Annotated in this window: 55 protein-coding genes, 2 tRNA genes and 1 pseudogene (2 of these 58 cut by a window edge); 29 read left to right on the forward strand and 29 right to left on the reverse strand. The window is 65.3% G+C overall.

Annotated features, from left to right (window positions below; all coding sequences use genetic code 11):
- Positions 1 to 59 carry the 5' portion of a LacI family DNA-binding transcriptional regulator gene (locus ASF09_RS02540; protein WP_082444006.1) on the reverse strand. The gene continues 991 nt to the left of window position 1, outside the view, so the window shows 59 of its 1050 coding nt (coding positions 1-59); it begins with the start codon at positions 57 to 59; its stop codon lies off the left edge, out of view.
- A 278-nt stretch (positions 60 to 337) separates the two neighbouring features.
- Here ASF09_RS02540 and ASF09_RS02545 point away from each other — a divergent pair, with 278 nt between their 5' ends.
- Both ASF09_RS02545 and ASF09_RS02550 read left to right on the forward strand, forming a co-directional pair.
- Positions 338 to 1579: an MFS transporter gene (locus ASF09_RS02545; RefSeq protein WP_060524319.1), complete on the forward strand. Its 1242-nt coding sequence runs from the start codon at positions 338 to 340 to the stop codon at positions 1577 to 1579.
- On the forward strand, positions 1576 to 3177 hold the full coding sequence (locus tag ASF09_RS02550; protein WP_082444007.1) for a glycoside hydrolase family 43 protein: 1602 nt from the start codon (positions 1576 to 1578) through the stop codon (positions 3175 to 3177). The genes ASF09_RS02545 and ASF09_RS02550 overlap by 4 nt, the downstream gene beginning before the upstream one ends.
- Before the next feature lie 175 nt (positions 3178 to 3352).
- On the opposite strand, the pseudogene ASF09_RS02555 reads toward ASF09_RS02550, so the two are convergent.
- A pseudogene (locus ASF09_RS02555) lies at positions 3353 to 4237 on the reverse strand (aldo/keto reductase); the annotation flags it as partial.
- 420 nt (positions 4238 to 4657) lie between these two features.
- Positions 4658 to 5518 carry an FkbM family methyltransferase gene (locus ASF09_RS02560; RefSeq protein ID WP_082444009.1) on the reverse strand — a complete coding sequence of 287 codons (861 nt, stop codon included), beginning with the start codon at positions 5516 to 5518 and terminating at the stop codon, positions 4658 to 4660.
- Positions 5519 to 6296: 778 nt separating this feature from the next.
- Here ASF09_RS02560 and ASF09_RS02565 point away from each other — a divergent pair.
- From ASF09_RS02565 to ASF09_RS20005, 3 genes are all read left to right on the forward strand, one after another.
- The gene (locus ASF09_RS02565; RefSeq protein WP_060524325.1) at positions 6297 to 6965 is read left to right on the forward strand and encodes a hypothetical protein; all 669 of its coding nucleotides are present in this window, start codon (positions 6297 to 6299) and stop codon (positions 6963 to 6965) included.
- 352 nt (positions 6966 to 7317) lie between these two features.
- Positions 7318 to 7626 (forward strand): hypothetical protein, encoded by a 309-nt coding sequence (locus ASF09_RS02575; RefSeq protein ID WP_060524327.1) that lies wholly within the window; start codon positions 7318 to 7320, stop codon positions 7624 to 7626.
- 451 nt (positions 7627 to 8077) lie between these two features.
- Positions 8078 to 8329, forward strand: a complete 252-nt coding sequence (locus ASF09_RS20005; RefSeq protein ID WP_156359145.1) for a hypothetical protein — start codon at positions 8078 to 8080, stop codon at positions 8327 to 8329.
- A gap of 507 nt (positions 8330 to 8836) precedes the next feature.
- Here ASF09_RS20005 and ASF09_RS02585 read toward each other — a convergent pair.
- From ASF09_RS02585 to ASF09_RS02610, 6 genes are all read right to left on the reverse strand, one after another.
- Positions 8837 to 8912, reverse strand: a tRNA-Lys gene (locus ASF09_RS02585).
- Between the two features lie 156 nt (positions 8913 to 9068).
- Positions 9069 to 10175 (reverse strand): rod shape-determining protein RodA, encoded by a 1107-nt coding sequence (rodA, locus tag ASF09_RS02590; protein ID WP_093397059.1) that lies wholly within the window; start codon positions 10173 to 10175, stop codon positions 9069 to 9071.
- A 19-nt stretch (positions 10176 to 10194) separates the two neighbouring features.
- Positions 10195 to 12264, reverse strand: a complete 2070-nt coding sequence (mrdA, locus tag ASF09_RS02595) for a penicillin-binding protein 2 (RefSeq protein ID WP_060524329.1) — start codon at positions 12262 to 12264, stop codon at positions 10195 to 10197.
- Positions 12261 to 12791, reverse strand: coding sequence for a rod shape-determining protein MreD (gene mreD, locus ASF09_RS02600; protein WP_310886151.1), 531 nt, complete (start codon positions 12789 to 12791; stop codon positions 12261 to 12263). Before mreD ends, mrdA begins: the two co-directional genes overlap by 4 nt.
- Positions 12788 to 13660: a rod shape-determining protein MreC gene (gene mreC / locus ASF09_RS02605; protein WP_060524331.1), complete on the reverse strand. Its 873-nt coding sequence runs from the start codon at positions 13658 to 13660 to the stop codon at positions 12788 to 12790. Before mreC ends, mreD begins: the two co-directional genes overlap by 4 nt.
- 106 nt (positions 13661 to 13766) lie before the next feature.
- Positions 13767 to 14810, reverse strand: a complete 1044-nt coding sequence (locus ASF09_RS02610) for a rod shape-determining protein (RefSeq protein WP_055878614.1) — start codon at positions 14808 to 14810, stop codon at positions 13767 to 13769.
- Between the two features lie 170 nt (positions 14811 to 14980).
- Here ASF09_RS02610 and mutL point away from each other — a divergent pair, with 170 nt between their 5' ends.
- Positions 14981 to 16786: a DNA mismatch repair endonuclease MutL gene (gene mutL, locus ASF09_RS02615; RefSeq protein ID WP_060524333.1), complete on the forward strand. Its 1806-nt coding sequence runs from the start codon at positions 14981 to 14983 to the stop codon at positions 16784 to 16786.
- 7 nt (positions 16787 to 16793) lie between these two features.
- Here mutL and ASF09_RS02620 read toward each other — a convergent pair whose 3' ends face one another.
- Positions 16794 to 17219 carry a DUF2442 domain-containing protein gene (locus ASF09_RS02620; protein WP_060524335.1) on the reverse strand — a complete coding sequence of 142 codons (426 nt, stop codon included), beginning with the start codon at positions 17217 to 17219 and terminating at the stop codon, positions 16794 to 16796.
- Positions 17203 to 17415 carry a DUF4160 domain-containing protein gene (locus ASF09_RS19540; RefSeq protein WP_235529528.1) on the reverse strand — a complete coding sequence of 71 codons (213 nt, stop codon included), beginning with the start codon at positions 17413 to 17415 and terminating at the stop codon, positions 17203 to 17205. Before ASF09_RS19540 ends, ASF09_RS02620 begins: the two co-directional genes overlap by 17 nt.
- 187 nt (positions 17416 to 17602) lie before the next feature.
- On the opposite strand from ASF09_RS19540, the gene ASF09_RS02630 reads away from it, so the two are divergent.
- The 11 genes from ASF09_RS02630 (at position 17603) to ASF09_RS02680 (ending at position 26870) form a co-directional block, all read left to right on the forward strand.
- The gene (locus ASF09_RS02630) at positions 17603 to 17848 is read left to right on the forward strand and encodes a hypothetical protein (protein ID WP_060524340.1); all 246 of its coding nucleotides are present in this window, start codon (positions 17603 to 17605) and stop codon (positions 17846 to 17848) included.
- Positions 17849 to 18002: 154 nt separating this feature from the next.
- Positions 18003 to 18371 (forward strand): 30S ribosomal protein S13, encoded by a 369-nt coding sequence (gene rpsM, locus ASF09_RS02635; RefSeq protein WP_056015521.1) that lies wholly within the window; start codon positions 18003 to 18005, stop codon positions 18369 to 18371.
- A gap of 84 nt (positions 18372 to 18455) precedes the next feature.
- Positions 18456 to 18845, forward strand: coding sequence for a 30S ribosomal protein S11 (gene rpsK / locus ASF09_RS02640; protein ID WP_031395237.1), 390 nt, complete (start codon positions 18456 to 18458; stop codon positions 18843 to 18845).
- Positions 18846 to 18960: 115 nt separating this feature from the next.
- A complete protein-coding gene (locus ASF09_RS02645; protein ID WP_031395236.1) occupies positions 18961 to 20031 on the forward strand; it encodes a DNA-directed RNA polymerase subunit alpha in 1071 nt (356 codons plus the stop codon).
- Positions 20032 to 20283: 252 nt separating this feature from the next.
- Complete coding sequence (gene rplQ / locus ASF09_RS02650; RefSeq protein ID WP_056047937.1) at positions 20284 to 20706, forward strand: 50S ribosomal protein L17; 423 nt, start codon at positions 20284 to 20286, stop codon at positions 20704 to 20706.
- A gap of 94 nt (positions 20707 to 20800) precedes the next feature.
- Positions 20801 to 22357, forward strand: a complete 1557-nt coding sequence (guaA, locus tag ASF09_RS02655) for a glutamine-hydrolyzing GMP synthase (protein ID WP_056482672.1) — start codon at positions 20801 to 20803, stop codon at positions 22355 to 22357.
- Positions 22358 to 22601: 244 nt separating this feature from the next.
- A complete protein-coding gene (locus tag ASF09_RS02660; RefSeq protein ID WP_060524342.1) occupies positions 22602 to 23072 on the forward strand; it encodes an Hsp20 family protein in 471 nt (156 codons plus the stop codon).
- A gap of 222 nt (positions 23073 to 23294) precedes the next feature.
- Complete coding sequence (gene bla, locus ASF09_RS02665; RefSeq protein WP_060524344.1) at positions 23295 to 24155, forward strand: subclass B3 metallo-beta-lactamase; 861 nt, start codon at positions 23295 to 23297, stop codon at positions 24153 to 24155.
- A 6-nt stretch (positions 24156 to 24161) separates the two neighbouring features.
- Positions 24162 to 24815 (forward strand): DUF969 domain-containing protein, encoded by a 654-nt coding sequence (locus ASF09_RS02670; RefSeq protein ID WP_060524346.1) that lies wholly within the window; start codon positions 24162 to 24164, stop codon positions 24813 to 24815.
- A complete protein-coding gene (locus tag ASF09_RS02675; protein ID WP_060524348.1) occupies positions 24812 to 25753 on the forward strand; it encodes a DUF979 domain-containing protein in 942 nt (313 codons plus the stop codon). Before ASF09_RS02670 ends, ASF09_RS02675 begins: the two co-directional genes overlap by 4 nt.
- A 16-nt stretch (positions 25754 to 25769) precedes the next feature.
- A complete protein-coding gene (locus ASF09_RS02680; protein WP_060524350.1) occupies positions 25770 to 26870 on the forward strand; it encodes a lactonase family protein in 1101 nt (366 codons plus the stop codon).
- Between the two features lie 4 nt (positions 26871 to 26874).
- Here the strand turns inward: ASF09_RS02680 and ASF09_RS02685 are convergent, their stop codons facing one another.
- The 5 genes from ASF09_RS02685 to ASF09_RS02705 all read right to left on the reverse strand — a co-directional run bounded on the left by ASF09_RS02685 (position 26875) and on the right by ASF09_RS02705 (position 30327).
- Positions 26875 to 28473 (reverse strand): carboxylesterase/lipase family protein, encoded by a 1599-nt coding sequence (locus ASF09_RS02685; protein WP_156359146.1) that lies wholly within the window; start codon positions 28471 to 28473, stop codon positions 26875 to 26877.
- A gap of 120 nt (positions 28474 to 28593) precedes the next feature.
- Complete coding sequence (locus tag ASF09_RS02690) at positions 28594 to 29469, reverse strand: exonuclease domain-containing protein (protein ID WP_235529531.1); 876 nt, start codon at positions 29467 to 29469, stop codon at positions 28594 to 28596.
- 73 nt (positions 29470 to 29542) lie between these two features.
- Positions 29543 to 29619, reverse strand: a tRNA-Arg gene (locus ASF09_RS02695).
- Positions 29620 to 29815: 196 nt separating this feature from the next.
- On the reverse strand, positions 29816 to 30076 hold the full coding sequence (locus tag ASF09_RS02700) for an SWIB/MDM2 domain-containing protein (RefSeq protein WP_031394799.1): 261 nt from the start codon (positions 30074 to 30076) through the stop codon (positions 29816 to 29818).
- A 47-nt stretch (positions 30077 to 30123) separates the two neighbouring features.
- A complete protein-coding gene (locus ASF09_RS02705) occupies positions 30124 to 30327 on the reverse strand; it encodes a DUF2945 domain-containing protein (protein ID WP_056048079.1) in 204 nt (67 codons plus the stop codon).
- A 119-nt stretch (positions 30328 to 30446) separates the two neighbouring features.
- Here ASF09_RS02705 and ASF09_RS02710 point away from each other — a divergent pair, with 119 nt between their 5' ends.
- From ASF09_RS02710 to fghA, 3 genes are read left to right on the forward strand one after another with little or no spacing between them, the layout of a single operon-like run.
- On the forward strand, positions 30447 to 31553 hold the full coding sequence (locus ASF09_RS02710) for an S-(hydroxymethyl)glutathione dehydrogenase/class III alcohol dehydrogenase (protein WP_060524354.1): 1107 nt from the start codon (positions 30447 to 30449) through the stop codon (positions 31551 to 31553).
- Between the two features lie 11 nt (positions 31554 to 31564).
- Positions 31565 to 31948 carry a VOC family protein gene (locus ASF09_RS02715; protein ID WP_060524356.1) on the forward strand — a complete coding sequence of 128 codons (384 nt, stop codon included), beginning with the start codon at positions 31565 to 31567 and terminating at the stop codon, positions 31946 to 31948.
- The gene (gene fghA / locus ASF09_RS02720; RefSeq protein WP_060524359.1) at positions 31948 to 32784 is read left to right on the forward strand and encodes an S-formylglutathione hydrolase; all 837 of its coding nucleotides are present in this window, start codon (positions 31948 to 31950) and stop codon (positions 32782 to 32784) included. Before ASF09_RS02715 ends, fghA begins: the two co-directional genes overlap by 1 nt.
- Positions 32785 to 33242: 458 nt before the next feature.
- Here the strand turns inward: fghA and ASF09_RS02725 are convergent, their stop codons facing one another.
- Positions 33243 to 36203, reverse strand: a complete 2961-nt coding sequence (locus tag ASF09_RS02725; RefSeq protein ID WP_060524361.1) for a TonB-dependent receptor — start codon at positions 36201 to 36203, stop codon at positions 33243 to 33245.
- Positions 36204 to 36406: 203 nt separating this feature from the next.
- Here ASF09_RS02725 and folE point away from each other — a divergent pair, with 203 nt between their 5' ends.
- Genes folE through ASF09_RS02740 form a run of 3 tightly spaced genes read left to right on the forward strand, consistent with a single transcriptional unit; the run spans position 36407 to position 38146 of the window.
- Positions 36407 to 37045 carry a GTP cyclohydrolase I FolE gene (gene folE / locus ASF09_RS02730; RefSeq protein WP_060524940.1) on the forward strand — a complete coding sequence of 213 codons (639 nt, stop codon included), beginning with the start codon at positions 36407 to 36409 and terminating at the stop codon, positions 37043 to 37045.
- Positions 37045 to 37803, forward strand: coding sequence for an SDR family NAD(P)-dependent oxidoreductase (locus ASF09_RS02735; protein WP_060524363.1), 759 nt, complete (start codon positions 37045 to 37047; stop codon positions 37801 to 37803). The genes folE and ASF09_RS02735 overlap by 1 nt, the downstream gene beginning before the upstream one ends.
- On the forward strand, positions 37796 to 38146 hold the full coding sequence (locus ASF09_RS02740) for a dihydroneopterin aldolase (RefSeq protein ID WP_060524365.1): 351 nt from the start codon (positions 37796 to 37798) through the stop codon (positions 38144 to 38146). The genes ASF09_RS02735 and ASF09_RS02740 overlap by 8 nt, the downstream gene beginning before the upstream one ends.
- A 267-nt stretch (positions 38147 to 38413) precedes the next feature.
- Here ASF09_RS02740 and leuA read toward each other — a convergent pair whose 3' ends face one another.
- From leuA to miaA, 6 genes are all read right to left on the reverse strand, one after another.
- Positions 38414 to 40072 (reverse strand): 2-isopropylmalate synthase, encoded by a 1659-nt coding sequence (gene leuA, locus ASF09_RS02745; protein WP_060524367.1) that lies wholly within the window; start codon positions 40070 to 40072, stop codon positions 38414 to 38416.
- Between the two features lie 192 nt (positions 40073 to 40264).
- Positions 40265 to 40870 (reverse strand): YceI family protein, encoded by a 606-nt coding sequence (locus ASF09_RS02750; RefSeq protein ID WP_060524369.1) that lies wholly within the window; start codon positions 40868 to 40870, stop codon positions 40265 to 40267.
- A 453-nt stretch (positions 40871 to 41323) separates the two neighbouring features.
- Complete coding sequence (gene ilvC, locus ASF09_RS02755; RefSeq protein ID WP_056048109.1) at positions 41324 to 42343, reverse strand: ketol-acid reductoisomerase; 1020 nt, start codon at positions 42341 to 42343, stop codon at positions 41324 to 41326.
- Between the two features lie 106 nt (positions 42344 to 42449).
- Entirely contained in the window at positions 42450 to 42965 is a 516-nt protein-coding gene (gene ilvN / locus ASF09_RS02760; RefSeq protein WP_056048113.1) for an acetolactate synthase small subunit, read from the reverse strand.
- A 1-nt stretch (position 42966) separates the two neighbouring features.
- Positions 42967 to 44715: an acetolactate synthase 3 large subunit gene (locus tag ASF09_RS02765; protein ID WP_060524372.1), complete on the reverse strand. Its 1749-nt coding sequence runs from the start codon at positions 44713 to 44715 to the stop codon at positions 42967 to 42969.
- A gap of 82 nt (positions 44716 to 44797) precedes the next feature.
- Positions 44798 to 45745 (reverse strand): tRNA (adenosine(37)-N6)-dimethylallyltransferase MiaA, encoded by a 948-nt coding sequence (gene miaA, locus ASF09_RS02770; protein WP_060524374.1) that lies wholly within the window; start codon positions 45743 to 45745, stop codon positions 44798 to 44800.
- Here miaA and serB point away from each other — a divergent pair.
- A complete protein-coding gene (gene serB / locus ASF09_RS02775; protein ID WP_060524376.1) occupies positions 45738 to 46619 on the forward strand; it encodes a phosphoserine phosphatase SerB in 882 nt (293 codons plus the stop codon). The genes miaA and serB overlap by 8 nt on opposite strands.
- Positions 46620 to 46769: 150 nt before the next feature.
- Here serB and ASF09_RS02780 read toward each other — a convergent pair whose 3' ends face one another.
- Together ASF09_RS02780 and ASF09_RS02785 are read right to left on the reverse strand one after the other, a co-directional pair.
- Positions 46770 to 47252, reverse strand: coding sequence for a hypothetical protein (locus ASF09_RS02780; protein ID WP_060524378.1), 483 nt, complete (start codon positions 47250 to 47252; stop codon positions 46770 to 46772).
- 145 nt (positions 47253 to 47397) lie between these two features.
- Entirely contained in the window at positions 47398 to 48474 is a 1077-nt protein-coding gene (locus ASF09_RS02785) for an SPOR domain-containing protein (RefSeq protein WP_327196535.1), read from the reverse strand.
- Between the two features lie 185 nt (positions 48475 to 48659).
- Here ASF09_RS02785 and ASF09_RS02790 point away from each other — a divergent pair, with 185 nt between their 5' ends.
- The 3 genes from ASF09_RS02790 to ASF09_RS02800 are packed head-to-tail and all read left to right on the forward strand — an operon-like array spanning position 48660 to position 51217.
- Positions 48660 to 49364, forward strand: a complete 705-nt coding sequence (locus tag ASF09_RS02790; RefSeq protein WP_056048126.1) for a ParA family protein — start codon at positions 48660 to 48662, stop codon at positions 49362 to 49364.
- Between the two features lie 4 nt (positions 49365 to 49368).
- Positions 49369 to 49848, forward strand: coding sequence for a hypothetical protein (locus ASF09_RS02795; RefSeq protein ID WP_082444011.1), 480 nt, complete (start codon positions 49369 to 49371; stop codon positions 49846 to 49848).
- A 16-nt stretch (positions 49849 to 49864) separates the two neighbouring features.
- Positions 49865 to 51217 (forward strand): SPOR domain-containing protein, encoded by a 1353-nt coding sequence (locus tag ASF09_RS02800; protein WP_060524382.1) that lies wholly within the window; start codon positions 49865 to 49867, stop codon positions 51215 to 51217.
- Positions 51218 to 51381: 164 nt separating this feature from the next.
- On the opposite strand, the gene ASF09_RS02805 is transcribed toward ASF09_RS02800, so the two are convergent.
- From ASF09_RS02805 to ASF09_RS02820, 4 genes are all read right to left on the reverse strand, one after another.
- A complete protein-coding gene (locus ASF09_RS02805) occupies positions 51382 to 52602 on the reverse strand; it encodes a dihydroorotase (protein ID WP_060524384.1) in 1221 nt (406 codons plus the stop codon).
- A complete protein-coding gene (locus ASF09_RS02810) occupies positions 52599 to 53585 on the reverse strand; it encodes an aspartate carbamoyltransferase catalytic subunit (RefSeq protein ID WP_060524386.1) in 987 nt (328 codons plus the stop codon). Before ASF09_RS02810 ends, ASF09_RS02805 begins: the two co-directional genes overlap by 4 nt.
- Before the next feature lie 163 nt (positions 53586 to 53748).
- Positions 53749 to 54216 carry a Holliday junction resolvase RuvX gene (ruvX, locus tag ASF09_RS02815; protein WP_060524389.1) on the reverse strand — a complete coding sequence of 156 codons (468 nt, stop codon included), beginning with the start codon at positions 54214 to 54216 and terminating at the stop codon, positions 53749 to 53751.
- Complete coding sequence (locus ASF09_RS02820) at positions 54213 to 55319, reverse strand: DUF3089 domain-containing protein (RefSeq protein WP_060524391.1); 1107 nt, start codon at positions 55317 to 55319, stop codon at positions 54213 to 54215. Before ASF09_RS02820 ends, ruvX begins: the two co-directional genes overlap by 4 nt.
- Before the next feature lie 141 nt (positions 55320 to 55460).
- Here ASF09_RS02820 and gatC point away from each other — a divergent pair, with 141 nt between their 5' ends.
- Positions 55461 to 55763: an Asp-tRNA(Asn)/Glu-tRNA(Gln) amidotransferase subunit GatC gene (gatC, locus tag ASF09_RS02825; RefSeq protein WP_056048145.1), complete on the forward strand. Its 303-nt coding sequence runs from the start codon at positions 55461 to 55463 to the stop codon at positions 55761 to 55763.
- Positions 55763 to 55847 carry the start of an Asp-tRNA(Asn)/Glu-tRNA(Gln) amidotransferase subunit GatA gene (gene gatA, locus ASF09_RS02830; RefSeq protein WP_060524393.1) on the forward strand. It continues 1400 nt past the right edge of the window, so the window shows 85 of its 1485 coding nt (coding positions 1-85); it begins with the start codon at positions 55763 to 55765; its stop codon lies off the right edge, out of view. The genes gatC and gatA overlap by 1 nt, the downstream gene beginning before the upstream one ends.

Genomic DNA, 55847 nt, shown 5'->3' on the forward strand with positions numbered 1-55847 from the left:
GCCCGTTTGGCGACATCGATGACGGTCGCCCCGCGAGGCCGAGAGGGAGAGCGCTGCATGCGTATCTCTACCCAGCCGCCGACTTAGGGGTGCCAATCGTCTTGGCAGTATGCAGGGTTTCGGCTTCGGAACTCGTCGTCATGCCCCGACGTGCATCGTCGTCAGGTTGGGGGTCAATGGATATCCGCGCCACCCGCCGGATTGTCGTCCGGATCTCCATGCGAGCGACGCACGGCAGCGCTTCGGACCAACACGAACTTTATCGTTGCGATGGGTTGCCTACACTCATAGCAAAGGCCAATCGTATGATGTTAGCGTTACCAGGCGGGGCAGGCGGATGAAGCGATTTCCCTATATCCGCTGGACGATCATCGCGGTGTTCGTCGGCGCGATGGTCATCAACTATCTGACCCGCAGCATTCTGGGGGTCGCAGCGCCAGCGATCATGACCGAGCAGCACATCTCGTCCGAACAATACTCCTGGATCACCGGCGCATTCCAGTTCGGCATCATGTTTCAGCCGGTGGCAGGCTATCTGCTCGATCTGATCGGGCTCAAGATCGGCTTCACGCTGTTCGTCTCGATCTGGTCGCTCATCACGCTGGGACATGGCTTCGCGAGCGGGTGGATGGGGTTTGCCGGCCTTCGCGGTGCGTTGGGGCTGGTCGAGGGATCCGCGCAACCGGCCGGCATGAAGCTTGTGGCGGAATGGTTTCCGGCCCGCGAACGAGGGATCGCCGGCGGTATCTATCAGATCGGCGCCTCGTTCGGTGCGGTCTTCGCGCCACCTCTGGTGGCATGGGCGGTGTTCAATCACAGCTGGCGCGCGGCGTTCTTCGTGGCCGGCGGGCTGGGGCTCGCATGGGTCGTCCTCTGGCTATTCTGGTATGCGCCACCCGGGCGGCACCGCGCGCTGTCGGATGGCGAACGCACGCTGATCGTCGAGGGGCAGGAAGCCGAACTGGTGAAGCGTCGGCGCCGACCGCCGCTCGGTGAACTGCTTCGGCGTCGCAACCTGTGGGCGATCGCCGCCGCGCGGTTCCTGGCGGACCCGGTCTGGGGCATGCTGTCGCTGTGGATGCCGCTCTACCTGGTGCAGGCGCGCCATTTCGATCTGGGGCAGATCGCGCTGTTCGCCTGGCTGCCTTTCCTCGCAGCGGATCTGGGATGCCTGTTCGGACCGGCCGTGGTCGCGTTCCTGCAACGCCGCGGCGTCCAGTTGATCGATGCGCGGCGCAGCGCCTTCACGCTCGGCGCGGTGATGATGACCGGCATGATGTTCGTGGGCAGCGTCACGAGTCCGATCGCCGCGATCGCGCTGTTGTGTCTGGGCGGATTTGCGCATCAGACGCTGTCGGTAACCGTCATCACCTTGTGTTCCGACCTGTTCCCACAGGACCAGGTGGCAACGGCGACCGGTATATCGGGAACCGCGGCCAATCTTGGTGTTCTGATCTTCACGCTGACGCTCGGCGCGCTCGTCGACCAGGTCGGGTATCAGCCTTTCTTCATATTGCTGGGGCTGCTCGATATCGTCGGCGCGGCGCTGCTCTGGACCATGGTGCGAAAGACCGCATGACTTCACATCGTATGACACCGGCCAACCCCATCCTGCGCGGGTTCAACCCCGATCCCTCGATCGTGCGCGTCGGAGACGATTATTACATCGCGACGTCCACGTTCGAATGGTTTCCGGGCGTACAGATCCATCACAGTCGCAACCTGACGGACTGGCAGTTGGTCGGTCGGCCGCTGTCGAGACCAACGCAACTCGACATGCGCGGCGATCCCGATTCCTGCGGCGTCTGGGCGCCCGACATCAGCTACAAGGATGGTCGCTTCCATCTGATCTACACCGATGTAAAGCGCTATGGCCGCACCACCGTCGACGGCGCGAAGGGCGCCTCGCTCCGGGACTTCCACAATTACTGGGTCTGGAGCGACCGGATCGACGGCGACTGGTCCGATCCCGTGCACTTGAACAGCAGCGGGTTCGATCCCGCGCTGTTCCATGACGACGACGGCCGTAGCTGGTTGCTCAACATGCTGTGGGATCATCGTCCCGATCGCCAGCGGTTCGCGGGTATCATCGTGCAGGAGATGGACTTCGCAGCGGGCCGCCTGATCGGCGATCGCCGCATGATCTTCGAAGGAACTGCGCTCGGTTTCACCGAAGGTCCGCATCTCTACAAGCGCGATGGTTGGTATCACCTGCTGGTCGCAGAAGGCGGCACGGGGCGCGGGCACGCCATCGTGATGGCACGCTCGCGTAACCTGTTCGGGCCCTATGCGGTACATCCCGACGGCCCCGTCCTGACGTCGCGCGACAACCCGGACGCGCCGTTGCAGCGGCTTGGTCACGGCGATCTCGTCGAGACGCCCGACGGCCAGACGTGGATGGCGTATCTTTGCGGCCGGCCGCTGCCCGACAGCGACCGGTGCGTGCTGGGTCGCGAGACTGCGATCCGGCCGATGCGCTGGGACGACGATGGCTGGCTGCGCAGTGCCGAGCCGCTCGCCGATACGGTCGTCGAAACTCCCGTTCGCGCACTGGACGTTTTCGATTTGCCGGTGCTGCCGCAGGCGTTTCAATGGCTTCGCACGCCGTATCCCGAGTATCTGTTCAGCCTGACCGAGCGACCCGGCCATCTGCGCCTGTTCGGTCGCGAGACGATCGGCAGTCACTTCCATCAGGCATTGGTCGCGCGCCGACCGCAGGCGTTCCGTTACGACGTCCGCACGCTGATGGACTTCGATCCCGAGCATTTCCAACAGGCAGCGGGGCTGATCTGCTATTACAACAGCAGCAAATACCTCTTTCTGCATGTAACCGCAGGAGACGCGGGCGAGCGTCAGCTTCAGGTCCTGTCCGTCCTGCCGATCGGCGAGGGGCAAAGTACGTTGACGTCGCCCGTGGCGCTTCCGCCCGGACCGATCGAACTCCGTGCGAGCGTCGATCACGAACGGCTGAACTTCGGCTTTCGGGTGACGCCTGTCGCCGATTGGCAGTGGCTGCCGGAGACATTCGATGCCAGCCTCCTGTCGGACGAGGCGACGCTGCCCGGTCTGCCGAACTTCACCGGAACTTTTGTCGGCATGGCCTGCCAGGATCTTGCCGGGACCGCACGCCCCGCCGATTTCCGGTTTTTCCAGTATGTCGAAGATGGGGCGGACTGACGGGAATTGGCCGTGTCCATGATCGTCTCGCAATATCTGGGCCTGTCCCACTCCGCGGAATTCTCACCGTAGTGCCATCGTAGCACCGTGAAGTAATGCGCCAGAGGACGCAGTTGCCGATTGGAGCCGACCGGGCGCAGATCTCGTCTCGGGCGGGCGGCTCCAGGATGACGTTTCAGCTTCGAACGTCTCCGCCGCCGAAGACGACCTGGTTGCGCACGGCAGGGGCGAACAAGCCGTAGAGAAACGGTAGGTTGCCACCGCTCACCGCATCGAGCGCAGCACGGTGCTCGGGTGGCAGGGTGAGGCCGAGTGCGGCGACATTGTCGGTTACCTGCTCCGCCCGGCTCACGCCCATCAGCGTCGATGCGACGCCGGGCTGCCCGACCACCCAGGACAGCGCGACGCGCGCGGGCGTCTCGTTCATCTCCGCTGCGACGCGCTTCAGTTCGTCGAGGATCTGCCAGTTGCGCTCGGTGAACAGCGTGTCGCCGAACGGATTGTCGCCATCGAGCCGCTTGTCGTCGACGGGCCGCGCCGTGTCGTGCTGCCCGGCCTGGTTGGGGACGCCGCCCGCGCGCTTCGGACCCGCCTCGACGGTCGCGCGGTCGTATTTCCCGGTGAGCAGACCATAGGCGAGGGGGCTCCACGGCACGAGCCCCATGCCCGCCGATCGCGCGAGCGGCAGATGCTCGGCTTCGACCCCGCGTTCGACGAGCGAATAGAAATATTGCAGGCCGATCGGCGCCGGATCGCCCTGTACCCGCGCCAGCGTCGCGAGTTCGGCGACGTACCATGCCGGGGTATTGGATATGCCCCAGTAGCGGATCTTGCCCGCTGCGACGAGCGCGGTCATCGTCCGCAGCAGTTCCTCGGGCGGCGTGATGCCGTCCCAGACATGCACCCAGTACAGGTCGATGAAGTCCGTCCGGAGGCGGCGGAGCGATCCTTCGACGGACGCCAGGATGTGGCGCGCGCCATTGCCGCCCGCGTGATAGCCGCGGCCGGTCGCAAACCCCGATTTCGTCGCGATCACCAGCCGATCGCGCGACGCTCGCGCGGCGACGAAGCGGCGTTTTGCACACCAGCAATATCAAGGCAGAACACCGCTACTCCTCGTTGATGCCACAGCATTCACATGGTTCGCGTTATTCGCGCTGATCTATGCAGCGGCACTTCTGGCTGGCTGGTTGCCGGATTTCTTAGAAGTGCTGGTCGGGCTGCTTCTATTAGGTGGTCCGTTGAGGGTAGGGTGGTAAATCGTCGTATCAGGATCGAAGCGGCCAAGGCTCCGGACGCGTTGTATAGGAAACGGCTGCTCACAAGTCGGTAAGCCACGGCGCCCGCTTACCAGCGCATTGTCCCGCCAGCTGCCCGTCCGCTTTCTTTCCCAGCTCGGCCATTCCGCTATCACCCAGATTACGTCGTTGGCGGCTATTTCTTTCGCGCACTAGAGCGAACACAGCCGACGTTGCCAAATCTAACGTCGAAGCAGGAGCATTCGTAAGGGTTCTTCACCGTTCATAAGAGCGTCTCGCCCAATGGGCTGGCGGCCGCTTCCGTGGTCGATGTCATGAATTGCAAAGCCGGCTTTGGTAATCTCATCGATAAATTGCCCGGCGTCGGCGTACACAGAAGGAGAAAACTCGACAACCATGGTACGAAGATGTTGGCCGTCAACCATCTGGCGCATGCCTTGCCAAATTGCCTCCTCAAAACCTTCCGCGTCGATTTTGACAAAATTTGCTTCCAGAGCACCAGGAATGCTGTCCAATCGACGTGTGCTGCATTCGATGCGCATCGAATTCGCGACGATTGCGCCGGTAAGTTGGGCTCCTCCCGGATGGTTTAATGGGATCATTAGCGTAACATCCCGACCGTCGCGCTCCGCGACAGGGAAAGTGTGCACCGTTACTCTATCCGTAACGCCGTTTAAAATGCATGTGGCCTCAATGCGCTGGGCCATTGCCGGGTTAGGTTCGATTGCGAGAACTCTTCCGGTAGCACCGCATCTATCAGCCATGATCATCGAGAAATAGCCAAGATTTGCGCCTACATCTATCGCGGTCATACCTTTTTTCAAAGTGTCTATAACAATTTCGGTGACGCGAGGCTCCCAAATACCATCCGCGATAATATGCGGTGATACACTCCAATCGTTCGGATCCACAAATATCTTGTACTGCCCAAGCATCCGGCAAAGTACCATCTCGTTGCCGAGAGATTGTGCAAAAGCACGATTATGAAGGTATCTTCTCCGCAAAGCTCGCTGCATCTGAGGAAAATGTCTCAAATACGAAACTTTTCGTCCGAAAATGGTCGGGCTGATTGGTCTTGGCATACCGGCTTATCAGATGACCAGCTCTGACATTCAAGCCATGCCGATTATTTTATGGCGCAAATTAAAGGTTTTGAATTTCCGAGCAGCAACCGGGCGATCACGGTATGAAGCCTATCGACGCGGCACACCCGCCTATAGCGCGAGAGCGCCAATTGCTGGCTGCCGAACAGGGCTTCACATTCGGTGCACTGTCCGGGCAGGCATCGGCTGATCTATTCCTGACCGGATCAAGCATTGAGCCGCGGATCGCAAGCGCAGGAGTCAAGTCTCCCTATCCTTAAAGCAAACGACACGGCGGAGAGGTTCTGGCGGTCTCTGGGCTACAGAGGGTTGGCGGGTCGGCCCTGACAAGTTCAAGTCGCGAAAAGACTATCGTATCGGTCTACCCCTGCGCTCAGGCGGCAGTCCAGCAGCTTCACCTGCCCGATACAACACGATTTTCATTCCCATTTCCCGATCCTTTTCGGGAAAGGTCCGAGCGTGGAGCGAAGTACGCTAACGCCATCTGCCTTCTCAACAGCGGAGGGTGCGCGTTTCTTCGGTCCCGGAGATTGGCGATCCCGGCCGCGGCGTATAACCCCTCCGCCAGAGCCGCCTCTGCCGCGCGGAAACGCGAGGTTTCTCGACGTCCTATGTCGCGATGTACCCCCTTGATACCCGAGACAGACTGAGAGATCTGGTCAACTAAATCAGAATTGAACCATATGGCAGTCCGTCGCCTACGCCAATTGACGACATAGCCGGTATCTCGCTCACTCGGTATTAACCGCTAGCACTCATGACGAGACTCATGTCGAACAGGCCGGATGCGAGTGTTGTGGAAGCAGGTCGGCTCAAATTCCGTGTCGAGTGGAAGAAAGGCTTTGAGCATCTTCGGCTCCCCGCACGGAAGGCGTGGGTCGGATCGGCATTCCTGAGTATCTGGCTGCTCCTTTGGGCCTGGGGTGGCAGCAAGGCGGTAATCAGCCACTATCAGGATGCGATGACGCCAGTTTGGCTTGTCGTATTGGTGCTAGTGTTGGCCGGAACAACGGTTTTACTTATGGGTCAAATCGTCGGCGTCGACATCATTCGGGTCCATCGAGGCGAGTTGACGATCACAAGACGTGCTGGCCCGTTTTTACGCACGTGGCGGTATAGCACCCACATGATCGACAATCTGCGCATAGACATGTCCCAGTGGGCCGGAGAGGACAATGACGGAGCCCAGTATGTTCCTTTCACGAAGCAACAATGGGTTCCGTTCGTTTCGACTACGGCGCTGAGACGATCCATCTGGCTCCTGATGTCGACGCACCTGAAGCACTACAAATTGCTGACTGGCTTCGGCGACGCTTGCCCGTTTCGGCATCCTGCTGATCAATATTGGTCAGGCTGCCACCTCGATCGAAGCGCTGTCGAACGTCCGCTTTCCTCCCATCTCGGCTATTCCGCTAACGCCCAATAGTCGACACCGGGCTTGGTCTAGCCGCTTGCTGATAGCGGTCGTTGAGCGGGTCATGAAAACGTGCCACCATCACGCGATGGCGATCGGACCGAAACCACGCATTTTGGACGAAGATGCCGCCTTCCGGGCGATGTGCACGTACGTCGAGGCTTATTGGGAACGGAGCCTTCGCTCGTCCGACGACACCGCGCAGCTTCTGTCTGTAATGCATGACGACCCAGCTACTGCTGACGACTGGGCCGAGGCCGTTGATAAGGTTGTCCGCTAGTGCCCAACTACGACCCTCAGGTTCAATTGCCGATACCCGGATACGGTCATTGCTTAGTTATACGCAAGCGTGGGGCGGAGGGGCATGGCCGAACCCTTAACTCTCATCGCGAACCGCGTTCGCTATTTCCACGAGAACGACGAGGCATTGTTCTTTGCATGGCTCGACCGAATGGAAGTTGTTTCGGGCTATGAGGGGCGCGGCGATGGACTGCATATCCGACTTGCCCGTCACCCGAATGACGACGACCTCCGCGAGCTGATCGCGTTCCACCAACGCTATGCCATCGACATGCGCCAGCTTGCGATGTTCAAAGCACCAGGGAATGCGGGTTGGTTCGCCGCGCCAGGAGTGTATTGGCACCGGTCGGTGTTTGGTTCGGCATGGGTTTGAACCGCCCAATTATTGCCGTTCGCAGCGCAGGTCGCGCTTCCCGAAGCCCAACGTTACGATTGGCTTGAGACACAGATGGGGGCCGCATGAAAGCGGCGTTTTGGCGTTTGCGCACCAGCACTATCAAAGCGGGGCGCCGCCGCTCCCAGTTGATGCCGCAGCATTCGCATGGTTCGCGTTCTTTGCGCTGATCTATGTGGCGGCTCTTTTGGCAGGCTGGCAGCCGGATTTGATAGAGATGCTCGTCGGGCTGTCTCCAGTAGGGGGGGCGCTGATAGTGGGGGTGCTACATCGCCGTATCAGGATCGAAGCGGCCAAGGCCCCGGACGCGCTGTATAGGAAGCCGCTGCTCACAAGTCGTTAATCCACGGCGTCCGCTTTCCAGCGTATCGTTCCGAAAGCCGCCCTTCCGCTTTCCTCTCATCACGACATTCATGCCGTAAAATCGAACTTGGATAACGATCAGCTCGATCTCGAAAGCGCGACCGAGGCTGAGTTGGTCGGCGTCTGCGCTCGCGCCAACAACGTGGTCAAGCGGTTCGGGCCGGGCTGGGCCCTATTATTCGAAGCTGATCGCCTCGAAGCGCTGGGATACCCCGTCGGCGAATTTCTCGCCCCCGCCTCCTGGCTCGTCGATCAAAAACGCCGCACTGCCTTCGAAGCAGAAGGCGCGCATACGAGAGCCGCTACTATTTCACGCTAACTTTCCTTCCGCCGGGCGACGCAATCGATGCCGCGGGCCGGTCGATTGTCGATCGGGGCGAGGGGGCGCAAGGGCATGATTGGCGCACCGCTCCAGCCGGCTTCATCGCCGAAACCGACCGCGTGCGCGATCTGTTTGCTGCCTTCATGCCGAGGTGCGCGGACTGTCGTCGGCCAAAATCCTGACGTTCCTCTACCCCAGCCAATAATCATCCGGTCGCAGTTCTCGATACGCCGATGTATCTCGAGACGTTGCTCGCCGACACGCTACTGATCGGCGGACTCGAGACCAAGCTCGCCAACTGCGATGGTGCGTCGTTACGCGCACATCTCGGTCAAGCATTTGCAGCCTTATGCAGACCAGCTGATTTTCGAGGGAAAATCAGGTCACACTGCGCCCGAGAGAGAAGACCCCGGCCGACGTCACAAAACTGGTCACAGCACGAGTCCATTCCGCCTCAAAATTCAAGCGGGACCGAGCTAAATGCCTGATGCATATAGAAGGAAATGGTGGACGCACTTGGGCTCGAACCAAGGACCCGCTGATTAAGAGTCAGCTGCTCTACCAACTGAGCTATGCGTCCATTCCGGGGCGGTTTTGAGTGGCGCCCTGGTGTGGCGCCCCGCTGCTGGAGGCGCGCTGTTAGCAGACTCTTCGGGGGCCGCAACCCCCTTTTCGTCGATCCGAGTCCGTTTTGGTCGATCAGGGCGTTTTTTCGCGAATTAACTCGACTTTCGCGTCACCAGCCGACCGTCTTGCGGTTCTGGCGGTCGATCGACATCAGGATGCCGAGGCACAGCAGCACGGTCATCTGCGCCGAGCTCCCGAAGCTCACCAGCGGCAGCGGGATGCCGACGACGGGGGCGAGGCCCATCACCATCATCAGGTTGATCGCGACGTAGAAGAAGATCGTCGTCGACAGACCCGCCGCGGTCAGCCGGCCGAAGCGGGTCTGCGCGCGCTGGCCGACCTCGATGCCCCAGCGGATCACCAGCAGGAACGCGAGGATCAGCAGGCAGCCGCCGACCAAGCCCCATTCCTCCGCCATCGTCGCGAAGACGAAGTCGGTATGCCCCTCGGGGAGGTAGTCCAGGTGGCTCTGCGTGCCCTGGAGGAAGCCCTTGCCCCAGATCCCGCCCGAGCCGATCGCGATCTTCGACTGGCTGATGTGATAGCCGGTGCCGAGCGGATCGCTCTCGGGATCGAGGAAGATCAGGATGCGGTTGCGCTGATAGTCGTGCAGCGCGAAGTTGATCGCGAGCGGGATCGCCACCGCGGCGGTGATCGCGCCGCCCGCGAAAAGCCGCAGCGGGATGCCTGCGAGGAACATTACCGTCGCGCCGCCCGCGCAGATCATTAGGGCAGTGCCGAGATCGGGCTGCTTCATGACGATCGCCGCAGGGACGCCGATCAGCAGCGCGGCGGGCCAGACCGCGCTGAACCGTCGTGTCTCGCCGGGCGGGAGCATGTCGTAGAACTTGGCGCAGGCGAGCACGATCGCGGGCTTCATGAACTCGGAGGGCTGGAGGCGGATGAAGCCGAGGTCGAGCCAGCGCTGCGACCCGCCCGAAACCTTGCCGAGGATCTCGACCGCGACCAGCGACACGACGATCAGCGCATAGGCCGGTAGCGAGCCCGCCTTCCACGTCCGCTCGGGGACATAGGAGAGGGCGATCGCACCGCCGAGCAGGACGAAGAAGCGGATGCCCTGCGACAGCGCCCAGGGCTTGAGCGAGCCGCCGGCCGCGGAATACAGCACGACCTGGCCGAAACAGCCGATCGCGACCACCAGCAGCAGGACGCGCCACGGCAGCTTGGCGAGCGGCTCGGGGACGATACGGTTCATCGGCATGGCGTGGATGTGATCATTGCTGGCGGTCCCGCGAATCGTCCTCTGCCACGGTGGCGCCCGGTGCCGTTAGCGCTTCCTGCGTCGCGTTGGCCATGTCGGTCGCATTCTCGACCGCAGGAGCGTCGCTGGGCACGATCGCGTCGGTCTTGGTGGCGATCGCCGCCGGGGGTGCCGATTGCGCCTTGCGGTAGGTTTCCGCGGTCGCCGCCATGCGCGTGCGGATGTCGCCGCCCCAGGTCGGTTCGACATCGGCGAGCGACTTCAGCGCACGCTCGCGGTCGAGCATGTAGGTCATGATGTCGCGGCCGATCATCGGCGTGTCGAGATTGCGCACGGTGTGGCCGTTATGTTCGAGCACGACCGCGAGCGCATAGCGCGGGTTATCGGCGGGGGCGAAGCCGATGAAGAGCGCGTGGTCGCGCATCTTGAACGGCAGCTGCCCGTTCTTGAGCACGCCCGAGCGCCGCTCCGCCATCGTGATGCGGCGGACCTGCGCGGTGCCGGTCTTGCCCGCGATCGCGACGCCGGGGATCAGCAGTTTCGCCGCGCCGCCGGTACCGCCCTGGTTGATCACGCCGAACATCGCGTCGCGGACGCGCGCGAGATGCTCGGAGTCGATCGCGAGGGCAGGGGAGTCGCGGTGGACATGGCTCGCGAGGATGCTCGGCTGCAACGCGCGCCCCGAAGCGAGCCGCGCCGCCATCACCGCAAGCTGCAACGGATTAGCGAGCACATAGCCCTGGCCGATCGACGCGTTGAGCGAATCCGCGACGGTCCAGTCGTGCTTATATTTCTTCAGCTTCCACGCCGGATCCGGCACCGTCCCGTAACGCTGCGTCGAGAAGGGCAGGTCGAACTTCTGGCCGAGGCCGAGCGTGCGCGCGATCGGCGCGATCGCGTTATAGCCGACCCGCCGCGCCATCTCGTAGAAATAGATGTCGCAGCTCTGCATGATCGCATTCTTGAGATCGAGCGGACCGTGGCCGCTTTTCTTGTGGCAATGGAACACGCTGGTCCCGAGCCGCATCGCTCCGGAACAGTTCACGCGGGTCATCGGATCGATGCCGGCGTTCATCAGCGCGAGGCCGTTCATCGGCTTGACGGTCGAGCCTGGCGGATACAGCCCCTGCGTGACCTTGTTCATCAGAGGCACGTGATCGTCGTCGCTCAGCATCTGCCATTCGAGATGGCTGATCCCGTCCGAAAAGCTGTTCGGATCATAGGCCGGCATCGACACCATCGCGAGCATCTCGCCGGTGCGGCAGTCGATCACCACGACCGATCCGGAATTGGTGCCGAGCCGACGCGCGGCATATTCCTGAAGCCCCGCGTCGATCGTCAGCCGCGCGGTCTTGCCAGGCACGTCGGGCTTGGTGGCGAGCTCGGCGACCAGCTTGCCGCGCGCGGTGACCTCGACGCGCTTGGCACCGGCCACGCCGCGGAGTTCGGCCTCCAGCATCTTCTCGAGCCCGTCCTTGCCGAGCTTGAAGCCGGGGGTGACGAGCAGCGGGTCGTGCGTCTTCTTATACTGCTCGGCGTTGGGCACGCCGACATAGCCGGTCAGGTGTGCGACCGCGGCGCCCGCGGGATAGCTGCGCGCGAACCCGCGGGTCGGCGCGACGCCCGGCAGTTCGGGGAGGCGCACGCTGACCGCCGCGAACCGCTCCCAATCGAGATTCTCCGCGACCTGGACCGGCTGGAACCCGGCGGCGTGTTCGAGATCGATCGCGATCCGCTCGACCTCCTCGGGCGGCAGCTGGAGGATGCGGCCGAGCAGCGGCAGCACGCGCCCCTTGTCGCGGAGGCGGTCGGGGATGATGTCGACGCGGAAATCGGTGCGGTTGTTGGCGATCGGCACGCCGTGGCGGTCGACGATCCAGCCGCGGCGGGGCGGCAGCAGCGTCATGTTGACGCGGTTGCTCTCCGACAACATCGTGTAGCGCTCGTTCTGCGCGATCGACAGCCACGCCATCCGGCCGGCGAGAAGCAGCCCGACGCCCCCTTGCGCCGCGCCCAGCATCCACGCGCGCCGCGAGAAGCTGTACGCCTGCGACATCTCGGTGACGATGCGCGTAGTCCTCATTCGGCACCGCGCTTGTTCTGGATCGTCGCGACGATCCGCGCGGCCAGCGGGAACATCAGGATCGTCACCGCGATCTGCGCAATGAGGATGGTGTCGACATGCGCGCCGACCGGCACCGCGATGAAGCGGCCGACCAGGATGCACGCCGCGATCAGCCCGCCGGCGATCAGCCAGTCCTGCCAATGGTCGCGGAAGGCGAGGCGTTGCTCGATCATGTCGATCGCGACGAACGCGAGCGACCACATCAGCACCGCGCTGCCGAGCGGCTGGCCGCTGACGAGGTCGTCGAAGAAGCCGAGCGGGGCTGCGGCCCAAGGCCGGAACGCGAACCGCGCGAGCAGGCGCCAGGCGAGGAGCATGACGAAGCCGAATGGCGGCAACAGCGGGATCGTGGCGACCACCGGGATGATCGTGATCAGCGACCCGGCCATGACCGTCGCCCAGGGGATCGCGCGCGCGCGGCCCGCCGGGAGCTTGGTCGCGAACGGCTTGTAGTCGACGCTGTCGACGACGCGCGGCGGCATCATTGCGGTGCTACCGGACGGGGTGGCGGCACCGGCATGAACATCCGCTCGACCAGCGCGAAGTCGAGCGTGTCGGGATCGGCGAACGTCCGTGCCATCACCGAGTCCGACCCCGCCTTCATCACGCGCGCGACGGGCACGCCGGGCGCGTAGATGCCGCCGGTGCCCGTCGTCACGAACAGGTCGCCCGCGTTGAACCGGACGTTGGTGGCGTTGACCGAGCGGATGTCGATCATCCCGTCGCCGCGCCCCGCCGCGATCGCGGGCATGCCGTCACGGGTGCGGCGGACGGGGACGATGCTGTCGCCGTCGCTGAGCAGCAGGACGCGCGCCGCATTCGGCCCGGTCTCGACCACGCGGCCGATCAGCCCATCGGGCCCGCGCACCGGCATGCCCGGCAGCACGCCGCTCCAGCGGCCGGCGTTGAGCAGCGCAAAGCGTCGCCCGCTCGATGCGCTCGAACTCACCAGCCGTGCGGTCACGACGGGATCGGGCGAACGATCTCGGATCGCCAGCAACGAGCGCAGGCGACGGTTGTCGTACGCGATCGTCCGCGCGCGCATCAGCAGCGCCCGCGTCCGCTCGCGATCGGCGCGCAGTGCGACGTTCTCCTGCTTCACGAAGAAGTAGTTGGCGACCGCATCGGGGATACCCGAAACCGACGAGCCGACCGTCGCGAGCCCGGTCGAGACCGGCGTCGTCACCCCCGCGACGCCCATCCGCAGCGCCGAAAACGCGGGCGGATTGAAGGTCGACGCGACGAGCAGCACCAGGCCCACCACCGCACCGGCGACGGCGAGCACATAGCCCATGAACACACCATATTGCCGACGCCGGGAAAACCCCGTGCGCCGGTCGCGGGCTGGCGCCATGCGCCTGTCCCCCTGTCTCGGGCGCCGCCGAAGTGCCGGGGGACCTACCCCTGCGACTCGGACGACGCGATTTCGTGTCCGCGTGTCTTAAAGCAAAAACAGATCGTTAACCGCTCATCAGCACGCCGCGGAACAACGGATCCTCGAGCGCGCGACCGGTACCGAGCGCGACGCAGGTCAGCGGATCCTCGGCGACCGTCACAGGCAGGCCGGTCTCGTCGCGCAGCACTTCGTCCAGACCCTGGAGCAGCGCGCCGCCACCGGTGAGCACGATGCCCTGATCGACGATATCCGCGGCCAGTTCCGGCGCAGTATTCTCGAGCGCGACGCGGACGCCCTCGACGATCGTCGCGACCGGCTCGCTGAGTGCTTCGGCGATCTGGCCCTGGTTGATCTGGATCTCCTTGGGCACGCCGTTGACGAGATCGCGGCCCTTGATCTGGATGATCATGCCGATGCCGTCGACCGGCGGCTTGGCGATGCCGACCTCCTTCTTGATTCGCTCCGCGGTCGCTTCGCCGATCAGCAAATTATGGTTGCGGCGGACGTACGAGACAATCGCCTCATCCATCTTGTCGCCGCCGACGCGCACCGAGGTCGTGTAGGCAAGACCGCGCAGCGAGAGCACCGCGACTTCGGTCGTGCCGCCGCCGATATCGACGACCATCGAGCCGATTGGCTCGGTCACCGGCATGTCCGCGCCGATCGCCGCCGCCATCGGCTCCTCGATCAGCCAGACCTGCGACGCGCCCGCGTTCGAGGCGGCATCGCGGATCGCGCGGCGCTCGACCTTGGTCGAACCCGACGGCACGCAGATCACGATCTCGGGCCAGCGCGCGAACTTGCGCGGGCCGTGGACCTTCTGGATGAAATACTTGATCATCTGCTCGGCGACGTCGATGTCCGCGATCACGCCGTCACGCAAAGGCCGGATCGCCTCGATGTTACCCGGCGTCTTGCCCATCATCATCTTGGCGTCGTCGCCGACCGCCTTGACGCGCTTGATCCCGTTGATCGTCTCGACCGCGACCACCGACGGCTCGTTCAAAACGATGCCGCGGCCACGGACGTAGACGACGGTGTTCGCGGTGCCGAGGTCGATCGCCATGTCGTGCGACATGAACTTGAAGAAACGCGAGTAGAAGGCCATTCAATCAGGGTCCCGTATCCAGTCCGCCGGACGGGCGAACCGCCAGCAAAAACATGCGCACACACATCATCTCGCGGAGCCCGCCGGTGGTTTCGAGCACCGGGTGCCTATACTATTTAAGTGGCGTTTGCGGGTCGCGGGATGCCGTCGCTTGGTCTAGACGCAAACCCATGTCAATACGGCGTCTCCCCGAGCATCTGGTCAATCGCATCGCCGCCGGTGAAGTGGTGGAAAGACCCGCCAGCGCGTTGAAGGAGTTAGTCGAAAACGCCATCGACGCCGGGGCAGGGCGCATCGCGATTCTCCTCGTGGAAGGCGGCACGTCCCGGATCGAAGTCGCCGACGACGGCTGCGGGATGACCCCCGCCGACATGGCCTTGGCACTCGAACGGCACGCGACCTCGAAGCTGCCCGACGAGTTCATCGAATCGGTCGTGACGCTCGGTTTTCGCGGCGAGGCGCTGCCCTCGATTGCGAGCGTCGCGCGGCTGACGATCGAAAGCCGGATCCGTGGCGCCGAAGGTTGGGCGCGGACCGTCGACAACGGCCGCGTCGAGCGCGAAGGCCCGGCCGCGCTTCCGCCCGGCACGCGCGTCGTGGTCGAGGACCTGTTCGCGCGCGTTCCCGCACGGCGGAAATTCCTCCGCTCTCCGCGCGCGGAATACGCCGCCTGTCTCGACGTCGTTCGCCGGCTCGCGATGGCGCGGCCCGACATCGGCTTCACGCTGGAGCATGATGGGCGGCGCGCGCTGTCGGCGATGCAGGTCGAGGATCGGCCGGGCAGGGTGGCGACGCTCACCGATCGCGCGCTCGCCGACAATTCGGTGGCGATCGATCTGGAGCGCGAAGGGCTCGTGCTCGGCGGCGTCGCCAGCCTGCCGACCTACAATCGCGGCATCGCCGACCACCAGTATCTGTTCGTCAACGGCCGCCCGGTAAAGGACCGCCTGCTGATGGGCGCGATCCGCGGCGCCTATGCCGAGATGCTCCCGCGTGATCGCCACGCGGTGGTGGCGCTGTTCCTCGACATCCCGACCGACCAGGTCGACGTCAACGTCCACCCCGCCAAGACCGAAGTCCGCTTCCGCGACCCCGCGATGGTCAGAGGCCTCATAGTCTCGGGCTTGCGCCGCGCCCTCGACGCCGCCGGCCACCGCAGCCAACGCGCCAGCGAGTCCGCCTTGTCGATGTGGCAACCGGAAAACATCTCCTCTCCCCCTGGGGGAGAGGAAGGGGCCCGTCCGCAAAACGGATGGGAAGGTGAGGGCACGCCCCACAGGCTCCCGCTGGAAAACCGAAGCTACAGCACCGTCAACGAAGCCCGCCCGACCTTCTTCGCCGCGCCCCCGCAGGCGCGCGCAGAACCCGCCTGGACCCCTCCACCCCAAACCTCCGCCTTCCCCATGGGCGTAGCAAGAGGCCAGGTCGCGAAGACCTACATCGTGGCCGAAGCCGAAGACGGCCTCGTCCTGGTCGACCAGCACGCCGCCCACGAACGCCTCGTCCTCGAACGCATGCGGGCGGCCCTGATCGGCGGCACCATCGCGAGCCAGGCTCTCCTGATCCCCGAAGTCGTCGAACTCGACGAATCCGCCTGCGACCGACTTGAATCCCGCGCCGAAGAACTCTCGGAGTTCGGCCTAGACCTAGAACGCTTCGGCCCTCACGCGATGCTAGTCCGAGCCACCCCCGCGCTCCTCGGCCAAAGCGACCCCAAAGGGTTGGTCACCGACCTCGCCGACGAACTCGCCGCCTTCGACGAAGCCCTCTCCCTAAAGGAACGCCTCGACGCCGTAGCCGGCACGATGGCCTGCCACGGCTCCGTCCGTGCCGGCCGAATCCTGTCGGTCACAGAAATGAACGCGCTGCTCCGCGAAATGGAAGTCACCCCCCATTCCGGCCAATGCAACCACGGCCGCCCGACCTGGGTGAAGCTCGCGCATGGCGACATCGAGAAGCTGTTCGGGCGGAAGTAACGAGAATTTACGCGGCCTTGCGGGGGCGTCCGCCTTTCGCGCCATTCGCTCGCGCCGCCGCAGCCTTGGCGGGCGACGTCGTCTGTCCCGCATGACGCGCCAACTCACGCGTCATCCAGTCGCGCGTACCGAAAAGGCCTGATACCAGCGCCGGTACGTAGAGGTCGGCATCGAGCGCAGGCCAATGGAGATTGAACCCAAGGCCATCAACTTCGACGTGGGCAAGCTGATCGTCGGTCGCACCGCTCAGATCCTGAACGAGCCGGGCTGGGAACGCATAGGCGCAACCATTGGTCAGATCGATCGTCACGCGTCCGGTCGTGCGATCATAACGGGCTTCTGCCGCCCGCACCGCGGTCGTCATCAAGTACTGCCCGCGTGCTTCCGCCGCGTCGAATTGGGCTTCAAGCTGGGGATCAGTCTTTTGAGCCATGTATCATCTCCCATTCCGCGAGAAAGTGCGCCTGATGCTCTATCGCCTCCGCCATCAGGCGGCGGATGTCGGCGCGCTTGATGCCGATGCTCTGGATCATCTCCGGTCTGCCATCCGCGCCGAGCAGATTGATCTTCGCCTGTCCTGCGCCGGTGATGTGAACATGCGCGGGTTCATGATCCAGGGTGTAGATCACGAACCAAAAGCCAAGGGCGCGGTGAACTACAACCATCACTTCAAATAACCCATCGGATGGGTTTTCGCAATGGGGCGGCGGCTAGAAGTGCTTGGCCGGACGTAGGTGGGGAATGGTGCGCACGGAATAGCCATAAGATTAAGTGTGGCGTTGGCATTGTCGCGGCATTCCGGGCACAAGGTCGCAAATGGACTCCCTCTCCCTATTCGGCCTAGCCGCAGTCTCCTTCACCCTGCTATGCTACGCCAAGGAAGCCGGTTCGCACTGGTGGACGCTCGGTTTCGCGTTCGGGTGCGTGCTCGGCTCGATCTACGGCTTCCTTCAGGGCGCGTGGCCGTTCGGGGTGGTCGAGTTGATCTGGACGGTCGTGTCGTTCCGCCGCTGGCTCAATATGCGCCACGCTGCACCGTCCGCCGTGGAACCGCTCGCTTGACACTGCGTTAGCGCGCGCCTATTCGAACTCTCCCCGACACGACGGTTCCGGCGGCGCTTGTTTGCGTTCGTCGCTATCGTGCGTTTCGGTTCATCGCTAAGAGATGAGGTTCGTGCAGCCATGCCGGACCTCGTGGAGCAGGAGAACCAAGTTCATGGCACGTATCGCGGGTGTTAATATCCCGACCAACAAGCGCGTGGTGATCGCGCTGACCTATATTCACGGCATCGGTTCGACCAAGGCCAAGGAAATCGTCGCGAAGCTCGGCATCGCCGACACCGCACGCGTCCAGGACCTGACCGACCAGGAAGTCCTGCACATCCGCGAGACGATCGACGCCGATCACACCGTTGAGGGCGATCTGCGCCGCCAGACCTCGATGAACATCAAGCGCCTGATGGATCTCGCCTGCTATCGCGGCCTGCGTCATCGCAAGGGCCTGCCGGTCCGCGGCCAGCGCACGCATACCAATGCGCGCACCCGCAAGGGCAAGGCCAAGCCGATCGCCGGCAAGAAGAAGTAATCCACTTTTTCAATGGATTACTCCGCCGGCGCTGGTCCCAACGGGCCGCCCGGCGTCACGCAGATACAGGTCAGGAAATACACCATGGCACGCGAACCTCAGCGCATTAAGCGGCGCGAGCGCAAGAACATCACCTCTGGCGTCGCTCACGTGAACGCCAGCTTCAACAACACCATGATCACGATCACCGATGCCCAGGGCAACGCGATCTCGTGGTCGTCGGCCGGCGCAATGGGCTTCAAGGGCTCGCGCAAGTCGACTCCGTACGCGGCCCAGGTCGCAGCGGAAGACGCCGGCAAGAAGGCCGCCGAGCACGGCGTCCGCACGATCGAAGTCGAGGTCAAGGGCCCCGGCTCGGGTCGCGAATCGGCACTGCGCGCGCTTCAGGCAGTCGGTTTCCAGATTACGTCGATCCGAGACGTGACCTCGATCCCGCACAACGGCGTTCGTCCTTCGAAGCGTCGTCGCGTCTGATTTCTCCGACGTTGTCCGCGCGCGGTCGTCCCTGATCAGGTCGAACGTGCGTCGCGGATGCATTTTAATGGCTGGCGGAAGTCCTTTCCGTCGGCCCCCAAATTAGGGGAAGCATGTGTCTGTCAACGCAAAGAACTGGCAGGAACTCAAGAAGCCCAGCGGCCTGGAGAAAAAGGCCGGTGGCGACACCAAGCGTAAGGCGACCTTCATCGCCGAGCCGCTCGAGCGTGGCTTCGGCCTGACGCTCGGCAACGCGCTGCGTCGCGTGTTGCTCTCGTCGCTGCAGGGCGCGGCCGTCACCTCGATCAAGATCGAGAACGTGCTGCATGAGTTCTCGTCTCTGGCCGGCGTCCGCGAGGACGTGACCGACATCGTCCTCAACGTGAAGCAGATCGCGATCCGCATGCAGGGCGAGGGGCCCAAGCGCCTCCAGCTCTCGGCAACGGGTCCGGGTGAAGTCAAGGCCGGCGACATCGCCGTCTCGGGCGACATCGAGATCATGAACAAGGATCTCGTGATCTGCCACCTCGATGAGGGTGCGACGCTCAACATGGAGCTGACCGCCGACATCGGTAAGGGTTACGTGCCCGCGACCGCAAACCGCCCGGCCGATGCGCCGATCGGTCTGATCCCGGTCGATGCGCTGTACTCGCCGGTACGTCAGGTTTCGTACAAGGTCGACCCGACCCGCGTCGGTCAGGACCTGGATTACGACAAGCTGACGCTGACGATCGAAACCGACGGCACGATCACCCCGGAAGACGCAGTCGGCTATGCCGGTCGCATCCTCCAGGACCAACTCGCGCTGTTCGTCCACTTCGACGATTCGTCGGTGACGCGTTCGTCGGCCCCGATCGGCCAGGCAGCCCCCGCTGCCGGTGGTGCGGAGCCCGCAGGCGACACGCAGCAGATCAACCGTTACCTTCTCAAGAAGGTCGACGAGTTGGAACTTTCGGTGCGCTCGGCGAACTGCCTCAAGAACGACAACATCATCTACATCGGTGATCTGGTCGGCAAGACCGAGGCCGAGATGCTGCGTACGCCGAACTTCGGTCGTAAGTCCTTGAATGAAATCAAGGAAGTTCTGTCGTCGATGGGTCTTCGCCTGGGCATGGAAATCCCCGGCTGGCCACCTGAGAACATCGAAGAGATGGCCAAGAAGCTCGAGCAGGAGATAATGGGCTGATTTCGCACCGGGGCAAGCAAGCTTGCCCCGGAAACGAAACAGCCCGGCCGGCGGGTCGGTTTCGACCGACCCGTTCGACGACACGGCTTTGCCGGGTCGCCACCCGGTTGGAGACGAAGGGAAAGGCTAAGGAAGCGTCCTAGGCGTAACCTTATCCTAACCTTTGAACGAAAGGCGATCGGTCGCGGCCTCAACGGCGACCAGCTCCCGGGTACCTCACACGGCCCCTGAACGAACGAAAAGGTATTAAACATGCGCCATCGCGTAGGCGGCCGTAAGCTTCAGCGGACCTCGGCCCACCGTCTTGCCCTGTTCCGCAACATGAGCGCCGCGCTCATCAAGCACGAGCAGATCACCACCACCGTCGCCAAGGCGAAGGAACTGCGTCCCTACGTCGAGAAGCTGATCACGCTCGCGAAGAAGGGTGGCCTGTCCAACCGTCGTCTCGCGCACGGCAAGCTGCTCGACGATGCGCAGCTTATCAAGTTGTTCGACACGCTCGCGACCCGTTATGCGGATCGCAACGGCGGCTACACCCGCGTCATCAAGGCCGGTATCCGCATGTCGGACGCCTCGCCAATGGCCGTCATCGAGTTCGTCGACCGCGACGTCTCGGCGAAGGGCCAGGATTCGGGTCCGGTGATGTCGGACGAGGATTACAACGAAGCGGCATAATCTCCGCCTAGTAGTATTCGAATTGCAGGCCGCGTTTCCCATCCGGGAGGCGCGGCCTCTTTCGTTACGGGTCCCATCGGGCTATGCGCCCGACATGGAGCACCCAGACAGCATTCTCATCGTCGATTTCGGCAGCCAGGTAACCCAGCTGATCGCCCGCCGCGTGCGCGAGGCTGGCGTCTATAGCGAGATCGCCCCCTTCCAGTCCGCCGAGGCCGCGTTCGACCGGATGCAGCCCAAGGGCATCATCCTCTCGGGCGGCCCCGCCTCGGTCACAACCGAGAACTCACCGCGCGTGCCGCAGCGCTTCTTCGAGGCGGGCATCCCGATCCTCGGCATCTGCTACGGCCAGCAGGTCATGTCCGCACAGCTCGGCGGCAACGTGATCGTGTCGGGCGATGGCGGCGAGTTCGGCAGCGCGTTCATCGAGGTCAAGTCGAACTGCGCGCTGTTCGACGGCCTCTGGGCCGAGGGCGAACGTCATCAGGTCTGGATGAGCCACGGCGACAAGGTCGACGCGATCCCGCCCGGCTTCACCCCCGTCGCCACCTCGACCGGCGCGCCCTACGCGATCGTCGCCGACGAGGCGCGGCGCTTCTACGGCGTGCAGTTCCACCCCGAGGTCGTCCACACCCCCGATGGCGGCAAGCTGATAGCAAACTTCGCGCGCCATGTATGCGGGCTGAGCGGCGACTGGACGATGGCCGAGTTCCGCGAGACCAAGATCGCCGAGATCCGCGCACAGGTCGGCAAGGGCCGCGTCATATGCGGCCTGTCGGGCGGCGTCGACTCGGCGGTCGCAGCGGTGTTGATCCACGAGGCGATCGGCGAGCAGCTCACCTGCGTCTATGTCGACCACGGCCTGATGCGCGCAGGCGAGAGCGAGCAGGTCGTCAGCCTGTTCCGCGGCGCTTACAACATCCCGCTGATCCACGTGAACGTCGAGGAGCTGTTCCTCAGCGGCCTCGCCGGGATCACCGACCCCGAGCTGAAGCGCAAGTTCATCGGCAAGACCTTCATCGACGTGTTCGACACCGAGGCGAAGAAGCTCGGCGGCGCGGAGTTCCTCGCGCAGGGCACGCTGTACCCGGACGTGATCGAGAGCGTCAGCTTCACCGGCGGTCCGTCGGTGACGATCAAGAGCCACCACAATGTCGGCGGCCTGCCCGAGCGGATGAACATGAAGCTTGTCGAGCCGTTGCGCGAGCTGTTCAAGGACGAGGTCCGCGTGCTCGGGCGCGAGCTTGGCCTCCCCGAGATCTTCGTTGGCCGCCACCCGTTCCCCGGACCCGGCCTCGCGATCCGGATCCCCGGCGAAGTCACCAAGGAACGCTGCGACATCCTGCGGAAAGCCGACGCGATCTATCTCGAGGAGATCCGCGCGGCGGGGCTCTACGACACGATCTGGCAGGCGTTTGCGGTGCTGCTCCCGGTCCGCAGCGTTGGCGTGATGGGCGACGGCCGCACCTACGACAACGTGCTGGCGTTGCGCGCGGTGACCTCGACCGACGGCATGACCGCGCAGGCGTTCCAGTTCCCCGGCGACTTCCTGCCCCGCGTCGCGACCCGGATCATCAACGAGGTCAAGGGCATCAACCGGGTGACCTACGACTACACCTCGAAGCCTCCCGGCACGATCGAGTGGGAATAAGGAGGGGCGCCGTAACCCCGCGCAGGTTCATGATGCCGCGGTTGCGCGTCCGGAAGATTAGCGCCCCATTGTTCTGAACCGGGATCGATCGTTTTTTTTTGGTTCTCGAACCTCTTGAAACGCGATTTCGTACGAAATATTTTTGCCGCTGCCGGGCGCCGAACGGGTCCGGCGGGACATTGAGGGCGTCGGCTCTCCTCCGACGCTTCTCATGCCCAAATTGCTTCATCAGGAGGATTTGGAAATGAGAAACACGTTTGACTTTGCACCCTATCGGCGGTCGACCGTTGGCTTCGACCGACTGTTCAACCTGCTCGAAACCGGGCTTCGCGAGGATGAAGGGTATCCGCCCTTCGACATCATCCGCGACGGCGAGGACCGGTACCGGATCACGCTCGCGGTCGCCGGGTTCCGTCCCGACGAGATCGAGATCGTCGCGCAGCAGAACCAGCTCGTCGTCACCGGTCGCAAGGCCGACGAGAAGGACGGGGCCCAGTATCTGCATCGGGGCATCGCTACGCGGTCGTTCGAGCGGCGGTTCCAGCTCGCCGACTTCATCGAGGTCGGGACCGCCCGGTTCCAGGACGGGCTGCTCAGTCTCGACCTCCAGCGCGTGGTACCCGAGGCAATGAAGCCGCGCCGGATCGAGATCGATGCGGTGCGGTCCGCCGAGCAGGTGGAAGCGCACCCTGAGAAAACGCTCGAAGCGGCGTAATTGCTCTGGCATTGCCGGCCCGGGTCGCCGGGTCGGCAATGCCTTTTCAAGTACCGGCAACAGGTCCGTTGCCGTCTTCTCGTGCCGGTTGCGATGGCCAATCGGACGGATCCGCTCTATCCAGTTCGGCGATAGACAGATTGGGTACGGACGAGAGATGCGAAGGTGCCGCCGTTTTTCGATATCGCATTGGCGTGGCACTGGCATCGCGAGCGGACTCGAATGAAATTCGACCGGTTCCGATCACTTGCCGCAGTGCTTCCGGTCATCATTGCTGCGCCGCTATTGCTCGGCGCGGCGGATCCCCCGGCCTGGACGCGGCCGCAGGCGCCGTTTCCGATCGCCGGGCCGATCACCTATGTCGGCAGCGAAGGGATCGCCGCCTACCTGATCAAAACGAATGCGGGTGCGATCCTGATCGACGGCACGCTCGCCGAAAATGCCGGCATGATCGCGCACAACATCGCCGCGACCGGCGTCCGTCTCCGCGATGTAAAGCTGATCCTCGTCACGCACGCGCATTTCGATCACGCCGCCGGTGTAGCCGCGCTCAAGCGTGCGACCGGTGCTCGCGTGGTCGCTGGCGCCCGGGACGTCCGCGCGCTCGAAACCGGTATCCCACCGGGCGAGACCAGTTACGGGGTGATTCGCTTTCCAAAGGTGCACGTCGATCGCGGCGTGCGTGACGGCGACAAGGTCACGCTCGGGAACGTAACGCTCACGGCACGCGCGACGCCGGGGCACACGCCCGGGTGCACGACCTGGACGATGCGTATCCCCGCCACGCCGCGCGCGCTCGACGTCGTGTTCCCGTGCAGCGTCAGCGTTGCGGGCAACCGCCTGATCGGCAACCGCGCCTATCCGGGTATCGTCGGCGATTACCGCCGCAGCATCGCGATGCTCGGCACGCTGCACGCCGATATCGTCCTGCCGTCGCATCCCGAACTCGCCGACGTGATCGCCCGCGGCAAGCGCCGTAAGGCGGGCGATGCGGCCGCGTTCGTCGATCCGACCTTACTGCCGAAGATCGTCGCGAAGGCGCGGACCGCGTTCGACGCTGATCTCGCCAAGCAGGCACGCTGAGCGTCGATGCTGGTTCTTTGCGGCATCGCGGTGATCGTCGCCGGCTTCCTGCTCCGGTTCAATCCACTGCTCGTCGTCGCGGTGTCCGCGCTCGTAACGGGGCTCGCCGCCGGACTCGCTCCGCTCGCGATCCTTGCGGCGTTCGGCAAGGCCTTCAACGAGAACCGCTACGTCACCGTGATCTACATCGTGCTCCCGGTGATCGGGATGCTCGAACGCCACGGATTGCAGGAACGCGCGAGGCTCGCGATCGGCAAGCTCCGCGGCGCGACGGTCGGGCGCCTGCTGATCGGCTATTTGCTGTTCCGTCAGTTGACCGCGGCGCTCGGTCTGACCTCGATCGCCGGCCCGGCGCAGAGCGTCCGCCCGCTGGTCGCGCCGATGGCTGAAGCCGCCGCCGAAGCGCAGGGTGTCGCGCCGGGCGGTGACCGCATTCCGGCGATGGCCGCGGCAACCGACAATATCGGGCTCTTCTTCGGCGAGGATATCTTCATCGCGATCGGCTCGATCCTGCTGATGAAGGGAGTCCTCGAAGGCTATGGCATCGTCATCCAGCCGCTCCATCTCTCGATGTGGGCTATACCCACCGCGATTGCCGCATTCCTGATCCACGGCTTCCGCTTGTGGCTTCTCGATCGTCGATTGGCACGCGCGCGATGATCGGCACCGGCTTCATCTACGGCGTGGCCGGCCTGATGTTCGTGGCGTTCGGGGTCCTGAGCGCGACCGATCGCGCCAACCCGAAGCGGTTCGGCAACGCGGCGTTCTATGCGGTGCTGGCGTTCAGCTTCCTGCTCGGTGGGCGGCTGGGCGATATCGGCAACGGCGTTATCGTCCTGGCGCTCGTCGCGATCGCTGGTTCGGGCGCGATGGGGCGGGGCGGGCGTGCCACCACCACGCTCGACCAACGGCGTGTCGAGGCGGCCAGGCTCGGCAATCGGATATTCCTGCCCGCCCTTATCATCCCGTGCGCGGCACTCGGCGGTACGGTCCTGTTTCGCGCAGTCCCGAGCCTCGTCGACCCGAAGCAGGCAACGCTCGTCGCGCTGACGTGCGGCGTCCTGATCGCGCTGGTCGCAATGCACCTCTGGTTCCGCCCGCGCGTCGCGACACCGCTCGCCGAGGGCGTCAGGCTGATGGACGCGATCGGCTGGGCCGCCGTGCTCCCGCAGATGCTGGCGAGCCTTGGCGCGGTGTTCGCGCTCGCCGGCGTCGGCGATGTCGTCGGCGGTCTCGCCGGCCACGCGATCCCCGAGGGCAGCCTGATTGGCGCGGTGCTCGCCTATACGCTCGGCATGGCGCTGTTCACGATGGTCATGGGCAACGCGTTCGCGGCGTTCCCGGTGATGGCCGCGGCGATCGGCATCCCGCTGCTCGTGCGCCACTATGGCGGTGACCCCGCGGTGGTCGCGGCGATCGGCATGCTCAGCGGGTTCTGCGGCACGCTGATGACGCCGATGGCGGCGAACTTCAATCTTGTCCCCGCCGCGTTGCTCGAGTTGAAGGACAGGAACGCCGTCATCCGCGCGCAGGTGCCGACTGCGCTGCCGCTGCTCGCGGTCAACATCGGCTTGCTGTACTGGCTCGGGTTCAGGTGAGTGTGAGGGGTTTGCGATGACCGACTGGACGATGACGCGACGATCCGCGCTGACCGCGATGGCGGCGACGATCGCCGTACCCGCGGCGGCCAAGCGCTCGGTACGGCTGATCGCCGGCACCTACGCGCGCGAGGGCGGCAAGGGCCTGTATCCAATCGCCTATGATTCCGACCGCGACCGGTGGCAGGTCGAGGCACCGATACCTGGGATCGACGACGCGTCGTTCGGCGTGGGAGGCGGCCCCGGCGGCGCCTATTACCTCGTGCGCGAACAGACGCAGGGCGAGATTTCGGCGTATGCGCTGGGCTGGACGAAACGGGGCACCTCACCCACGAAGGGCGCGGACCCGTGCTACGTCGCGCTCGACCGCGCCAGCGGCTGCCTTGCGGTCGCGAATTATTCCAGCGGCGTCGTGGCGTTCCACCGGCTCGATCCGCGGACCGGCGTGCCGGGCGACCCGGTGCTGTTCGACCACGTCGGCAAGGGGCCCAGCACGGCCCGTCAGGAAGGGCCGCACGCGCATTGGGTCGGGTTCAGCCCGGATCGGCGGTGGCTGCACTCGATCGATCTCGGGACGGACACGCTCTACGCGTATCGCTTCGATCCGACCGCGCGGACGCTGGCTCGCCCGGTTGCGGCCTGGCACGCGGATCCTGGCGCGGGGCCACGTCACCTCGTCCATCACCCCAGATTGCCGCGCGCCTATGTCGTGTGTGAACTCTCCAACACGCTGCTGACGCTCGATGCGGGCGCGGACGGCCGCTTCGTCACGCGGTCGCGGCTGTCGACGCTGCCGGCGGGCTATCGTGGCGCGTCGCAGGCAGCGCATATCGCGATCGATCCGACCGGCCGGCGGCTCTACGTCTCGAACCGCGGACAGAACGGCATCGCCGTGTTCGCGCTCGATGCGGCGGGCGTACCGACGCTGCTCCAGCACATTGCCAGCGGTGGCGACTGGCCGCGCTTCTTCCTGCTGCTCGACGATGCGCGGCGGATGGTCGTCGCCAACGAGCGATCGGGCACGCTGGCGATCTTTGCGATCGGTCCGGACGGCACGCTGTCCGCCACCGGGCAGCAGCTCGCCGTACCGGGTGCGGTCTTCCTCGGCCGACTTTGACCGGTCAGCGCGCGCGGCGTTCGAGCAACGGCACCGCAGCCTCGTAGCGGGCCTGCGCCTCGAACGGCGTCGACCCGGTGGTCACGTCGATCGTCTGCCGCTGGATCGGTCCTGCGCCGGGCGTGGCCGGCGACCAGCGTGGCAACCCGGCGGCGTTGGGATTGCCCGTCTTGATGAAGGCCGTGAAATACCCCTGGAAGACCGCTGAGATCCGGCGATCGTCCGCGGTCCAGGCATAGGCCGGGTTGGTGTCGAGATTGCCCAGCGCATATTCGATCTCCGCGCTGTGCACCGCGCCCAGCGGTGCGACGTCGGGATTGGTCAGCGGCGGCAGCGCCCGCGGCCGCGGGTGCGCGAAATAATAATAATAGGTCGGCTGTCGCGAGCGGCGATGCAGGTCGAACCATTGCCAGGTCGATGCGCCGAGAAACGCGTCGCTCGCCAGCGCGGTCGCGGCGGCGGGAACCGCGGCGTCGGACGCTGCCGGATACAACGCGAACAGCGCGTCCGGGTCCGCGTAGAGCGTGCCGATCGCGGCGCGGTAGTTGGCGACGGTGGGCGCCTGACCGCGCAGGATGCTGGTCCACGCACCCTCCTGCGAATTCGAACCGACCAGCAACGGCACGCGGGCGGCACGACCCGCGGTGTAGGTATCGATCGGCGGTTCGGTGAGGAACAGCCCGTCGACGATGAAGTCCGCCGCCGCGTGCGCCTGATCCTGCGCCTTGAGCAGATCGGCCGCGGGCATCGCACGCAGCGCGGCCAGCGAGGGGGCTCCGGCAGCGCGCGCAAACGCCTCGCCCTGCGTGGTGGCGGTCGCGAGCGATTTCGGCCGGAACGTCGGCGGCAGGACACCCCCGCTTTCGCCGATCGCGCGCGCGAACCGCGTCCGGGTCAGCGGCGACGTCATCAGCACGCTGACCGACATCGAGCCTGCGCTTTCGCCGCCGATCGTGATCCGTGCGGGATCGCCACCGAACGCCGCGGCGTTGCGCCGGACCCATTCGAGCGCTGCCGCCTGATCGAGCAAACCGTAATTGCCCGCGGCGTGTGCCGGCGATTCCGCCGCCATTTCGCCGGTCGCGAGGAAGCCGAACACGCCCAGTCGGTAGTTGATCGTGACGACGACGATCCCCTGGCGTGCCATCGCCGCACCGTCGTAGCGCAGTTCGGAGCCATCGCCGGCGATCGCGCCGCCGCCGTGGATGTAGAACAGCACGGGAAGCTTCGCGCCCGGCTTGGTACCGGCAGGCGTCCAGACGTTGAGCGTCAGGCAATCCTCGTCGATCCGCGGCGAGCGAAACTTCATGTCGGCGAACAGAGGCTGCTGCATGCAGCGCGGGCCGAACGCGTCGGCCTTGCGCACGCCGCTCCAACGGGGAGCGGGCTTGGGCGGTTGCCACCGGAGCGCACCGATCGGCGGCGTGGCGTAGGGGATGCCGAGATACGCGTCGACGGGGGGCGCCGCCGCCGTCGAAGTCGCCAGACGCGTGCCGCCGAGCATGCCCTCCGCAACGCGCGCCTGTTGCGCGATCGCCGGTACCGCCAGCATGCCGCTCGCCAGCGCCGCTCCGCCTGCCATGGCCATTATCGCTGCCCGCATGTCATCCTCCATTTTGGTTTGGAGCGATGGTTGCAGCTTGCCGGGCTCTTGCCAAGCTGAACGGCGGTCGCGGGTCCATTCCCTCGTCGGACACCTGGTGGAAAACGATCCGGCGTATCGTTAGGCGCCGATCGTTCCTGCAACCCCGTCCGCAACGCCGAGCTCGAAGTCGGAGACGATCCTGATAGCGCCGCCGAGCCGTCGATAATGTTCCGCCCGGCGATACGCACCGCTGTTGCGCACCGAGTAGCTGAACGGCGCACGCCCCGCGATCACGAGCAGCGTCGTGGTGTTGCCGACCGCCGACACGATCCGGCCGCCGAGCGCCGCGATCCGCTGCGCCAATGCCCCGTCGCGTGGCGCGCCTGAGAGCGCGATGCGCTCGCCAGCGAGCGGTCCGGACGGCGCTGGACGGGGGGCGGGGCCGGGCTTGCGCGGCGGCGCCAGCCATTCGTCGAGCGCGATCCCGGTATGGTCGATCGCCTTGACGATCACCCAGCCGGCCGCGCGCGCATCGCTGAGCGCGTCGTGATGTTTGTGCGCGATCCCGAGATATTGCGCAAGCAGGCCGAGCCGGTGGCTTTCCAGATCGGGCCAGGCGCGCTTGGCGACGCGCACGCTGTCGAGCCAGACCGTCTCGATCGCCGGGCGGTCATGGACCCGGCAGGCGGCTGCAAGCGCGCCCTTGTCGAAATACGAGTGCGCAACCGTCGTGCGGCCGCTCAGATGACGATCGACGATCGCATGGACGTCGGCGAAGCTCGGCTGGCCGACGACGTGATGCTCGGCGATGCCGTGGATCCGCGTGTTGAACAGGTGGAATTCGTCGCGCGGGTCGACCAGCGTCTCGTAGTCGAAGATCTCGCGGCCGTCGCGGAACCCGACGATGCCGATCTGGCAGATGCTGCTGACCCGCGAACACGCGGTCTCGACGTCGATAACGACGAAGTCGGGCTGCAGGGTGACGGCATCGGCGATCATCGCGGTCGAGAGCATCCCGCCTCCATGCACGCATGCGAGAGCCGGATAAACATCTTTGACGGCAAGGACATGAGGGTCGCGGAAAAGCTGGTGCCCCCGGCGAGATTTGAACACGCGGCCTACGGTTTAGGAAACCGTCGCTCTATCCGGCTGAGCTACGGGGGCATCCGGGTGCGCATTACGACGGTCGGATGTGGCGATCAAGCGCCCGGTTCGCGATCGCCTTGAGCTGATTGCGTGGCCACTACGGGCAGGGCGATCAGACCGGCACTTGGGTAGTGGGGATCTTGTAGAGGCGCGATCAAGGGCGACGGGTATCGCTTACGATGCCCCGTCGCCGCTTGCCGTGCAGTGCGGGCGGTTAGGCCTTGACGTGCTGCGAGATGTACTTGTTCATCTCGAACATCGTGCACTTGTCACGCCCGAAGACCTTCTTCAGCTTCTCGTCAGCCAGAATCTCGCGCTTGTTCTCGGGGTTCTGGAGGTTGTGCGCCTTGATGTAGACCCACACCTTGCTGATCACTTCGCTGCGCGGCAGCTTGTCGTTGCCGACGATCTCGCCGAGCTCGGGAGAGGGCTGGACGGGGGCGTGGATGCCGCCGGTCTTGGGAGCTGTAGCCATAAGCATTCCTTCCTGTTGCGCGCGTGCGTTAGGCACTGCACGCGTGGTCACGCCTTGGTGAGCGCGTCCGCCTTGTGCGCTGCCTTGCCGCCCTTGTCACTCCTTACGATGAACTGGGGCTCCTCCTTGGACGCCTTGACGGTGTGGCCCTTGATCTTCGTGTCGCTGGTCTGCTTCTTCTCGACCGTGCCGTGCGCCTCGCCGCCGTGCGATTTCCACGTGACCTCGTCGCCCTTCTTCGGATCCTTCATCGCGCCATCTCCTTGATTTGAAAGGATCAAGCGCGGGAACGCGGCTTTGGTTGCATCGCGTATGGGTTGCAGACGCAGGGCACGAGGGCCATCAGGGCGGCAATCAAGGAGACCCACTCATGAAGACCCGCGCCGCCGTAGCCTTCGAGGCAAAAAAACCGCTCGAGATCGTCGAACTCGACCTCGAAGGGCCGAAATTCGGTGAAGTCCTCGTCGAAATCATGGCGACGGGCATCTGTCATACCGATGCGTACACGCTCGACGGGCTTGATTCGGAAGGCTTGTTTCCGAGCGTGCTGGGCCATGAAGGCGCGGGCATCGTCCGCGAAGTGGGCGCAGGCGTGACCAGCGTCGCGGTCGGCGATCACGTCATCCCGCTCTACACCCCCGAATGCCGCCAGTGTAAGTCGTGCCTCAGCGGCAAGACCAACCTGTGCACCGCGATCCGCGCCACGCAAGGCAAGGGGCTGATGCCCGACGGCACGACCCGGTTCAGCTATAAGGGCCAGCCTATTTTCCACTACATGGGCTGTTCGACCTTCTCGAACTTCACCGTGCTGCCGGAGATCGCGGTCGCCAAGATCCGCGAGGACGCGCCGTTCGATACCTCGTGCTACGTCGGCTGCGGCGTGACCACGGGCGTCGGCGCGGTGGTACATACCGCCAAGGTCCAGCCCGGCGACACGGTCGTGGTGTTCGGGCTCGGCGGGATCGGGCTGAACGTGATCCAGGGCGCGCGACTGGCCGGTGCCGGGATGATCGTCGGCGTCGACATCAATCCCGACCGCGAGGAATGGGGGCGTCGCTTCGGCATGACGCACTTCGCCAACCCGAAGGATGTGGGGGATATCGTCCAGCACATCGTCGCGATTACCGATGGCGGTGCGGATTACACCTTCGATGCGACCGGCAACACGACGGTGATGCGGCAGGCGCTGGAGGCGTGCCATCGCGGCTGGGGCACCTCGATCGTGATCGGCGTGGCCGAGGCGGGCAAGGAGATTTCGACGCGGCCGTTCCAGCTCGTCACCGGGCGCAACTGGCGCGGCACCGCGTTCGGCGGCGCGCGCGGGCGGACCGATACGCCGAAGATCGTCGACTGGTACATGAACGGGATGATCGAGATCGATCCGATGATCACGCACCGCCTGACGCTCGACGAGATCAACAAGGGCTTCGACCTGATGCACGCCGGCGAGAGCATCCGCTCCGTCGTGATCTACTGAGAGGCGGGGCCATGTTCACGCACATCATGCTTGGCGCGAGCGACATCGCCGCGTCGAAAGCGTTCTACGACGCGGCTTTGGGCGCGCTTGGCGTGCCCGAAGGCGTCACGGACGAATGGGGGCGGGTGGTCTATGCGCATGACGGCGGGCGCTTCCTGCTGACCAAGCCTATCGATGGGGAGCCGGCTAGCCACGGCAACGGCAGCACGATGGGGTTCGCAGCCGCCTCGACCGAAGCGGCCGATGCCTGGCACGCCGCGGGGCTGGCGAACGGTGGAACGGCCTGCGAGGATCCGCCGGGCGTGCGCGCGGCGACGGGAGGGCGGAAGCTCTACCTCGCCTATCTGCGCGATCCGTCGGGCAACAAGATCTGCGCATTGCACAGGGTCGCGTGATGGAGAGCGTCTCCACCAGCAAGGCGTATGGCGGCACGCAGGGCGTCTACCGCCACGCCTCGACCGCGACCGGCAGCGACATGACCTTCGCGGTCTACGTCCCGCCTCACGATGACGGTGCGCGGTTGCCGGTGCTGTGGTTCCTGTCGGGCCTGACCTGCACGCACGCCAACGTCATGGACAAGGGCGAGTATCGGCGCGCGTGTGCCGAACTGGGCGTGATCCTGGTCGCGCCGGATACCTCGCCACGCGGCGACGACGTGCCGGACGACGACGCGTACGACTTCGGCAAGGGCGCGGGCTTCTACGTCGATGCGACCGAGGAGCCCTGGGCGAAGAGCTTCCAGATGCGGACGTATGTCGAGGATGAACTGCCGGCGCTGATCGGAGCGAGATTTCCGGTGGCGGATATGGCGCGGCAGGGGATCTTTGGGCACTCGATGGGCGGCCACGGCGCGCTGACGATCGCGCTGCGCAATCCGGAGCGGTTCCGGAGCGTGTCGGCGTTCGCCCCTATCGTGGCGCCGTTGCAGTGCGCTTGGGGCGAGAAGGCGCTTGGCGGGTATCTCGGGGCGGATCGGACGACATGGCGGCCCTACGATGCCTGTGCACTGATCGAGGATGGTGCGCGGGTGAAGGACATCTTGGTCGATCAAGGCGACGCGGATGGCTTCCTGGTCGAGCAGTTGAAGCCCGAGTTGCTGGTGGCGGCGTGCGACGCGGCGGGGATCGACCTGACGCTACGCATGCAGCCCGGGTATGATCACAGCTACAACTTCATTTCGACGTTTATGAGCGACCATGTCGCGTGGCATGCGGAGCGAATGAAGCGCTAACCGCGGCTCCAGACGCTGCAAGACTATCGGTCTGCAGGCCGTGCCCTCACCCTCGCCGCCTTCGGCGTCTCTCCCTCTCCCGATGGGAGAGGGAAGGGGCGGGCAGCGTCTTCGCCGTGGTAGGATGGGGGCAAGGGAGAGTCCCAGCTCTGCATGAGCCAGCACGTAGCTCCACCCACACGTCATCCTGACGAAAGTCAGGATCAGGGTCACGAACGCCGCGCTGATGGGCTCTGGATCCTGACTTTCGTCAGGATGACGGCGGTGTAGTCGGATCCTCCCCCGCCAGGGGAGCTGGCTGGCGCTTGCCAGACGGAGGGGGCGGTAAGAGAAACGTTTGTTTCGTGCCCGCCCCATCCGTCACCTTCGGTGCCACCTCGCCCTGGCGGGGGAGGATCAGTCAGATCGCCTTCCTGTCCGACGGACCGCATTGCAACGGACCCGCCTCGAATGTCCCCTCAGAACTTGAACCCGGCCGCCACGCCATACCGGCGGGGTTCGATCGTGAAGATGTTGGTGAACAGCCCGGCCGACTGGTCGGTCACATACTGCCCGGTCGTTGCATCGTTCTTGGTCAGGTTCTGCACATAGGCGCGGACGTAGAAGCGGTCTTCGCGGGCGTTGAGTTGGACCTGCATGTTGACCACTTCGTAGCCGGGGATCCGGTCGATCGCGGTGTTGAAGATGCTTGCCGCCAACCCGCCGGTATAGTTGAGGTCGGCGCGTGGGACGAGGCTCATGCCGTTGGCGAAGTCGATCGTGTACTGTGCGCCCACCGACCATTTGTACGTCGGTGCCTGCGGCAGACGGTTGCCGCGGATGTTGGTCATTACCCCGTCGAGCACCGACACGCCGCTCGCCGCGGCGTTGGCCCCGAGCGCGGAGCAGATCCCGAACGCACCGGTTGCCGCGATCGTCGGGATCGCGGTCGGCGCGCGCAGGCCGATCGCGCGATTGACCGCCGCGACATAGCCGTTCGACAGCGCCGCGTTGCCCGCGACGTTGGGCACGACGACGCAGTTCGACGCGTTGGTGATGTCCTTGATGATCACCGCGTCCGACCGGCCGCCCGACACGTCGCGCGGGTTGACCAGCAGCTTGTCGCTCGACACCTTCGAATGCAGGTAGCTCGCGTTCATGTTGACCACGAACGCCGGGATCGGACTCACGATCGCCTCCGCCTCGACGCCGTAGATATCGGCGTCGACATTGTCGTTGACCGAGGTCCGTGCGACGATCCGGCTCAGCTGCAAATTCTTGTACTGATAATAGAAGCCGGTGAGGTTCAGCCTGAACCGGCCGCCGCCAAAGGTGTTCTTCGAGCCGATCTCGTACGCGTTGACCTGCTCGGGCAGGAACGTGTTGCTGACGTTGAACATCGGCAACAGCGGCGGGTTGATCCCGCCCGACTTGTACCCGCGCGAATAGGATGCGTAGAGCAGGTTGTTCTCGGTGATCCGGTAGTCGAGCACCGCGCGCCCGGTCAGCCGCGAGAAGCTGACCTGCGCATTGGCGAACTCCTGGCGGCCCGGCAGGTTCGGGTCGAAATCGACCGTGCCGTAGTTCAGCCCCTGCTCGATTCCGGTCGCGCCGATCGGCGTCAGCACGTTGAGCGCGAGGTTGCGCGCCTGGTCGGTCTTCTTGTCGTGGTTATACCGCAAGCCGACGGTCAGCTTGAGCTTGTCGGTGAACTTGAAATAGGTCTCGCCGAAGATCCCGTACGACTTCAGGCGGAACTCGGTATCGCTGTTGCGATAGAAGGGCGTCGACAGGAAATAGCCGTTGCCCGCGGGCAGCCCGGCTCCCGCCGCGTTTGCCGAACCGAGAATGCCGGAGGCGTAATCGAGCCCGAACGCGTTGACGAAATAATCGGTGTTGGTCGACTTGCTGTCGACATAGATGCCGCCGAGCAGGAAGTTGAACATGCCCTCGAAATTGCTGTCGAGATGCGCTTCAGCGGAATATTGGCGGTTCACCTGGCGCGAGCGATCGAAGTCGAGGCTCTGCGGATAACAGCCGATCGAGTTGCCGCCATAGATGCCGACGTTGTTGGGGTCCGCCGCCGACTGGCATGCGCCGCCGGCGGGCCCGTTGGGGATCAGGGTCTGGCGCACGCCGTTCAGGAACGCGAACGGCGATCCGGGGCGGGCGAGCGCGTTGAGCGTGGCGAGCCCGACATTGTTGGCCAGCGGGTTCTCGACCGCGAGGTTATAGTCGGTCGTGCTGTCGACCGCGTTGCGCGTGTAGCCGCCGGTGAAGTTCAGGCTGACCGGGCCGAAATCGTGGAAGATCTTGGCGGTATATTGCTCCTCCTCGGCGAAATAGGTCGGGCTGTAGTCGAGCGATACGGTCCGCACGTTGGCCGGGTTGACGACGCCGGTATAGGTATCCTGACCATAGAGGCTCTGCAGCCCGAAGCGCGCCAGCGCGGGGTTGTTGACCGCGAAGAACTCGTTCGAACTGAGCACCGCGGACAGCGTCGAATTGCCGTTCGCGGTCTCGTTGACGAGCCGGTCGGGAAGGCAGCCGAGGATGCCGGTCGGATCGCGGTGGCAAAGTTGCTTCTGCAACCGCGAACGGTCGTCCTTCTCGCGGAAATAATAGCCGATCAGGTCGACCCGGGTGTCGCTGGTCGGCTCCCACGACAGCGTGCCACGGATCGAATACAGGTCGCGCCCGTCGATCTTGCGGCCGTCGTACAGGTTCTTGGTATAGCCGTCGCGGTTGAGATAGGTGCCGGCGACGCGGATGCCGAGCGTGTCGGTGAAGGGCAGGTTGATCATCGCCTTCACGCGCTTCGAATCATAGTTGCCGTATTCGAACTCGGCCGCCGAATGTATGCCGGAGAGGTCGGGCTTTGCCGAGATGAAGTTGACGACGCCCGACGTGGCGTTGCGGCCGAACAGCGTCCCCTGCGGCCCGCGAAGGACCTCGATCCGCTCCAGGTCGAAGAACTCGCTCTCGAACAGCCGGGTGGTGACCAACGGCATGTCGTTGACGTGGATCGCGGTCGCGGTGTCGCAGGTCGCGCCGGTGCACAGATCGCCGATCCCGCGGATCGTGAAGCTCGACGTGGTGAAGTTGGTCTTGGTGAAGGTGATGTTGGGCAGCGTCTGCTGAAGCGCGCTCGGGTTGACGATCTGCTGCTTGGCGATGTTGTCCGCGGTAAAAGCGCTTACAGCGATCGGAACATCCTGCAGACGCTGCGATTGGCGTTGCGCGGTAATCACGATATCCTGCGACGCGTAGGGATCGGCGGTGGACACGTCTCGTGTCGTTTGCGTCGACGGGGCTTCCTGCCCGGGCCCGTTGGTGGGCGCGGTGTTTTCGGCCGATGTGGTGGTAGCGGTCTGCGCCATTGCCGGCGCAATCGACAGGAGTATCATCGCCGATGCGGCGAGCAATTCGAACTTTGCCATGGCAGTCCTCTCCCCGATCGTGCCGGTCTATGCCGATTCACGATTTAGATTTTCAGGTATGGCGAAGTAACGACCAAAAAAATCAACCGTCAACGCTTTTTGAACCCCGTATTACGGGGATTTACGGCGCGTTGCTCAAATAAAACAGTTGCAAAAGAGGACCCATGTTCCGATGTTTGGGTATGCTGACAAAGGGTGTTGCGATGCGGGATGAACTGAACGGGTCCGAGGGGCGGCGAGCTGGGGGCGATGTGCTGGGTCCCGACGGCAAGGTGATTGTCCCCGAAGACGTAGCGTCGGCGATCCGTACGCTGATCCGCTGGGCGGGCGACGATCCCACGCGTGAAGGGCTGCTCGATACACCGCGCCGTGTTGCACGTGCGTGGAAGGAATATTGCGCGGGCTATGGCGACGATCCGGCGAAACACCTCGAACGCGTGTTCGAGGAAGTCGGTGGCTATGACGAGATCGTCCTGTTGAAGGACATCCCGTTCCAGTCGCATTGCGAGCATCACATGGCGCCGATCATCGGCAAGGCGCACATCGCGTACCTGCCACGTGACCATGTCGTCGGCATTTCGAAGCTCGCACGCGTGCTGCATGGCTTCGCGCGGCGGCTGCAGGTGCAGGAGCGGCTGACCGCAGAGGTCGCGGACTGCATCTGGGACAACCTCAAGCCGCAGGGCGTCGCGGTGGTGATCGAGGCAAGCCATGCCTGCATGACCGCGCGCGGTGTCCGCACGCCGGGAGTGACGATGGTCACGAGCCGAATGATGGGCGTGTTCCGCGACGACGAACGCAGCCGCAAGGAAGTGCTCGCGTTGATGGGGCGCGGCGTTTGATGCGAACCGTCCTGGTGACGGGCGGGGCGAAGCGGCTGGGTGCGGCGATCGTCCGGCGGCTGGCGGCGGACGGGCATGCGGTGGTCGTGCACCAGGGACATTCCCCCCACGAGGCGGCTGCGCTGGTGGCGGAGATCGTCGATGGCGGCGGGCATGCTGCTGCGGTGGCGGGGGACCTGAGCGATCTCGCCGCGATCGGCGACCTGTTCGCGGCGGCGCGGGCCGCGATCGGGGGGCCGATCGACGGGCTGGTAAACTGTGCGTCGAAGTTCGAGTTCGATCGTCCGCCAAGCGTCGATCCGGTACTGTTCGCCGAGCTGGGCGCGATCAATTGCGGCGCACCGGTGCTGCTCGCGTCGGCACTCGCGTCGCAGGACGACGTCGCGGATGGCGCGGTGGTCAACGTGCTTGACCAGAAGGTGGCGAACCTCAACCCGGACTTCTTCTCGTACAGTTGCGGCAAGATCGCGCTGGAGGGGGCGACGACTATGCTGGCGCAAGCACTCGGGCCGCGCATCGCAGTGAACGCGGTATCGCCGGGGCTGACCTTGCCGAGCGGGGACCAGAGCGACGAGGAGTTCGCGGCCGTGGCGAGCGACAATCTGCTGCGGCGACCGGTCGGAGCGGAGGCGGTCGCCGATGCGGTGGCGTGGCTGCTGACTGCGAAAGCCGTGACGGGGCAAAATCTGTTCGTTGACTGCGGGCAGCGGTTTCTAGTGCGCGATAGCGACGTGATGTTTGAGGGACGTAATGGCTGAGTTCACGACGATCCTCGACGGGCTCGAAGTCATGATGCGGCTCGGCATCCATCCGCACGAGGTTGCGCCGCAGCGGGTGGTCGTCTCGGTCGAGATGACGGTGATGTATCCAGGCCCGCTCGGCGAGGATGCGATCGAGGAAGTGCTCGACTATGATTTCGTCCGCACGGGGATTCGAGCGCTGACGGCGGAGCGCCCGTTCGCGTTGCAGGAGACGCTCTGCGAGGCGATCGCCAGGCTGTGCTTGGCGGATGCGCGAGTGAGGCGGGTTAAGGTCCGAACGGTGAAGGCCGATGTCTACCCCGACGCCCGCGTCGGCTGCGAGATCGTTCGCACTCGCTGATCCTCCCCGCACGCGGGGAGGGGGACCAGCGTAGCTGGTGGTGGGGGTGTGCCTCGCACGGTACGCGTGGGGAAGCCCCCCTCCACCCCCACGCAAGCGCGTGGCGGTCCCCCTCCCCGTGCCGGGGAGGATTACGCGAGCGCAAATGGCGCACTGCTCCCTCTCCCCTCCGGGGAGAGGGCTGGCGTGAGGGGCTGTTCCAGGCTGAGCACTGCTTGGCTGCCCCTCACCCCGACCCTCTCCCCGGAGGGGAGAGGGAGGTGCGCATCAGGCTCGGTTCGCTGCCGACAACACCGCACGGACCGAGGCGGTCGCTATGTCGGTGTCCATGCCGACGCCGAACACCGTCCGACCCTCGGCCGTCCGGCATTCGACATACGCCGCCGCCTGCGCATCCGCGCCGTGGCCGATCGCGTGCTCGTTGTAATCCACCACGTCGAGCGTCGGCCCGGTCGACTCCGCGATCGCTGCGATCACGCCGGAGATCAGCCCGTTGCCGCGCCCCGAGATCGACCGCTCCTCGCCGTCGATTGCGACGCGGCCGATGAACACCCGCTGCCCCGAGGCACCGCTTTCCTCGTAATCACGCAGTTCCACCCGGTCGTCAGCCTGCGGCATGTACGTCCGCTCGAACAGACCCCAGATATCGCCTGCGTTCAGCTCACGGCTGGTCTCGTCGGCATAAGCCTGGACGTGCCGGCTGAAGTCCGCCTGCAACCGCTTGGGCAGCTTCAGGCCCTTGTCCTGCTCGATCACCCAGGCAACGCCGCCCTTGCCCGACTGCGAATTCACGCGGATAACCGCCTCGTAGCTGCGACCCAGATCGGCAGGGTCGATCGGGAGATACGGCACCTCCCACAGCGTGTCGTTCTTCGCCTCCTGCGCCGCGAAGCCCTTCTTGATCGCGTCCTGATGCGAGCCCGAAAACGCGGTGAAGACCAGATCGCCGGCATAGGGCGTGCGCGGGTGGACGGGGATGTTGGTGCAGTAATTGACCGTGTTCACGACGCCGTCGATGTCCGACAAGTCGAGCTTCGGGTCGACGCCTTGCGTGTACATGTTGAGCGCGACGGTCACGAGATCGCAATTGCCGGTGCGCTCGCCATTGCCGAGCAGGCAGCCCTCGACCCGGTCCGCACCCGCCATCATGCCGAGCTCCGCCGCCGCGACGCCGGTGCCGCGGTCGTTGTGCGTGTGCAGGCTGATCGCCACCGCATCGCGGTTGCGGATGTTGCGCCCGAACCATTCGATCTGGTCGGCATAGATGTTCGGCGTCGCGCATTCTACGGTCGCGGGCAGGTTGAAGATGATCGGGTTCTCGGGCGTCGGCATCAGCACGTTCATCACCGCCTCGCAGACCTCGAGGCTGAAATCGAGCTCGGCGGTCGAGAAGGTTTCGGGGCTGTATTCGAACTGCCAGCGGACGTTCGGCTGCTTGGCGGCTTCGTCGCGCAACACCTTCGCGCCATCCACGGCGATCTGCTTCACCTGCGCACGGTCCATGCCGAACACGATCTTGCGCCACGCCGGCGACACCGCGTTGTAGAGATGGACGATCGCGGTCTTCGCGCCGACCAGGCTGGCAAAGCTCGTCTCGATCAGGTCGCGGCGCGACTGGGTCAGCACCTGGATCGATACGTCGTCGGGGATGCGGCCGGTCTTCACGAGGCCGGAGATGAAGTCGAATTCGGTCGCGCCCGCGCTCGGGAAGCCGACCTCGATCTCCTTCAGCCCGACCTTGCAGAGCAGGTCGAAGAAGCGCGTCTTCTTCTCCGCATCCATCGGGTCGATCAGCGCCTGGTTGCCGTCACGCAGATCGGTGGAGAGCCAGCGCGGCGGCTTGACGATGGTCTTCGACGGCCATTCGCGGTCGGGCAGGTCGACTTGTGGGAAGGGTCGGTATTTGGTCGATGGGTCGCGCAGCATGGCCAGTCTCTCGTGTCGTCGGGAGCGTTCGGGTCAGCCCTTAGGCGCGAGGCGCGGGGCATGGCCACCGCGCAAACGATCGGCGCGCCTAAGGGCGCGTAAGTCGAAGCAGCAGGAGGCGGCCGTGCGTCATTGATGGCGTCCTATCGCGCGGACACGGTCCGTGTCCAGCGCGATAGGAAAATTGGTATATTATTGCGCGGAGAACGCGGCGTTGATCGTCAGGTCGACCTTGTCCGACACGACCGGGGCGTAGGCGCCGAGGTTGAAGTCGCTGCGCTTGATCGAGGTCGTCGCGCGGAAGCCGAAGTTGAGCTTCTTGTTCATCGGGTTCGCACCCGCGCCGACGAAGGTCGCCTGGAGCACGACGGGCTTGGTGACGCCCTTCAGCGTGAGGTCGCCGGTGATCGTCGCCCTGTCGCCGGTCGCGACGATCTTGGTCGAGACGAACTTGGCGGTCGGGTAGGTCGCGGCGTCGAAGAAGTCCTTCGACTTCAGATGGCCGGCGAACGGCGCGGCGGTGACCGAGAGCTGGTCGATCGCGAAATTCACCTCGACCTTGGTCGCGTTCGGCTTGGCGGGATCGATCGTGATGCTGCCCCCCGACGCGCCGAGCTGCCCTTCGAGCATCGAGAAGCCCATGTGGTTGACGGCCCACGTGACCTGCGTGTGGTTCGGGTCGACTGCGTAGGTGCCAGCGGCGACGCGTGCCTTGACGGGGGCGCCGGGGATGGCGGCGGTCTGCGCCATGATAGGCGCGGCGGTGAGGGCGAGGATCGAGGCTAGAACTAGGCGCATGCGGGGTCTCCTGTTTGACGCGCGATGCTGGCCGAGCGGGGCGGGCGCGTCAAACGGCGTTATGCCAACGCTGTGTTTCGGATTTGGGTTGGTGGGAGGGAGGCGAGGGCGCCGCAACCTCTTGTTCCCCCGCGGACGCGGGGGCCCAGCTAAACCACGAACACCGCCCGAGACCCTGGACCCCCGCGTTCGCGAGGGAACAGGATAGGCAGCGATGACGCTTCCCTAAAACGCCACCACCCCGGCGAAGGCCGGGGCCCAGTTGAGGGACGTGACTAACTGAACACTGCGCTCCGTTACTCCGGCCTCTCCAACTGGGCCCCGGCCTTCGCCGGGGTGGCGGAATCGACGCTGAGCTAGGACTCACTTCACGCCAACCCGTCGGCCCCGGCGAAGCCGTGCCCTATGGGCAGGCTTCGTCGTGCCGGCCGCGCTCACGCGCGTTCGCTTCGCTCAGTTGCGCTCGCGATCCACCAAAGCATTCTTCCCGATCCACGGCATCATGCCGCGCAGTTCGCTGCCGATCTTCTCGATCGGATGCGCCAGCGCCTGCTTACGCGCCGCCTTCAGCTCAGGCTGCCCCGCACGATTATCGAGGATGAAGTTCTTCACGAACCGTCCCGACTGGATATCCGCCAGCACGCGCTTCATCTCGGCCTTGGTCTCCGACGTGATGATCCGCGGACCGGTCGTGATGTCGCCATATTCCGCGGTGTTCGAGATCGAATAGCGCATGTTGGCGATGCCGCCCTCGTACAGCAGGTCGACGATCAGCTTGGTCTCGTGGAGGCACTCGAAATACGCCATCTCGGGCGCGTAGCCGGCTTCGACCAGCGTCTCGAACCCGGCCTGGATCAGGTGGGTGATGCCGCCGCACAGCACGGCCTGCTCGCCGAACAGGTCGGTCTCGCATTCCTCGCGGAAGTTGGTCTCGATAATGCCCGAGCGCCCGCCGCCGACGCCCGATGCATAGGCGAGCGCGATGTCATGCGCGTTGCCCGACTTGTCCTGGTCGATCGCGATCAGGCAGGGGACGCCGCCGCCGCGGACATATTCGCTGCGCACGGTGTGGCCGGGGCCCTTGGGCGCGATCATGATGACGTCGAGATCGGCGCGCGGCTCGATCAGGCCGAAATGCACGTTGAGGCCGTGGGCGAACGCGATCGTCGCACCCTGCTTGAGGTTGTCGTGCAGGTCGGCAGCGTAGATCGCCGCCTGATGCTCGTCGGGGGCGAGGATCATGACGATGTCCGCCCAGGCGGCAGCTTCCTTGTTCGACTTGACCGCGAAGCCCGCCTCGATCGCCTTCTTGGCGGTCGCCGAGCCCTCGCGGAGCGCGATCGCGACGTCCTTGACGCCTGAATCGCGGAGGTTCTGCGCGTGCGCATGGCCCTGCGAACCATAGCCGACGATCGCGATCTTCTTGTCGGTGATGAGGTTCAGGTCGGCGTCGCGATCGTAATAGACACGCATTGGATTCTTCCTTCTTTCGTCATTCCGGCGAACGCCGGAACCCAGGGTTCCAGGCGGCGCCGATTGTGGCTCTGGATCCTGACGTTCGTCAGGATGACGCAGTAATTCAGGCCGGCTCTTTGCCGCGGGCGATCGCGACGATGCCGGTACGGGCGACTTCGATCAGGCCGACTTCGCCCATGAGTTCGACGAACTTGTCGATCTTGTCGATGCCGCCGGTAACCTCGAACACGAAGCTCGACGTCGTCGCGTCGACCACGCGGGCGCGGTAGACGTCGGCGAGGCGCAATGCCTCGATCCGGTGGTCGCCGGTGCCGCGCACCTTCACCAGCGCTAGCTCACGCTCGACGTGCGCGCCCTGTGCCGTGAGGTCGGTGACCTTGTGCACCGGCACCAGCCGGTCGAGCTGGGCGATGATCTGCTCCATCGTCGCCGGCGACGCGCTGGTGACGATCGTGATCCGGCTGACCGACTTATCCGCGGTGATCTCGCTCACCGTCAGGCTCTCGATATTATAGCCGCGCGCGGTGAACAGGCCGGCGATCCGGGCGAGGATGCCGGGTTCGTTGTCGACGATGACGGCGAGCGTGTGCCGCTCGGCCTTTTCCTGGGAAATGTGCATCTTAAACCAGCGCCTTCGCTTCGTCGTCCATCGTGCCGGACACTTCGTTCGCCTGCAGGATCATGTCGGTATGCGCCGCGCCCGACGGGATCATCGGAAAGCAGTTGGTCAGCTGCGACACACGGCAATCGACGATCACCGGGCCGTCATACGCCAGCATCTCGGCGATCCCGCTGTCGAGCTGATCGCGCGTCTCGATCAGGATGCCCTTCCAGCCATATGCCTCGCCCAGCTTGACGAAATCGGGCAGCGAATCCGAATAGCTCTCGGCATAGCGGCTCTCATAGGTGAGCTCCTGCCACTGGCGGACCATGCCCATATACTGGTTGTTGAGGATGAAGATCTTCACCGGCAACCGGTATTGCGACGCGGTGGCCAGCTCCTGGATGTTCATCTGGATCGACGCTTCGCCAGCGATGTCGATCACTAGCGCGTTCGGGTTACCAAGCTGCGCGCCGATCGCTGCGGGCAGGCCGTACCCCATCGTGCCGAGACCACCGCTGGTCAGCCACTTGTTCGGCTTTTCGAACCCGAAATGCTGCGCCGCCCACATCTGGTGCTGGCCGACCTCGGTCGTGATGATCGGCGAGCGTGCATGCGTGGCGTCGAACAGCGCCCGGATCGCGCGCTGCGGCATGATCTCGTTCGGATCGTTCTCGGGGAAATCGAGACACTTCACCGCGCGCCAGCCGGCAATGCGACGCTGCCAGTCGGTCGTGTCGGGCTTGGGATGCTGGCGGCTCTTCCAGATCCGCACCATGTCCTCGAGCGCATGGCCGACGTCCGCGATGATCCCGAGATCGACGCGCACCGTCTTGTTCACCGACGAGCGATCGATGTCGATATGCACCTTCCGCGAGTTCGGGCTGAACGCATCGAGACGTCCGGTCACGCGATCGTCGAAGCGCGAGCCGAGCGCGACGACGAGGTCAGCCTGGTTCATCGCCATGTTGGCTTCGTAGGTGCCGTGCATCCCGAGCATGCCGAGCCACTGCGGCCCCGATGCTGGATAGGCGCCAAGGCCCATCAGCGTCGACGTCACTGGTGCGCCGGTGATGCGGACGAGTTCGCACAGCAACTGGCTCGCGGCCGGACCCGAATTGATGATGCCGCCGCCGGTGTACAGGATCGGGCGTTCGGCCGCGGCGAGCATGTCGACGAGCTGCTCGATCTGCGACTGGTCGGCCTTCACCTGCGGGCGATAAGTCTTGTGCTGGATCGGCCCCGGCTTCTTGTAGCGCGCGGTCGCGACCTGCACGTCCTTGGGAATGTCGACGACCACCGGCCCCGGACGTCCCGAGGTGGCGATGTGGAACGCCTCGTGGATCACGTCGCCCAGGCGGGCGGGGTCCTTGACGAGGTAATTGTGCTTCGAGCAATGGCGCGTGATGCCGACCGTATCGGCTTCCTGGAACGCGTCGGTACCGATCAACGCGGTCGGCACCTGGCCGGTGATCACGACCATCGGGATCGAGTCCATCAGCGCGTCGGTGATGCCGGTCACGGCATTGGTCGCGCCGGGGCCGGAGGTGACGAGCACCACGCCGGGCTTGCCGGTCGAGCGCGCATAGCCTTCGGCGGCATGCGTCGCAGCCTGTTCGTGGCGCACGAGGATGTGCTTGATCCGGCCACTGCGAAACAGCGCGTCGTAGATCGGCAGCACGGCACCACCCGGATAGCCGAAGACGACCTCCACGCCGAGATCGCACAGCGCCTCGATCAGGATATCGGCTCCACTCTTCTCGGTCATTTCATATCATCCTTTGCGAGAACGCTGCCTTTAGCGTCTCGTGGTGGGGCCGGCTACCGATATAAAAGATGCGTGTCAAACATCATTTGAGCAATATAGTTTCAAATTGCTGCAAGCGCGTTGGTAGATCGAGCGCTTCGGTGCGGGGCCAGGCGGCGGGCGGCTGGTGTCGGAGCCACGTATATTGGCGCTTGGCGTAGCGCCGCGTGGCGAGCGATCCGGCGGCGATGGCGTCGGGTTTCGAGGTCTCGCCGCGGACCAAGGCGGCGATCTCGGGCACACCGATCGCGCGGCGGATCGGCGCGTCCTGCGGGATGTCGGTGCGAGCGAGCAGCGCAGTGATTTCGTCGCGGCTGGTGTCGGCCATTTCGGCGAAGCGCTGGTCGATGCGCGCGTTGAGCCAGTCGCGGTCGGGGATCAGGATCAGCGCGCGGACGTCGATCGTCTCGCCGATCCCGCCGACCTTCTCTGTCTGCCAGTCGGCAAGCGTGCGGCCGGTGCCGCGGACGACTTCGAGCGCGCGGGCGACGCGGGTGGTGTCGGCTGCGTTGAGCTTGGTCGCGGCCTGCGGATCAAGTTGCGTAAGTGCTGCGTGCGCCTCCGCGACGGGGATGGCGCGGACTTGCTCGCGAAGGGCCGGGTCGATGTCTGGGACGGGTGCGATACCGTCGAGCAGCGTGCGGATATAGAGCCCCGTGCCACCCACGAGGATCGGCAACTTCCCCTCCGCGAGGGTATCGCGGATCGCTAGCGTCGCCTCGGCGGCCCAGCGCGCCGCGGAGTAGGTCGCGTCGGCGGCATCCACATGACCGAACAGGCGGTGCGATGCGCTTGCCTCTTCTTGTGTAGATGGCCGCGCAGTGAGGATGCGGAGGTCGGCATAGACCTGCGCGGAGTCGGCGTTGATGACGACGCCATCGTGGCGCGCAGCGATGGCGAGCGCGAGCGCGGACTTGCCGCTCGCGGTCGGCCCTGCGATGAGCGCGACCTTCGGGAGAGCGCCCGTTGATTGGGAGATGGGTATGTTCACGGCAACGCTTATAGCCTCGGGCACGCTGACCGCAGGCGATATTTCGACCGCGATGGACCGCCTGCGCGCCGCCGACTGCGCGCCAGGCGTCAGCGGCTGGATCGACGAGGGCGACGCCGCCGACCTGATCTTCGGGATGGCGCCGGACGCGGCTCGGACCGCGCTCGAGGGGGCATTCGTGGCGACCGACGTGGTCGTACAGTCGAGCCTGACGCGCACCAAGACGTTGCTCGTCGCCGACATGGACTCGACGATGATCACCGTCGAATGCATCGACGAACTCGCCGACTACGCGGGCATCAAGCCACAGATTGCCGAGATCACCGAACGCGCGATGCGCGGCGAACTCGATTTCGAGGCGGCGCTCGATGCGCGCGTAGCCCTCCTCAAGGGACTAGCCGAAAGCGACATCGAACGCTGTCTGACCGAACGCGTCACGATCATGCCGGGCGCAAAGGCGTTGGTCCGGACAATGCGCGCGCGGGGTGCTCTGGCGGTGCTGGTATCGGGCGGCTTCACGCGGTTCGCGGAGCCGGTAGCCAAGGAGATCGGCTTCGACCGCGCGATCGCCAACGTGCTGGAGATCGAGAGTGGCGTACTGACGGGGACAGTGACCAAGCCGATCGTCGGGTCGAATACGAAGCTGACGACGTTGCGCGCTGCGATCGCCGAGCGGGGGATTGTGGTGGAGGAGTCGCTCGCGGTCGGTGATGGCGCGAACGACTTGGCGATGATCGAGGCGGCGGGGCTGGGCGTGGCCTACCACGCCAAGCCGATCGTCGCGGCTGCCGCAGCAGCGCGGATCGATCACGGCGACCTTACCGCGCTACTGTACGCACAAGGCATCGCGCGGCGGCATTGGGTGTTGGACTAGTCAAATACCGTCATCTTGACCAAAGTCAGGATCCAGAGCCAGGGAGGCTACGCTGCTTGGCTCTGGATCCTGGGTCGAGCCCAGGATGACGGGGTAAACAGAGGTGGACGCTTCCAATCAGCCGCCGTTTCTGGCGGCCAATTAGTCGTTTCACCCCTTCGCCAACGGCGTGCCGCTCGCGTTGCAAACATACGTCGCAAGTTCCTCGCGCAACGGCAGGCCCTTGATCGGGCGCAGCGGACCGTCATGCGCTACGTTGGTCTCGACCAGCGCACGGTTCGGGCCGACACCGAGGACGTGGAACAGGCGCTTGCCGCAATCCGTCTCGGTCCGCGCATAGGCGACCTTGCCGTCATGCTCCTGCCGCAGGATCGCGATGATAGTGCCCCCCACGGCTTTGCGCTCCCGCAACAGGAAGTGGCGTGACGTCGGATCGGAGGGGGTAGGGATCAGCCGGCCCTTGACCGTCAGCTGCTCGGGCTTGGGTACCGCCACCTCGGTCTCGGCAAGGTTGCGCAACGACACGCCGTTATCCACCATCGCGTCGGTATTGGTAGTCGCGGGCTGTTCGCCAGAACACGCGGCCAACAGCGTTGCGCCGGCAAGTGCCAGCGCCAAGGTCTTCGAAATCATTCATCTAGCTCCCGGTCGATGTCGAAACGAAACGACCGGTCCGGCTATTTGATCCCTGCCGCCTCGCAGCGCACGCCTGCGAATGCGGCGGGTCGGCGCAATCTGGCGGTCGAGCCGCGGCACGCCGCGCCACGGCCGTGGAGCTTCAGGGCGCGACGATCACGCACGGCACACCCGCCGCCGAGCAGGCGCGCGTCGCATCCGCCTTGGAGGGAAAGCCGCCGGCCTGCAGCCGCGTCACGCTGCCCGCCTTGGCGTAGAAGGGCTGGGCGCCGCGAAGCTTGCCACGCACCTGGTTCCAAAGCGTTTCCGCATTGCCCTGATCGCGGAACGCGCCGAGCTGGACCCGCCAGTTTCCGGTCGCGCGAGCCACGGCAGGCTTGGGGGCGGCAGACTTGGTTGCGCTCCGCTTTGCAGCTTCCGATTTGGCCAACTCCGCCTTCGGCGGCTTTGCGGGCGATGGCGCGGCGGGCTCGCGAACCGGAGCAGGCACACGCGCCGGCAACGAACTGGCAGGCAGGTTCGCGGGCCGCGGCATGTCGGCGGGACGCGACGCAGGCACGGTGGCGACGCCGACCGTCGATCGCGGCGTCGGCGCCGCTGGCGAGGCTTGCGCCTGCAACGCAAAATGCTGTGCCAGCGCGGTGCCCTTTTCGCGGTCCGCCGGCGAGATATACTGGTCCATCTGCGTCAGCGTCTGCGAAGCGGACTGGAGTCCCGATGCCGAGGCGCGGCTCATCAATGCGTAGGCACGCGGATAATCGCGCGTCACGCCGTCGCCGTTGAACAGCATCGTCCCCAGCACGAGCTGCGTCCTGGGTTCGCCGCGCGCCGCCGATTTCTCGAGCCACGGCAGCGCGTCGGTCTTCTTACCCGACTGGAACAGCGCCAGACCGTAATTGTCCTCGGCCTGGAGATGCCCCTGCATCGCCGCCTTGCGAAACCAGCTTTCGGCCAGCGTCAGGTCGAGCGGCACGCCGCGGCCGAGCTTGTACGCCTGCGCGAGATTGAACTGCGCATCGGCGTCGCCGGCGATCGCGAGCGGACGCCAGATGCCGACCGCGCGTGCGAAATCGCCTTTTGCCCAGGCATCGACCCCGGACTTGACGTCGGCCCCAGCCGGCGCGGCCGCCGACACGCGATCCGCCGTCAGCATGCCCCCCGTCGCCAGCATGCTGCTCAGCACCACAGCACCCCAGAAACGTCCGTGCCCAGCCTTCATCGGTCTACCTCGTGTCAATATCGCACCACCATGCCGCCGTTCGTCCGGCAAGGGAAGGCGGGGCAGGAATTCTGCCCCGATCGCATCCATTTCGACTCCTAAATGCACCCATTATGACGTCGCGTTAACCTATTCTTATGCCCGCGCATGGCATTCCCTCGGTCGACAAAAGGGGTTCGGGGAATATGCGCGTTCTAGCGTTCGCATCGCAGAAAGGGGGATCGGGGAAGACGACCTTGACCGGCCATCTCGCGGTCCAGGCCGAGCGTGCCGGACACGGTCCCGTCGTCCTGATCGACATCGATCCGCAAGCGTCGCTGTCCGACTGGTGGAACGAGCGCGTCGCGGACGAGCCCGCGTTCGCGCAGACGACCGTCGCGCGCCTCGCCGCCGATCTCGAGATCCTCCGCCAGCAAGGCTTCAAGCTGGCGATGATCGATACCCCGCCGGCGATCACGATGGCGATCCAGAGCGTCATCCAGGTCGCCGAACTGATCGTCGTGCCGACCCGCCCGAGCCCGCACGATCTGCGTGCGGTCGGCGCGACGGTCGACATGTGCGCCCGCGCCGGCAAGCCGCTGATCTTCGTCGTCAACGCCGCCACGCCTAAAGCACGTATCACCGCCGACGCGACGCTCGCGCTGTCGCAGCATGGCACGGTCGCTCCGGTCGTCATCCATCAGCGCACCGATTTCGCGGCCTCGATGATCGATGGCCGGACGGTCATGGAGGTCGATGCGAAGAGCCGCTCGACCGCCGAGATCGAGGCGCTGTGGACCTATGTCTGCGACCGGCTCGAGAAGAATTTCAGACGCACCGTCTTCGCCGTGCCGGCCGCCGCGGCAATCCGTCCCGCCGCCGGGGGCTTCGGCCGTCGGATCGTGGGGTGACGCGATGACCCAGCCCAAACCGATGGCATCGCTGTCCCCCTCGCTGCTCGCGCGCAAGGGGACCGCGAGGCCGGCCATGCGGCCTCAGGACGTGACCGGCGCAGCACCGGCCGATGTCGGCGAGGATCTCGGCTGGAACGACCTGGGCGAGGGGCCGGACCGCGACGGGATGCCGTCCGTGTTGATCGAACGCGACGCGCTCACGACCGAACTCGAACAGCGCACGGTCGCGGTGACACCGGTATCGCTTGCGGCCGCATCGCGGATCGGCCGCGAGGCGGCGGCAAAGACTAGCGTTACGAAGGCTGCGTTCACGTTGCGGCTCGATGCCGATCGGCACCTGAAACTCAGGCTGGCGAGTGCTGTCACCAAAACCTCTTCGCAGCAGCTGGTCATCCAGGCGCTCGACGAATTCCTGCGCCGCCTGCCCGAAGTCGATGCGCTCGTCGCGCAACTGCCGCGGGCAAAGCCCCGCAAACGTTAAAACAGGGATTTTCCCGATGAACACGCGTGCACTATTTCTTGGCGGCGTCTCCGCTCTGCTGCTCGGCGGAACGATGGTAGGCTGTGCGGCCAATGGCGGCGGCGTGGCATCGGCCGGCGATCGTAGCGCCGTGCTGGCGGCGAAGGCGGCGGCAAAGGGCGTTGCAAACGGTGCTGCGGGCGACGCGGGCAGGGCGCAGACCGCCTTGGCGAGCCGCAACGGACCGGCTGCGGTCGGCTATGCCGAACACGCGGTGGCGCTGATGCCGCAATCGGCCGCCTACCGGATGCTGCTGGGGCAGAGCTATCTCCAGGCGGGCCGTTTCACCTCTGCGGGCCACGCCTTCGCCGACACGCTTCAACTGTCACCGGCCAACGGAAAGGCCGCGCTGAACCTTGCCTTGTCGCAGATCGCGACGGGGGATTGGCAGGCGGCCCGGCGCACGCTGGACAGCAATGCAGCGATCATCCCGGCAAGCGACCGCGGGCTGGCGATGTCGCTGGCCGGCGACACGGCGGGCGGGATCGCCGTCCTCACCGAAGTCGCGCGGTCGCCGCAGACAAGTGCTAAGGTTCGCCAGAACCTCGGCTTGAGCCTGGCGCTGGCAGGGCAATGGCAATCGGCGCGCGTCGTCGCGGCGGCGGACATGGCGCCAGCGGATGTCGATGCGCGGCTCGAGCAATGGGCGACCTTCGCACAGCCCGCCAAGGCCTCGGATCAGGTTGCGAGCCTGCTCGGCGTGCGTGCGGCGGCGGATGGCGGCCAGCCGGTCGCGCTGGCGCTGAACGTACCTGCGCCAATGCTGCCGGGAGTGCCGGCTGCACCTGAACAGGCGCTTGCGGCCGTCGATTCCGTGGCGGTGGAGGCTCCGGTCGAGGTCGCTGCCGTACCAACCCCTGCGGCGGTTGCGGGTTTCTCGAAGGTGTCGTTCGGGCCACGACAGGAATTCGTCCAGGCCCTGCCGGCGATGATGCTCCGTCCGGCGGGCGGTCCGATCAAGCTCGCCGCAATGCCTGCTCGATCGGGACGCGGCATGGCGAGCGCGGCCTATCAGGTGAAGGCGCCAGCCGCCGGCCATTGGTACGTTCAGTTGGGCGCGTTCGACAGTGCCGGGGTCGCGCGCGATGCGTGGGGTCGTGCCGCCAAGCGGTTCGCGGTCCTCGCCGGCTACACGCCGAACGGCATGAATTTCAAAGCGGACGGCGAGGATTTCTACCGCCTGTCGGTCGGTGGCTTCAGTCGTTCGGCGGCCGATTCGATGTGTCGCCAGTACCGCGCGAAGGGCGGCGCGTGCTTCGTCCGGACGGGGGCGGGTGATGCGGTGGCGCAGTGGCTGCGGAAACCGGGGATGCAACTGGCCGCGCGGTAGAGGGGCAGACTTCCCAGCCGCGGTAATTACTACCCCGGCGAAGGCCGGGGCCCAGTTGGGGAACGTCGCTAAGTGACGGCGGCGCTCCGTTACGCCGACCTTTCCAACTGGGCCCCGGCGTCCGCCGGGGCGGTGCATTAGGGGGGGCGAGCGTCAGGCCCGCGTTACAGAACCTCACGGCCACCTTTCCACAATCGCAACACCCGGCCCTGCACCGGCAGACCATCGAACGGCGTATTCCCCGCCTCGGCCTCGAACGCCTCGCCGACGATCTGCCAAGGCGCCAGTTGATCGAACAGCATCAGGTCGGCAGGCTTGCCCACCTCCAGCGTCCCCGTGTCGAGCCCCAGCACCCGCGCCGGGTTGCGCGCCAGCAGCGCGAACAGGCGTTCCAGCGTCAGATGCTCGTCGCGGACCAGCATCAGCGCGAGCGGCAGCAGCGTCTCCGCCCCCGCCATCCCACTGCTCGAATCGGTGAACGGCAGCCGCTTCTCCTCGGGGCCGCGCGGTTCATGCCCCGAGCACAGCACGTCGATCGTCCCGTCCGCGATCGCCGCGAGCGCCGCACGCCGGTCACTCTCCGCGCGCAACGGTGGCGAGAGCAGCGCAAACGACCTGAAATCGCTGACCGCGATCTCCGACAGGTGCAGATGCGCAGGCGTGATGCCGCAGGTAACCGACACGCCGCGACGCTTCGCCGCGCGGATCAGATCGAACCCGGCGGCGGTCGTCACCTGCCGGATATGGATCCGCGCGCCGGTATCCTCGGCGAGCATCAGGTCGCGCGCGATCGCCAGCGCTTCGGCCACCGCAGGCGCGGCGGGCAGGCCAAGGCGCGTCGCGGTCTCGCCTTCGGTCGCGACCGCGCCGGCGGTGAGGCCACCATCCTCGGCATGCGCGATCACCGTCACGTCGAGATCGCGCGCATAGGCCAGCATGCGCCGCATCACGCCACTATCGGCGATCCAGTGTTTCCCCGTTCCGACCGCCTTCGCGCCCGCCGAGAGACAGATCGCCATCTCGGCGAGGTCATGGCCTTCGAGTCCGCGTGTTGCGGCGGCGATCGGATGGATCCAGAGGTCCGGCTTGCCGATCAACGCCGCGCGCTGGACGATGCCGGGGTCGTCGAGCACCGGCGACTGGTCGGGCATCAGGCCGATCCGCACGATCCCGCCGGCGCGGAAGGCAGCACGATCGACCTTCGCGACGCCGAGATCGACGATCCCGGGCGCGATCGTCTTGCCGCCGCAATCGACGACCGTCGCATCGGTAGGAATATCGACGATCCCGGTCGCGACGATCACGCCGTCGCGGATCAGCAGATTGCCCTTGGTCACGCCGCCGACGGGGCAGGCGAGCGTCGCGTTGGTGAGCGCGAGGATCATGCCCAACCCTCCACGCCGCGTGCTCTTCGGGTCAGCACGTCGAGGCAGGCCATGCGGACAGCGACCCCCATCTCGACCTGTTCGGTAATCGCCGAGCGTGCGTGATCGGCCACCGCGGAATCGATCTCGACGCCGCGGTTCATCGGGCCGGGATGCATCACCAACGCATCGGGTGCCGCCTTCGCCAACCGGTCGAGCGTCAGGCCGTAGCGCAATCGATATTCCCGCGTGGAGGGGACGTACGCGCCGTCCATCCGCTCGTTCTGGAGCCGGAGCATCATCACCACGTCCGCACCCTCCAGGGCCTTGTCGAAATTGGTGAACGCGGTGACGCCCATCCGCTCGATCATCGGCGGCATCAGCGTCGACGGCGCGCACACGCGAACCTCGGCGGCGAGCGCGGTGAGCGCCAGGATGTTCGAGCGCGCGACGCGGCTGTGCAGCAGATCGCCGCAGATCACGACGCGCTGCCCCGCGATCGAACCCTTCCGCCGCCGGATCGTCAGCGCGTCGAGCAGCGCCTGGGTTGGGTGCTCGTGCCGACCATCGCCCGCGTTCAGTACCGGGCAGTCGACCTTGTCCGCGATCAGCCGCACCGCGCCTGACGACATATGCCGGATGACGATGACGTCGGCGCGCATCGCGTTGAGCGTCATCGCGGTATCGATCAGCGTCTCGCCCTTCTTCACGCTCGACTGCGCGGCGTGCATGTTGACGACGTCGGCGCCGAGCCGCTTGCCGGCGATCTCGAACGACAGGAGCGTGCGCGTGCTGTTCTCGAAGAACGCGTTGATCTGGGTAAGTCCGGCCAGCCGCTTGTCGGGCGTGGCGTGCGTACGGTTCGCGCCGACCCACGTCTCCGCCTCGTCGAGCAGGAACGCGATCTCGTGTGGCTGGAGCCCGTCGATGCCGGTGAGATGCCGGTGCGGGAAGACGGCGCCGCCTTCGATGAGGGCGGCGGGGCGGTGATCTGAGGTTCGCATTAAAGCTGCGGGATAGTGGCCGCAGGGGCAGGGGGCAAGCGCGGCGATGACGATACGCCTCGCCAGCCCCTCCGTCATCCTGGGCTCGACCCAGGATCCAGAGCCTAGCAGTGCGCCGTTTTTGGCTCTGGATCCTGACTTTCGTCAGGATGACGGGTGAGTATCAGATCTGCGCCGTGACCAACGCGTCGATCGCGCCTTGGAGGATGTACGCCGCCGCCATCTTGTCGACCAGTTCGGCGCGTTTGGCGCGGCTGGCGTCCTGTTCGATCAGCGTGCGGGTGACGGCGACGGTCGACCAGCGCTCGTCCTGGAGCAGGATCGGGAGGCCCATGTCCTTGAGGTTCTGCGCGAACGCGCGCGTCGATTGCGAGCGCGGGCTCTCACTGCCGTCGAGATTGATCGGCAGGCCGATGACGAGCCCGACGACCGCCTGCGCCTTGATGATCTCGGCAAGCGCGGCCTTGTCCTTCTGGAACTTGGTGCGGCGGATCAGGAGCGCGGGGCTCGCGAACGACCAGCCTGCGTCGCAGAGTGCGGTGCCGATCGTCTTGGTGCCGACGTCGAGACCGATCAGGCGGCCGCCGTTCGGGAGCGCGTCGCGGAATTGCGCGGCAGAGAGCGTGATCATTGGAAAGCCTTCAGGCGGCGGTTGGCGTCGGCACGGATGTTCGCCCAGAACAGGCTGTAGTCGTAGACGTGGTAGTTGTTGCCGGGGAGCACGTACGGTCCGAGGTTTGGGCCCTCGCCGATCAGCAGGAAGCCGCGGTCGGCACAGCGTGCGGGCACGCTGCCGATCGCGATCGTCGCGGTCTTGAGGTCGACCGATGGGACGAGCGTGCCGAGGTTGGCGATGGCGGGCGCGGCGGTGTACGGCATCCCGGTCAGCGGGTTGGTGCACACCATCGGCGTGCCTTTGCGCGGCTGACCGTTGAAGCCTGTGGTCTGGTCGTACGCGTCGACGATCAGCGACGGATCGGCGGGCTCGGCGAAACTTTCCCACGACAGGATGCAGTTGGTCTGATCCGGTGCGCGACATTCGGGGAGGCCCATCTTCGGCAGGTCGGTCGCACGCGAGACGGGCCAGCCCACAACATAGGCTGCGACGATCCGTGCCTTCAGCTTCGGGTCGGTGGCGATGCGGTCGCGAAGCAGGCGGGTGAGATGGAGCGCGCCCTGGCTGTGGCCGGCAAGTATGATCGGGCGCTTCGGGCCGGCTTCCTTGAGGAAGCGGTCGAACGCGGCGGAGACGTCGCCGTACGCCAACGCGAGTGCACGTTCGCTGTCGGCGGCGCTGGTCAGGAATGCACCGAACGTCGCCTGGCGATAGCGCGGCGCCCAGATGTCGCCGGCCTCGTTGAACGCGCTTGCCTGGCCGCGCAGGAACAGTTCCGCTCGGGCATTGGTCTCGGGGTCGTCGATCGGCGCGTTCCAATGGTCGCGGTTGATGTACGACGTCGGGTGGATGAAGAAGATCGCGGCGCCCGTGCCCGGTTTGCCGGGCGTATAGCCGGGCGGCGTCCACAGCGCGGGGTTGCCCGGCGCATCGGGGCGGGCGAGCCACATGATCTTTCGCGCGTAAATGTTGCGCGGGGCTTCGCGTTGCGGCTGGAACGTCTCGCTCGGGACCATCACTGCGCGCATCAACTGCGTGCCGAACAGGCGGTAGGCGAGCAATGCGGCGATCGCGAGAACGATCATCGCGGCGACGAAATAGAGAAACTTGCGGGCCAAGCGGGACCTTCCGTGCAGGCGGTCCGGCTCCCGTGCCGTATGCGCGCCGCCGTTGCAATCGCGCAGCTTCGTGTTCCCCCGCTGCTGTGGGCATCACGAAGGGTGTTGCGCGCCCGCGCCACGCGGTGCTAGCCGCAGCCCATGTCCGTAGATACTGCAACCGTGAAGCGGATCGCGAGCCTTGCGCGCATCGCGATCACCGACGAGGACGCCGCCCGCATGGCGCCGGAACTCGGAAACATCCTTGGCTGGATCGAGATGCTCGAAGAGGTCGACACGACCGGTATCGAGCCGATGACCGCCGTCATCCCCAACACGCTGCGGCTGCGCGACGACGTCGTCAATGCCGACCCGCTGACCGGCGGCGGCATCCGCGAGCAGGTCTTGGCTAATGCCCCGGTGGCAGAGCATGGTTTCTTCGCCGTGCCGAAGGTGATCGAATAATGACCGACCTTACAGATCTCGGGATCGCAGGCATCCGCGACGGCGTCCGCGACGGTTCCTTCAAAGCGCGCGAAGTCGCCGATG

The sequence above is a fragment of the Sphingomonas sp. Leaf242 genome, from assembly GCF_001422045.1.
Classification (GTDB): domain Bacteria; phylum Pseudomonadota; class Alphaproteobacteria; order Sphingomonadales; family Sphingomonadaceae; genus Sphingomonas.

Coding starts and splice junctions, on each gene's coding strand:
- ASF09_RS02545 (WP_060524319.1), top strand. CDS start 338: ATGAAGCGATTTCCCTATATCCGCTGGACGATCATCGCGGTGTTCGTC.
- ASF09_RS02550 (WP_082444007.1), top strand. CDS start 1,576: ATGACTTCACATCGTATGACACCGGCCAACCCCATCCTGCGCGGGTTC.
- ASF09_RS02560 (WP_082444009.1), bottom strand. CDS start 5,518: ATGCCAAGACCAATCAGCCCGACCATTTTCGGACGAAAAGTTTCGTAT.
- ASF09_RS02565 (WP_060524325.1), top strand. CDS start 6,297: ATGACGAGACTCATGTCGAACAGGCCGGATGCGAGTGTTGTGGAAGCA.
- ASF09_RS02575 (WP_060524327.1), top strand. CDS start 7,318: ATGGCCGAACCCTTAACTCTCATCGCGAACCGCGTTCGCTATTTCCAC.
- rodA (WP_093397059.1), bottom strand. CDS start 10,175: ATGAACCGTATCGTCCCCGAGCCGCTCGCCAAGCTGCCGTGGCGCGTC.
- mrdA (WP_060524329.1), bottom strand. CDS start 12,264: ATGAGGACTACGCGCATCGTCACCGAGATGTCGCAGGCGTACAGCTTC.
- mreD (WP_310886151.1), bottom strand. CDS start 12,791: ATGATGCCGCCGCGCGTCGTCGACAGCGTCGACTACAAGCCGTTCGCG.
- mreC (WP_060524331.1), bottom strand. CDS start 13,660: ATGGCGCCAGCCCGCGACCGGCGCACGGGGTTTTCCCGGCGTCGGCAA.
- ASF09_RS02610 (WP_055878614.1), bottom strand. CDS start 14,810: ATGGCCTTCTACTCGCGTTTCTTCAAGTTCATGTCGCACGACATGGCG.
- mutL (WP_060524333.1), top strand. CDS start 14,981: ATGTCAATACGGCGTCTCCCCGAGCATCTGGTCAATCGCATCGCCGCC.
- ASF09_RS02620 (WP_060524335.1), bottom strand. CDS start 17,219: ATGGCTCAAAAGACTGATCCCCAGCTTGAAGCCCAATTCGACGCGGCG.
- ASF09_RS02630 (WP_060524340.1), top strand. CDS start 17,603: ATGGACTCCCTCTCCCTATTCGGCCTAGCCGCAGTCTCCTTCACCCTG.
- rpsM (WP_056015521.1), top strand. CDS start 18,003: ATGGCACGTATCGCGGGTGTTAATATCCCGACCAACAAGCGCGTGGTG.
- rpsK (WP_031395237.1), top strand. CDS start 18,456: ATGGCACGCGAACCTCAGCGCATTAAGCGGCGCGAGCGCAAGAACATC.
- rplQ (WP_056047937.1), top strand. CDS start 20,284: ATGCGCCATCGCGTAGGCGGCCGTAAGCTTCAGCGGACCTCGGCCCAC.
- guaA (WP_056482672.1), top strand. CDS start 20,801: ATGGAGCACCCAGACAGCATTCTCATCGTCGATTTCGGCAGCCAGGTA.
- ASF09_RS02660 (WP_060524342.1), top strand. CDS start 22,602: ATGAGAAACACGTTTGACTTTGCACCCTATCGGCGGTCGACCGTTGGC.
- bla (WP_060524344.1), top strand. CDS start 23,295: ATGAAATTCGACCGGTTCCGATCACTTGCCGCAGTGCTTCCGGTCATC.
- ASF09_RS02670 (WP_060524346.1), top strand. CDS start 24,162: ATGCTGGTTCTTTGCGGCATCGCGGTGATCGTCGCCGGCTTCCTGCTC.
- ASF09_RS02675 (WP_060524348.1), top strand. CDS start 24,812: ATGATCGGCACCGGCTTCATCTACGGCGTGGCCGGCCTGATGTTCGTG.
- ASF09_RS02680 (WP_060524350.1), top strand. CDS start 25,770: ATGACCGACTGGACGATGACGCGACGATCCGCGCTGACCGCGATGGCG.
- ASF09_RS02685 (WP_156359146.1), bottom strand. CDS start 28,473: ATGCGGGCAGCGATAATGGCCATGGCAGGCGGAGCGGCGCTGGCGAGC.
- ASF09_RS02690 (WP_235529531.1), bottom strand. CDS start 29,469: ATGCTCTCGACCGCGATGATCGCCGATGCCGTCACCCTGCAGCCCGAC.
- ASF09_RS02700 (WP_031394799.1), bottom strand. CDS start 30,076: ATGGCTACAGCTCCCAAGACCGGCGGCATCCACGCCCCCGTCCAGCCC.
- ASF09_RS02705 (WP_056048079.1), bottom strand. CDS start 30,327: ATGAAGGATCCGAAGAAGGGCGACGAGGTCACGTGGAAATCGCACGGC.
- ASF09_RS02710 (WP_060524354.1), top strand. CDS start 30,447: ATGAAGACCCGCGCCGCCGTAGCCTTCGAGGCAAAAAAACCGCTCGAG.
- ASF09_RS02715 (WP_060524356.1), top strand. CDS start 31,565: ATGTTCACGCACATCATGCTTGGCGCGAGCGACATCGCCGCGTCGAAA.
- fghA (WP_060524359.1), top strand. CDS start 31,948: ATGGAGAGCGTCTCCACCAGCAAGGCGTATGGCGGCACGCAGGGCGTC.
- ASF09_RS02725 (WP_060524361.1), bottom strand. CDS start 36,203: ATGGCAAAGTTCGAATTGCTCGCCGCATCGGCGATGATACTCCTGTCG.
- folE (WP_060524940.1), top strand. CDS start 36,407: ATGCGGGATGAACTGAACGGGTCCGAGGGGCGGCGAGCTGGGGGCGAT.
- ASF09_RS02735 (WP_060524363.1), top strand. CDS start 37,045: ATGCGAACCGTCCTGGTGACGGGCGGGGCGAAGCGGCTGGGTGCGGCG.
- ASF09_RS02740 (WP_060524365.1), top strand. CDS start 37,796: ATGGCTGAGTTCACGACGATCCTCGACGGGCTCGAAGTCATGATGCGG.
- leuA (WP_060524367.1), bottom strand. CDS start 40,072: ATGCTGCGCGACCCATCGACCAAATACCGACCCTTCCCACAAGTCGAC.
- ASF09_RS02750 (WP_060524369.1), bottom strand. CDS start 40,870: ATGCGCCTAGTTCTAGCCTCGATCCTCGCCCTCACCGCCGCGCCTATC.
- ilvC (WP_056048109.1), bottom strand. CDS start 42,343: ATGCGTGTCTATTACGATCGCGACGCCGACCTGAACCTCATCACCGAC.
- ilvN (WP_056048113.1), bottom strand. CDS start 42,965: ATGCACATTTCCCAGGAAAAGGCCGAGCGGCACACGCTCGCCGTCATC.
- ASF09_RS02765 (WP_060524372.1), bottom strand. CDS start 44,715: ATGACCGAGAAGAGTGGAGCCGATATCCTGATCGAGGCGCTGTGCGAT.
- serB (WP_060524376.1), top strand. CDS start 45,738: ATGTTCACGGCAACGCTTATAGCCTCGGGCACGCTGACCGCAGGCGAT.
- ASF09_RS02780 (WP_060524378.1), bottom strand. CDS start 47,252: ATGATTTCGAAGACCTTGGCGCTGGCACTTGCCGGCGCAACGCTGTTG.
- ASF09_RS02785 (WP_327196535.1), bottom strand. CDS start 48,474: ATGAAGGCTGGGCACGGACGTTTCTGGGGTGCTGTGGTGCTGAGCAGC.
- ASF09_RS02790 (WP_056048126.1), top strand. CDS start 48,660: ATGCGCGTTCTAGCGTTCGCATCGCAGAAAGGGGGATCGGGGAAGACG.
- ASF09_RS02795 (WP_082444011.1), top strand. CDS start 49,369: ATGACCCAGCCCAAACCGATGGCATCGCTGTCCCCCTCGCTGCTCGCG.
- ASF09_RS02800 (WP_060524382.1), top strand. CDS start 49,865: ATGAACACGCGTGCACTATTTCTTGGCGGCGTCTCCGCTCTGCTGCTC.
- ASF09_RS02805 (WP_060524384.1), bottom strand. CDS start 52,602: ATGATCCTCGCGCTCACCAACGCGACGCTCGCCTGCCCCGTCGGCGGC.
- ASF09_RS02810 (WP_060524386.1), bottom strand. CDS start 53,585: ATGCGAACCTCAGATCACCGCCCCGCCGCCCTCATCGAAGGCGGCGCC.
- ruvX (WP_060524389.1), bottom strand. CDS start 54,216: ATGATCACGCTCTCTGCCGCGCAATTCCGCGACGCGCTCCCGAACGGC.
- gatC (WP_056048145.1), top strand. CDS start 55,461: ATGTCCGTAGATACTGCAACCGTGAAGCGGATCGCGAGCCTTGCGCGC.